Origin of the sequence: Neisseria weixii, from assembly GCF_042658245.1 — a bacterium.
GTDB classification, from domain to species: domain Bacteria; phylum Pseudomonadota; class Gammaproteobacteria; order Burkholderiales; family Neisseriaceae; genus Neisseria; species Neisseria weixii.
Genome location: NZ_JBHSPY010000001.1, coordinates 56626 through 112621, shown reverse-complemented (window position 1 = coordinate 112621; position 55996 = coordinate 56626). Strand labels below are relative to the sequence as shown.

Sequence of the window (55996 nt, the reverse complement as noted above, 5' to 3'; positions counted from 1 at the left end):
TGCTTATGCTGTAAAATTCCGTAAGCCGTAAAGTCATAAAAATGGTAAAATTTCAGGCAGCTTGTTTTCAGGCTGCCTGAAACCTTTGTAACCTTTTATCTTGGGCACATTTCTTCGCGATACACTTTTCGTACGTTTGAAAATATTTCAAATATTATCTGCGCATATTGCGATGCTATCGCTTTGAACTGCGTTCAAATTTAGAGGCTTACAAAGCGTGCGCAAGCGCGGGCACTAATCAAAATCGCAATCTGCATCTTTAACGCGCCACTTCCGGGATCATCGGCGGCAAACACACCCAGCAGCAGCAGAAACGCGTAATCGTGCATTTCCATGACCCTGCAAAGCTTTTTGCGTATGCGGCAAATCCGGCAACTGCAAAATCATCGGCTGGCCGCGTCCCGGCATAATCCCGCCGGCAATGCGGAACAAAGCCGCATACGCAATTTGCCCACCGCACCGGTGGCCGCAATACGGATAGGGGGTTTCAAAGTCATCATCAATCTCTGTAAGAAAAACAAAAGATTAAAGAAGCGGGGTTATAATAAATGCTGTCCTCCGCAACAATATGGCAAAAATAAAAGTTTTCTTACAAAAATAAAGAAGGCCGTTTGAAAGGCGGCAGCATATTGCTGCTTTTCAGGCGGCCTGGACGGCATGATTATTCGCAATTCAAATTTTTGACCTTTTGCGGAAAATCATGCAGCGCGATTTCACACATTCTCACCCGCTGTTTTTCATCGGCGGCAGGCAGCGATTGGCGCAAAAATGTCGTGTTCCCGCTTTGGAACAACGCCTTTTTCTCGCCTACCTTGTGATAACACGCCTCCGCGCGTTTGAAATATTCTTGACAGACCGGCGGCATTTCTTCCAAAGCCAAAGGTTTGTGTTTGTGCATACTGCGCGCCGAAGCGGCGGAAGCCGAAGCAGCCATTGCTGCCAGCAGCAACCATTTGAAAACATGATTCATCATGAGATTCCTTTAAAAAAATGAACTTTGTCATTATAAAACTGGGTATTCAAAAAACAGAAGAGTGTGCATAAAGTTTTATAAAAGATAAACAAAAGGCCGTCTGAAAGATTTCAGGCGGCCAATAAATTAATAAGCAGCCCTAAAATAAATCAGGCTGCTTTTTTAAATGGTCGGAATGAGAGGATTCGAACCTCCGACCCCCTGCACCCCATGCAGGTGCGCTACCAGGCTGCGCTACATTCCGGTTGAGAAGTAGGAATTATAAAGATTGTTGGGTGATTTGGCAAACAGGGTGGGAGGTAGATTTCAGTATATGCGCTTGATGATGGAAAGCCAACTTACTTGCCGTACAGGCAAAGCTTTACTGATGGCAAGACCTTGTGAAACAAAGGGGTATGGCGCAGGCACGGAAGCGGTGGGCGGGTTATGCGGGGATTCGGGTTGTTTTTTATCTCAACGAGTTTATAAAAATGAATAGAAAAAGGCCGTCTGAAATCAATGATTCAGACGGCTTTGAGGGTATGGATTGACCGATCCCAACCAACACGCGTGCCTTAGGGCTCACATCCTACATCTGACGATGCTTCAGACGGCCTATAGGATAGACGTGTAGCGGCTTTTATTTCTGACAATCCGATTTGCCCGTTTTATGGTTGATTGCACCTTGCGCAACCAAGTATTCCACTACCGCCTTATGGCCTTTTTCACAAGCAAACGACCGCGCGCTTTGGTCTTTTTTGCTGACCAAATTCAAATCCGCACCTTGCGAATGCAGATATTTCACCGTTTCCAAGCCCCCGTTGCTGGCTGACACAATCATCAGCGTTTCGCCGTCGTCTTCCACCGTTTGGTCGTTCAAATCCGTTTCCGCGCGCAGCATATGATGCACTTTCTTCACGATATTGGTGTTTTTGCCCAATGCCGCCAACTTCAAAACGTTATACACATCGCCGCGGTCGGTCGCACGCAGGTCGGCACCTTTTTCAATCAAATAGTCGGCAATGTCTTCATAACCGATAAATGCCGCCCAGCCGAAAGCCGTTTGCCCTAAAGCCGCTTCGTCTTTTGCTTCCAAATCCTGACCGGCTTCCACCATCTGCTTAACCTTGGCAAAATCGCCGCGTTTTACCGCATCAAACCAAGCCGCATCTTTGCTTTCCGAAGGCTTTTCGTAAAAAATGCGCCAGTGCAGCTTATCCGAATTGGCAATGTCTTCCATATCCGCACGGCCCAAACGCCAGCCGTCTGTGGCAACCGCAGCATCCGCTGATTGAGTATGAGGCGCAGAATGTCCGTTGCACGCGCTTAATGCGGCGGCGCGAAATGTTTCATTAAGTATTCCTTAATCGGGATATGAATCGGAAACAACATTTTACCCTAATTTCAATGTAAAAGCGGCAGCAGCGCAGACGGGGTTAAAAATGCAGAAAAAGCGGCGAAGAATACGGCCGTGTTACCCTGATAACCGTATTCAACATGATGGGCGGCCAAAACACCAAGCCGTTGATTGGGTCAGAGCCGGAAGAATAAGGGCGGCCGATTTTATGCACCAAGCCGGTTTGGTTAAAACCGCAGATAACGTAAGCCTAACCGCTACAGTTAAAGAAAAAGCCCAAAACTGCAAAATTATTTGCTATGCTCGGGCAACGAGCTTAAGGGGCTGGAATAAAACAAGCCGTCTGAAACCTTTCAGATGGCTTGTTTGTGATGAGGAGGTATGACCGGTATGCGAATGTTTAGGGGGAACAGCGAGACAAAAATAACCTGATTCAGCCGCTTTAAGAATTGGAAATAAAGCAATGCTGTCTCAAAGATTTCAGACGGCATTCGAGTTTGAAGCCCAACGAATGCGCCTATGCTTCGGGGCACACGCCCTACACGCGGAATCAGCGATCGTTGAGTCGGCGGTAGAGTGTGCGGCGCAGCCACGCACGCGGTTGTTTATTTAAGTTTCCATCATTCCCCAAAATTCATTATCCGAGCCCCAGCCGTCCCGCCCCAATCCGGCGGCAGCAAACCATCACGCACGAAGCGGTGGAATGAAGAAAACGGCCAATCTTTTACCTTAACCGCCAAACCATGTTTCACCGGATTGAAATGCACATCATCCACCGCACGCCGCAAATCCGCATCATCACGCACGGTATGTTCGTAAAACGGCGCTGCCAAATCCCTTTTTCATGCCGCCGCTGTTTGCTGGCGGATAAACCATCCGATGCAGCGAAATGATGTGAGAAACGGGTTTTCATCAAGCGCCAGCGCAGCGAATAATCGCAATCGCCATCGTGTAAAGGCCAAACCGCATGAAAATGGTTGGGTATAACGCAAATTGCTAGGGTTTCAAACGGATAGCGTTTTTGCACCGAGGCTTAGGCTTCGCGAAGCAGATTGATATGTTCGACTAGTAAACGCGATTTCGGGTCGGCAAGTTTAACGGTAAAGAAAAACGTGCCGTCTTCGATGTAGTTGCGGCGATAGTGCGACATTTATTTCCTTTGTTATTATTTCGATTTGCACTATCATAACAAAGGCGGTGAGAAAGCAAAAGGCCGCCTGAAATGTATCGGTTTCAACATACAAGGGTGTGTGGCGCAGTCACGCACGTGATGGTGTGGGTTATGCAGGCTACGCTTGCTTTTAAAAGGGATTAAAAATAACCATTAGCCGAATTTCGTTTGTAATGCTTGTAGTGCTGAATTTAAACATTCTTCCGCAGAAAGCGCAGCAGTATCCCCGAGTTTGGGTACGGTATGCAAATCCAGTACATATTGCGCTTCATCTGCGAGTATATCCTGGGTGAAAGATGGTTTTACTTGGTATGTTTCCAATCTGAACAAACGTGCGTAAAACTCCCCGTTACCGTTTTTCAAAATTTCAAGTTTGAAATTCAACTCATCATCCAGCAGGGCAATCGGATTTACAACAATTGTTTTCACTACTTCTGAATATTGCAGCATTCTTAGTCTCCCGATTTAAGCAGCAAGGGTGTGTGGTGTAGCCACGCACGCGGTGGTGCGGGTTATTCAGGCTACGCTTGTTCCGGCTTGCTACCATTTGCTATTTTGTATTTTCAAAAGCTCCTTAAGAAATACACTAAAATCTAGCGTATTATTAAGCTTAAGTACTTCAGCTACTTGCAATGAACGCCTGTTGATACGAGGTAATAGTAATACACAATAGTTTTCTTTGTATGGTTCAGGCAAATATCGCATAAAGTAATCAGCCTTGAAAGTTTCCATTATCTCTCTAAATTCATTTGTAAAGCTATAATGATTGGATACGATAAACATTTCAAATTTTTGAATAAGTGAATATACAGAGTTTTCATTAATTTTATAACTATGTAGTTTACCTTTTAAGAAAATTTTTTTGTTAAGCTTTTTGGCTAGATAGCGAGCAGCAGAAAAATGATGGGATCCGCCAGCATTGATGAGGAATAAACGTTTATCCCATACATAGGTTGCAAAGTAATCAGAAGAATTTTTATGAAAAATCCTTATTTCACGCCAATTTAGGTTCTGCTCAAGTTTCTCATGACTGATTGGAAAAATCATTTCTTTAGAGTTGTTTTCAACTAACTCATCTAAGCTGAAAAAGTCTCTTAATTCAGACTTGGAAGCTGCTAAACCTGTAACATCTTGAAGCTCACATTCCCAGTTTTCTATGATTTCACATATTCCGAAAAACTTGAATTCATCTAATCGTAATTCACGAAATTGATACCTATGATCTTCATATACCCAACCTTTTGCTGCTCCATATGGGTGATGAAAATAATAAGAATCTATATCTTGCCAATCATGCCAACGAATTACACTTGATAATGCAATACTTTTCTGGGGTTCTTTAAGTGAGTTAACAATAAACAACTCATTTTGATTAATAAATTTGCGAATGGAGATATTTAATCGTAGTAATTGAATTTTATTTAGAATTGAATAAAACATTTTTCAAATACTTCCCAGTATAACTCCCCTTAACTTTCATCACATCTTCCGGCGAACCCTTGGCAATAATCCTCCCCCCACCATCGCCGCCTTCCGGCCCTAAGTCTACAATATAATCCGCCGTTTTAATCACATCCAGATTATGCTCGATAATGACAATCGAGTTGCCTTTGCCTTTCAGACGGCCTATTACCTCTAATAACAAGGCAATATCGGCGAAGTGCAAACCCGTGGTCGGTTCGTCGAGAATATACAAAGTGCGGCCGGTGTCGCGTTTGGAGAGTTCGAGCGCGAGTTTGACGCGTTGGGCTTCGCCACCTGATAAGGTGGTGGCGGATTGGCCGAGGCGGATATAGCCGAGGCCGACGTCCATCAGGGTTTGCAGTTTGCGCGATACGGTGGGCACGGCGTCGAAGAATTGGCGGGCTTCTTCTACGGTCATATCCAGCACTTGGCTGATGTTTTTGCCTTTGTATTGCACCTCCAGTGTTTCGCGGTTGTAGCGTTTGCCGTGGCACACTTCGCAGGGTACATACACGTCGGGCAGGAAGTGCATTTCGACTTTGATCACGCCGTCTCCCTGGCAGGCTTCGCAGCGGCCGCCTTTGACGTTGAACGAGAAGCGGCCGACGTTGTAGCCGCGTTCGCGCGAGAGCGGCACGCCGGCGAAGAGGTCGCGGATGGGGGTAAACAGGCCGGTGTAGGTGGCGGGGTTGGAGCGTGGGGTGCGGCCAATGGGGGATTGGTCGACGTTGATGACTTTGTCGAGATGGTCGAGGCCGCTGATATCGTCGTAGGGCGCGGGTTCTTCGTGGGCGCGGTTAAGCTCGCGGGCGGTGATTTTGGCGAGTGTGTCGTTAATCAGGGTGGATTTGCCGCTGCCGGATACGCCGGTGATGCAGGTAATCAAGCCCAGCGGCAGTTCGAGGGTAACGTTTTTGAGGTTGTTGCCGCGCGCGCCTTTTAACACCAGCATTCTTTCGGAGTTGACAGGCGTTCTTTCAGAGGGCACTTCGATTTTCTTTTTGCCGCTTAAGTATTGGCCGGTAACGGATTCTTTGCAGGCGGCGACTTTGGCGGGGGTGTCGGCCACCAGCACGTTGCCGCCGTGTTCGCCGGCGCCGGAGCCCATATCAATCACGAAATCGGCTTCGCGGATGGCGTCTTCGTCGTGTTCGACCACAATCACGCTGTTGCCCAAGTCGCGCAGGCGTTTGAGGGTGGCCAGCAGGCGGTCGTTGTCGCGCTGGTGCAGGCCGATGGAGGGTTCGTCGAGTACATACATCACGCCGGTTAGGCCGCTGCCGATTTGGCTGGCTAAACGGATACGCTGGGCTTCGCCACCGGAGAGGGTTTCGGCGGAACGGGCGAGGTTGAGGTAGTCGAGGCCGACGTTAATCAGAAAGCCTAAGCGCTCGGTGATTTCTTTAAGGATTTTTTCGGCAATCTGCTTTTTGTTGCCTTCCAAATCAAGTTGTTCAAAGAATTCATGGGTTTTGGTGAGCGGCCAGGCGGAAAGCTCGTGCAGCGGCTGTTTGCCCACATACACATAGCGCGCTTCTTTGCGCAGGCGCGCGCCGCCGCAGCTCGGGCAGGCGCGGTGGCTTTGGTATTCGCGCAGTTTGTCGCGGATGGTTTCGCTGTCGGTTTCGCGGTAACGGCGTTCCATATTGGGAATGATGCCTTCAAAGGCATGGTTGCGTTTGAATGTGCCACCGCGCTCGGAAAGGTATTGGAATTCAATCACTTCTTTGCCGGAGCCGTGCAACACGATTTTTTGGATATTGGCCGGCAATTCTTCAAACGGCGTTTTCACATCAAAATCATAATGGGCGGCAAGTGATTGAATCATTTGAAAATAAAACTGATTGCGCTTGTCCCAGCCGTCAATGGCGCCGTCGGCCAACGATAATTCAGGATGCGCTACTACGCGCTGCGGGTCGAAGAAATTATTGCTGCCCAAACCGTCGCAGCTTGGGCAGGCGCCGACCGGATTGTTGAAGGAAAACAAGCGCGGCTCTAATTCTTGCAGGCTGTATGAGCACATCGGGCAGGCAAAACGCGCGGAAAACCAATGTTCTTCGCCGCTGTCCATTTCCAAAGCCAACGCGCGCTCTTCGCCGTGGCGCAGCGCGGTTTCGAAGCTTTCGGCCAAGCGCTGTTTGATGTCGGCTTTCACTTTGACACGGTCGATGACTACGTCGATGTCGTGTTTGATGTTTTTTTCCAGCTTCGGCACTTCATCCAGCGTGTACACTTCGCCATCGACGCGCACACGCGCAAAGCCATGCGCCTGCAAATCGGCAAAAAAATCGACGAATTCGCCTTTGCGGCCGCGTACCGCCGGTGCCAGAATCATCATGCGCGTATCTTCCGGCAAACCCAACACATGATCGACCATTTGTGACACGGTTTGGCTCGATAAAGGCAGGTTATGCTCGGGGCAATAAGGCGTGCCGATACGCGCATACAGCAGGCGCAGGTAATCGTGGATTTCGGTGACGGTGCCGACGGTAGAGCGCGGGTTGTGGCTGGTGGATTTCTGTTCGATGGAAATGGCGGGTGACAAACCCTCAATCAAATCGACATCGGGCTTATCCATCATCTGCAAAAACTGGCGCGCATAGGCGGAAAGGCTTTCCACATAGCGGCGCTGGCCTTCGGCATAAAGGGTGTCGAAAGCCAGGCTCGATTTGCCGCTGCCCGACAAACCGGTTACTACCACCAATTTATGGCGCGGAATATCCAAATCGATGTTTTTCAAATTATGCGTGCGTGCGCCGCGGATGCGGATGGTGTCGTTGTCGGAAGCGTTTTTGTGATGATGGTTGCACATAGTGTTTAGGCCGTCTGAAAATAAAATCGAGAATAGGATATTGTAGCACTTTTCGTCAGTTCAACTGATGATGTGCAGTGTCGATTTTTTCAGACGGCCCGACTATTTACGCCGATAATCCGTTATAATCCCCCAAACCCTACGAATAAAGGAATCCGCATGAACAAACCTTCTTATCCGCATCCGATTATTGCCCGCGAAGGCTGGCCGTTTATCGCCATCGGTTTTATCGCCAGCGTGTTGGTGACGGCTGTCAACGGCTGGTTGTCGCTGCCGTTTTGGCTGTTTACTATTTTTGCGTTGCAGTTTTTCCGTGATCCGGCACGCTACATTCCGCAAGATGCGGATGCGGTGTTGAGTCCGGTTGACGGCCGTGTGGTGGTGGTTGAGCGCGCGCAAGACCCATACCGCAAAACCGAAGCCCTGAAAATCAGCATTTTTATGAACGTATTCAACGTGCATTCGCAAAAATCACCGGTGGACGGCACGGTTGAGGCAGTCGAATACAACCGCGGCAAATTCCTGAATGCGGATTTGGACAAAGCCAGCACCGAAAACGAGCGCAATGCCGTGTTGGTGACCACCGCTACCGGCCGGGAAATTACCTTTGTGCAGGTGGCCGGTTTGGTGGCGCGCCGCATTTTGTGTTATACCCAAGTCGGCCGCAAATTGAGCCGCGGCGAGCGCTACGGCTTTATCCGCTTCGGATCGCGCGTCGATGTTTACCTGCCTTTGGATGCTAAAGCCGAAGTGGCGATTGGCGACAAAGTGACCGGCGTGAGCACCATCTTGGCACGGTTGCCGTTGAAATCACCGGAGGCTAAACCGTTTGACGATGCGCCGGTGAATGCGGGAAATGCAGCGCTGCAAACAGTGGCGACAACTGCCCCGCAATCTGCCGAGCCGGTGACTGCTTCGGAAAACACCGCCGAAGTCAGCCAAGCAGCGATTGAAGAAGCGGCGGACAAAGTGCGCGAAGCGGCGGCTAAGGCTGTTGAATCTTAACCGCAGCAAATCATCAAAAGGTTTTCAGACGGCTGTCTGAAAACCTTTTTTTATGCATGAAACAAGCGCATGCTTGGCGTGTTTGACGTAGAATAGGATTTTTGATTTAGGCTGAGATTTTTTAAGGTTCAGCCGATAACGAATAACCTTAAAGTAGTCGTCACTCCCGCGCAGGCGGGAATCCAGTTTAGGCTTTAAGAAACCTATTTTATTCAATAGCTTGTTGTTAAAAACGGATTCCCGCCTGCGTAGGAATGACGTCGTTTTCGTATGTCGGCTGTTCAACATTTTTATAAAATCCCAGGCCGTCTGAAAAAGGAAATATCTTGAGTAAAGCCCGTTTGTTTCCCGTTGATAAATCTTTGGAAAAACCTGAGCGCGTGATGTTGGTCGGGGTGATGTTGAGTGCGGATTATTCCGGTGTCAATGAGTTGCGCGAGCAATCTTTTCAGACGGCCTTGGAAGAAGCCGCTGATTTGGTGCAGGCGGCCGGTGGTGATTTGGTACAGATAGAAACCGCCAAGCGCGATAAGGCGCATGCGGCGTTGTTTGCCGGCACGGGCAAAACCGATGAGCTGGCCGCCGCAGTCAAGCAGCATGATGTGGATTTGGTGGTGTTTAACCACGAGCTGACACCGACACAAGAGCGCAATTTGGAAAAAGAACTGCAATGCCGTGTGCTCGACCGCGTGGGTCTGATTTTGGCCATTTTTGCCAAACGCGCGCAATCGCAAGAAGGTAAATTGCAGGTGGAATTGGCGCAGTTGTCGCATTTGAGCGGCCGATTGGTGCGCGGTTACGGCCACATGCAGAGCCAAAAAGGCGGTATCGGTTTGAAAGGTCCGGGGGAAACGCAATTGGAAACAGACCGCCGCTTGATCAACCAAAAAATCACCGCGTTGAAAAAACAATTGCAAAGCGTGCGCAAGCAGCGTGCCACACGCCGCAAATCGCGTGAATCAGGCCGTCTGAAAACCTTTGCCATTGTCGGCTACACCAATGCCGGAAAATCCAGTTTGTTCAACCGCTTAACCAAGGCCGATGTATTGGCGAAAGACCAATTGTTCGCCACGCTCGACACCACTGCGCGCCGCCTGTTTCTGTCGAATGAAGCCAGTGTGATTCTTACTGATACGGTCGGCTTTGTGCGTGATTTGCCGCATAAATTGGTGTCGGCTTTTTCGGCGACCTTGGAAGAAACCGCGCTGGCTGATGTATTGCTGCATGTGGTGGACGCATCCAATCCGGATTTTCAACGTCAAATTGATGATGTGAACGAAGTGTTGCAGGAAATTAAGGCGCATGAAGTCCCACAATTGGTGGTGTATAACAAAATAGATTTGTTGCCCAAAGGCGAGCGCGAAGCCGGTGTGTTGCGCGATCACCGCGGCAAAGCGGTAGCGGTGAATATCTCGGTAGAGAAAAGTTTGGGTTTGGATGCCTTGCGCGAAGCGATGGTTGAATATGCATTGACAGACAGGCCGTCTGAAGCCAAAGGTAAATCAGGGAGCGTTTACCAATGAAATTCAGACGGCCGGAAGAAGGCAGTCAAATTGTATGCAGGTGCAGTAATTTGATAGGGGAAATTCGGATTAGCGGGCAGTAATCTGCTTCACATTTACGTGCTTCTTGGATTTTTTTTGAAGGTTCTCATACAAGATCCAAACGGCCAAGCTGAGGTAAACAGTGCTGGATAAGATGCCGATAACGGCAAAGATGGGCATAAGGCGATCAATCATGATAATTCCAAGTGAGTTAATTAGGTATTTTTCGTCAATGTGTATTTTGTTGCGCAGATGATTCTGCTTTGTTGTTTTCCGTCTTATGCGGAATATGGGAGTAGCATGCGATTTTAATTTTCGCAGGTCAATTGAAAATGTATTAAAATTTTAAAAAAAGTTCCATTTTTACATTCGGATAATCGGAATAATTTCCAGATAAAAGGTAAATTAATTGACCGTTTATTTTTGGATAAAAAGTTAATATTATGAAAAATATAAATAAAATATTATTTAAAAATATTTTCATTTTATTTTGAATAAATAGGCTGTCTGAAAGTAACGTGTGCAATAATGAAACACAAGTTTTAGATACAAAATACTAAGTATAAACTCTATAAGGCATGATTGTTGTGTGCTAATGCAATAATCGCAATTTACTATCATGAAGAAAAACTGTTTCCACTGCGGACTCGAAATCCCCGGGCATATTCATTTACCCGTAATTTACGACAATGAAGAGCGTGAAACATGCTGTATGGGTTGTCAGGCGGTGGCGCAAAGCATCATTGATGCCGGTTTGGGCAACTACTACAAACAGCGAACCGCCGATGCGGAAAAGGCTGCTTTACCCGAGCAGGATATTTTGTCGCAACTCAAGCTCTATGATTTGCCCGAGGTGCAGGCTGAATTTGTTGAAGTGGGTGAGGGTGATGAGCGCGAAGCGGTGTTGATGCTGGGCGGCATTACTTGTGCGGCCTGTGTGTGGCTGATTGAGCAGCAATTGTTGCGTCTGCCCGGGGTGAAACGCGTGGATTTGAATTACAGCACCCACCGCGCACGTGTATCGTGGAATAACGGCCAGGTGGCGCTTTCTGATATTTTATTGCGTGTGCAGTCAACCGGGTATACCGTGTCGCCTTATGATGCGCGAAAGGTGGAAGAGTCGGCCAATAAAAAGCGCAAGCAATTTATCGTGCGCTTGGCGGTGGCCGGTATGTGTGCCATGCAAACCATGATGTTTGCCCTGCCGACCTATCTCTACGGTAACGACATCGAACCGCTTTATCTGCAGGTTCTGCATTGGGGCAGCTTTTTGATGGTATTGCCGGTGGTGTTTTATTGCGCCGTACCGTTTTATAAAGGTGCGTGGCGCGATTTTAAAAACCGTCGTGCCGGTATGGATACGCCGATTGCGATTGCGGTGTTGATGACGTTTGCCGCCGGTATTTACAGCATGATGCAAAACACCAGTGAGGGCATGTATTTCGAGTCGATTGCCATGCTGATGTTTTTCCTGATCGGCGGCCGTTTTATGGAACAAATCGCGCGGCGCAAAGCCGGTGATGCAGCCGAGCGCTTGGTGAAGCTCGTGCCCGCGTTTTGCCATCGCCTGAAAGATTATCCCAATAGTGATGAAACCGAAGAAGCTGTAGTCGCCAAATTGCAGCGCGGCGAGATGATTGTGGTGAAACCGGGCGAAGTGATTCCGGTTGACGGTACAGTCTTATCGGGCGAGAGCGAAGTCAACGAAGCCATGCTCACCGGCGAGAGCCTGCCTGTGTCCAAGTGTGTTGGCGATCAAGTGATTGCCGGTACGCTTAACGCCGCCAGCCCGCTCATTATCCGCACTGACACAATAGGCAGTGAAACGCGCTTGTCGCATATTGTGAAATTGCTCGACCGCGCCTTGGCACAAAAGCCGCGTGTGGCCGAATTGGCCGAAAAATACGCATCTAATTTTGTTGCTGCCGAGTTGATTTTGGCGGTGCCGGTGTTTATCGGCTGGGCCTTATACGCCGACGTGCAAACCGCCTTGTGGATTACTGTGGCGCTGTTGGTGATTACCTGCCCGTGTGCCTTATCGCTCTCCACCCCGACCGCGCTGGCCGCTTCCACCGGTTCGCTCGCCAAAGACGGCGTGTTGGTTGGCGGCAAAAACGCCCTGGAAGCCTTGGGGCAGATTGATGATTTGGTGTTCGACAAAACCGGCACACTCACGCGCGGTGAATTATCCGTCAGCCGCATTATCGCTTTAGGCCGTCTGAACAATGAAGACGGATTAGCCATCGCACAAGCCTTGGAGCAGCAATCCGAACATCCGATTGCGCGTGCCATTTTGAATCACGCCTCCGATCAAACCTTTTCAGGCAGCCTGATTGCCGGCCAACGGGTAAACCGTGTCGGCCACGGGGTGAGTGCGCAAATTATCTTTGGCGGACAAACGCAAATCTGGGCATTGGGGCGGGCAGGGTTTGTCGCCGAAATTGCCGGCGCGTTGCCCGAAGCCGCTCAAATCGCCCACAACGGCAGCATGGTGTTTCTCGGCAACCAAAGCGGCTTTCAGACGGCCTTTTTACTGCAGGACGAAATCAAGGCCGGCACAGCGGAAATGTTGGCCGATTTGAAAGCCAAAGGCATCCGCCTGCACTTATTGAGCGGCGACAGGGAAGCCGCCGTCGCACATGTTGCCCAAACCTTGTCTTTGGATGACTATCAGGCCGAAGCCACGCCCGAAGATAAGTTGGGCTATGTCGAATCGCTGCAAAAACAAGGCCGCAAAGTGTTGATGGTGGGGGACGGCATCAATGATGCGCCTGTGTTGGCGCAGGCCGATGTGTCTGTGGCCGTGGCCGGTGGTGCCGATGTGGCGCGTGATGGGGCCGATGTGGTATTGCTCAACGACGATATGCGCATCATCCCGCAGATGCTCGACCAAGCCCGCCGCACACACCAAATCATTCAGCAAAACCTGACTTGGGCAACCGCTTACAACCTGATTGCTGTGCCGCTGGCCGTGTTGGGCTATGTCAAACCATGGATTGCCGCGCTGGGCATGAGCTTGAGTTCGCTGCTGGTGCTGGGTAATGCGATGAGATTGTTGAAACGTAAGTGATTGTTGTAGCTTGGTGGGGAACGGAAGGCCGTCTGAAATTTTTCAGACGGCCTGAGATCTTTGCAAAGCCCTAAATTTGAGTGCGGTTCAAAGTTGCCGCAGCACAGAAAGCGAAGAACCTATCATAAAGATAGGCAAACTTTCGAGCAGCACACAACGAAGAAATGTGCCAAAAATAGGGATTTTGCAAAAGCCTCGGCCTTTGCCTGTTTGTGGTTGTGCAGACTGCCTGAATCTGACGCATGAGTTGCGAAAATATTTCAATAAATCTTGAATAATGGAAATGACAGGATTACAATGCCGCGCATGGATACTTTACACGCAAGCAAACTGTTTGAAAGCCTCTCGTCTCCCGTCCGCCTGGCGGTTTTCCAGCAATTGGCCGCCGCAGGCAGCAAAGGTATGGTGGCGGGAGATCTGGCCAAGCACCTGAATCTCGCTCCGAACAATTTGTCTTTCCATTTGAAAACCTTGCATCATGCAGGTTTGGTTTGCGCAAAACAGGAAGGGCGGTTTGTCCGATACTTTGCGCAATTGGATTTGATGATGGCCTTAACCGGATTTCTCACTCAAAACTGCTGTGCAGAAACGGGAGAATGCTGCCGCTGACGCCGTATGCGTTTTCAGACGGCCCGAGCCCGCGATTTTGCCTGAAAAATTTTTAGCCGGATATTTCTATATTCCTTGAACTGTTGAGATTTTAATATGCACGTAACCATCTACCACAACCCAAACTGTGGTACTTCGCGCAATGTGCTGGCCTTAATCTGCCATTTGGGCATCGAGCCGCAGATTATCGAATATCTGCAAACCCCGCCCGACGAAGCCACGCTGCGCGGTCTGCTGCATGCCATGAATTTTACGCCGCGCGATTTGCTGCGCACCAACGTGCCGCCTTATGCGGCTTTGGGGTTGGGCAATCCCGCTTGGGACGACGACGGGCTGATTACCGCCATGTTGCGCGAACCATTGCTTACCAACCGCCCGATTGTGGTGACGGAAAAAGGCACGAAACTATGCAGGCCGTCTGAAACGTTTCTGGACATTGCGCCCGTGTCGCTGCGCGAGCCGTTTATTAAGGAAGACGGCGGTGTGATTGAGCCGCCAACGGCATACTGATGCCGTCTGAAATGTTTCAGACGGCCCGGTTTTCGATTTTTATCATTAAAACAAGGTATCAAAATGGGTATTTTCGAACGTTTCCTAACGGTTTGGGTGGCTTTGGCGATTGTTGCAGGCGTGGCTTTGGGGGCGGCATTTCCGAACGCGTTCCAATGGGTGGCGCGGATGGAAGTGGCGCATGTGAATGTGCCGGTGGCGGTACTGATTTGGCTGATGATTTACCCGATGATGGTGCAGATTGACTGGTCTGCCGTGAAAGACGTGGGCAGGAAGCCGCAGGGGCTGGCAATGACGGTGGTCATCAACTGGCTGGTCAAACCGTTTACGATGGCGGCGGTCGGCTGGCTGTTTTTCCGCGTGTTTTTCGCCGATTGGGTAGATGTGCAATCCGCACAGGAATACATCGCCGGCATGATATTGCTGGGCGTGGCGCCGTGTACCGCGATGGTGTTTGTGTGGTCGCAGCTGGTGAAGGGTGACCCGAATTACACGCTGGTGCAGGTGTCGGTGAACGACATCATCATGATTTTCGCCTTTGCGCCGATTGCGGGCGTGCTGCTGGATGTGAGCGATATTGAGATTCCGTGGAATACGCTGCTGCTCAGCATGGTGCTGTATGTGCTGTTGCCGCTGCTGGCGGGTTGGCTCACGCGCAGGCATCTGCTCCGGGCGGGCAAACCGACGACAGCCTTTGCAGGCCGTCTGAAACCGTTTTCCGTTGCCGGGCTGATTTTGACTGTGGTGCTGCTGTTTGCCTTTCAAGCGCACACCATTCTGGTCAAGCCTGCCGTGATTGTGCTCATTGCCATACCGCTTTTGGTGCAGACCTACGGCATTTTCTTTTTGGGACGGATTATGGCCAAACGCCTGAACCTGCCGCATGAAATCGCCGCGCCTGCCTGCTTAATCGGCACGAGCAACTTTTTCGAGCTGGCTGTGGCCGTGGCGATTTCGCTGTTCGGGCTGAACTCGGGCGCGGCGCTGGCCACGGTGGTCGGCGTACTGGTGGAAGTGCCGGTGATGCTGTCGCTGGTATGGTGGATTAACCGTCAGGCCGCTTGAGCAAGATAACGGATGCCGTCTGAAAACGTTTCAGACGGCCTTAATCGTCAGAAAATACCTCTGAAACCTGTCAGGCAATTTGCAGGACGGGTGTCAACCCCGTCACGTTTCGGAGAGCATCCAACGTCAGGTTTGCATCCGCCCTGCGGATTGGTTTGAAAATATGCCTAAAACAAAAAAAGCCGTCTGAAATTTTTCAGACGGCTTTTGCTTTTCTATTTTAGAAATAGCCTGCTTTCTTACGTTCTTCCATCGCGGCTTCTGAAACGCGGTCGTCCATGCGGGTGGCGCTGCGCTCGGAAATGGTGGCGGAAGCGGTTTCGGCGATGATGTCTTCCGGTGTGGCGGCGGTGCTGGCGACAGGGGCGGTGCAGGAAATGTCGCCGACAGTGCGGAAGCGTACGTCACGAATCACGGATACATCGCCGTCTCGTTTCGGTGTGAGCGGGGTGACCGGAATCAGCAGGCCGTCGCGCTCGACCACTTCGCGTTTGTGGGTGTAGTAAATCGGCGGCAGGGCGAGTTTTTCGCGTGCGATGTATTGCCAGATGTCGAGTTCCGTCCAGTTGGAAATGGGGAACACGCGCATGTTTTCGCCTTGGAACAGGCGGGTATTGTAAAGCGACCACAATTCAGGGCGCTGGTTTTTCGGATCCCATTGGCCGAATTCGTCGCGGAACGAGAAAATGCGCTCTTTTGCGCGCGCTTTCTCTTCATCGCGGCGCGCACCGCCCATCAGCGCATCAAAACCTTGTTCTTCAATGGTTTCCACCAAGGTAACCGCTTGTGCGGCGTTGCGTGAATCGGTTTCGCGGCGCAATATGACCGTGCCTTTACGGATGGATTCTTCCACGCTGCCCACCACCAACTGCACGCCTGTGCGCGCGACGGTTTCATCGCGAAACTGAATCACTTCGGGATAATTGTGGCCGGTATCGACGTGCAGCAGTTTGAACGGCAATTTCAGCGGGCGGCCTTCGATTTGAAACGCCTTAACCGCCAGCGACAGCAACACAACGGAATCCTTGCCGCCGGAAAACAGCAACGCCGGATTCTTCGCCTCGGTGATGACTTCGCGGATGATGTGGACGGATTCGGCTTCAAGCCAGCCGAGGTGGTGGTTTTGGATAGACATGCGGTTTCTCTTTTGTGGAATGCTCGATAGCGCATACTTTAAACAGGCCGTCTGAAAAAGGGAAAGAATGGTTTGTTTGATAGAAAGATGATTTTGTTATATTGCTGAAGGGGGGCATTGCATTGCACCTTTGGCATGGGCTTAAACACAAAAAAGCCGTCTGAAAACATGATTTTCAGACGGCCTTTGTTCAGCCCGAATCTTACAAATAAACAATCTCGCCCGTGCGGCCTTTGCTTTCTTCGCTTGCCCACCAAACGAATTGCGGCAACACGTCTTCATAGGTTTTGCGTTCGCTTTGTGCTTCGCCGGGGTGGGATTTGATGCGTTGCGGCGAGTTAATCGCACCCGGTACCAAGATATTGGCGCGCAGGTTGGGGAAGCGTTCCCATTCGTCGGCGATGACTTTGCCCAAGTAGTTGAGCGCGGCTTTGGAGGCGCCGAAGCCGCCCCAGTAGGCTTGCGGGGTTTCGCTGTGGCTTTCGCTGACGAAGATGACGGAGGCATCAGGCGATTCTTTCAGCAGCGGCGCAAACGCACGGGTCAGACCCATCGGTGCAATGGTGTTGATGCGGAATTGTTTGATCCAGTCGGACACGGTTTGGAAATCCAATGGCGACAGGGCGTTGAAATAGCTGGCGCAATGCACGATGCCGTCGAGTTTGCCTTGGGTGGCTTCGGTGATGGTGGCGGCCAGTTGGTCGAATTCTTTTTCTTCGGCAGTCAAGAGGTCGAAACAGATGGCGAAGGGCTCGGGGTAGCCGGCTTCGACAATCGCGTCATACACTTTTTCCATGCGCTTTTGGTGGCGCGCAATCAGAATCACGGTCGCGCCGGCGGCGGCGTAGGCTTTGGCCACGTGTTCGCCCAAACCTTGCGATGCGCCGGTGACGATGATGGTTTTGTTTTGCAGAGTGGACATGGGGTTTCCTTAATCGCTGTCTTAAGGCCGTCTGAAAAGTGATTTGTTCAGACGGCCTTTTAAAGAATGTTAACAGTGTATTGCAGTTTGCTAACGATTACAATATGCAAAGCTTGCCAAGTTTGGATTCGGCGCGTTGATAAGCAGGATGGGTTTCAATCCGTTGCACATAGGCCGCAATATTCGGCAAATCCAGCGCGCTGCGTGCGAGGGCGGCCTGCAGCGGAAAGCTCATCATCACGTCCGCCGCCGTGAGCGTGTCGCCCAAGAGCCAAGTTTGGTTTTTCAGACGGCCTTCGATAAAGCCCAAATGCAGTTTGAGTTGCGGATGAAGGAAGCTTTCCTTTACGCCGCCGGTGATTTTGCGCGCAATCGGCCGGGCAAAAAAAGGCATCGGTTTTTCATCAATCTTACGGAACACGAGCGACATCACCAAAAGCGGCATCAGCGAGCCTTCGGCATAGTGCAGCCAAAACAGGTAGTCGGGGTAGGATGCGCTGTCTGTTGCCGGCTTGAGCGTCGAATCTTTACCGTAACGGCCAATGAGATATTCCACGATTGCACCGCTTTCGGGCAGCGTCAAATCACCGTCTTGCAACAGCGGCGATTTGCCCAAAGGATGGATTTGGCGCAGGCTTTCCGGCGCAAGCTTGGTGGTTTCGTCGCGCGCAACGACATTGGCCTGATAATCGAGATTAAGCAATTCGAGCAGCCAAGCGATGCGGTAGGCACGCGATTGGGTGAGGGCGTGAAGGGTAATCATGGGTGTCCTTTCAGACGGCATGGAGTCAAAATTAAAAATGTTTCAATGCAAAGTGTTTGGTCGAAGGCAATCAAATATTTGCTCTGCGGAAAAAGAGCCTATCGGAAAAACCGTCATCAAAACGGCCGCTGTCCGCCCACTCGTGTAAACACAAATCTGCCGCGGCTGCACCTGATTGAACCGCCGCTTCCAGCGTCGCCGGGTAGCGCGGGTGCAGGTAGTCGCCGCAAGGGTAGATTTTGCGGTGGTGCAGCCAAGCCAAATCAGGAAGGCGGCGGCTGGCTGTGGCGGCGACTGTGGCGCGTTTTTCTGTAATCACACGGTAGGCGGCCGGCTCGCCGATATCGGGGCAGACGCGTTTGATATCGGCATGGATTTTGGCCGCCCATTCATCTGCCTTCGCTGCGCCAACATGGTCGGATACGCTTACCACAGCGGCGACTTCCTGAGGCGGCAAACCGAGCGCACCGCGAGAAACCAGCCATTGAGCCGTACCTTGGGCAAACCCCGTCATCGCCGCAGGCAGCTTGAGCGGTTCGTTATAGCGCAGATACACGGTGGTAATCGGGCAATATTCGATATTTTGGTAGGCCGTCTGAATATAATCCGGCGTTTCAGACGGCATCAAAACCGCGGCATGATAAGGCGCCACGGCCAATACCGCCGCATCAAACGCCTCGCCGTCGACCGATACTTGGCCACCGGGTAAGGTGGTCAAACGCGGCACGCGCGTTTCCATTTGAATGTGCGCGCCGTGTCCGCGCAGGAAGGCCAAAGCAGGCTCGGCAATGATGTTGCCCAAATCCGTTTTCGGCAGCAGATAATCGCTGCCGGCCTTATCCGCCCACACGCCGTCTGAAAGCACGTTACACAAAATATTCAAGCTCGCCTTGTCCAGCGGTGTATTGAGCGCGCCCCATACCAATGGCTGCCAAAACTGGGCAATCAATTTGCGCGGCGTATTGCGTTGATTCAGCCATGCCCCGACGCCGGTGTCGGGCAGACTTGATCGGTGGCGGTCCTGTAGCGCGCGCATATCGCGTAATAATTTGACTTTATGAGCAAACGAAAGATTTTTGCCGCGCAGTAAACCAAACAAAATATGCCAAGGCGCAGGCAAAGCGGCCGTCTGAAAGCGCAAACCATCATGTAAATACCATTGCATTGGCAGCCGCACAAATGCATCCTGCTCGCGCACACCGATTTGCTTCATTAAAGCCAACACACCGTGGTACGCGCCGATCATGATGTGCTGGCCGTTGTCCAAAAACGAAAACCCGCCCTTGTCACCGCCAAACGAACGCGCCCGCCCGCCCGCCAGTTTGCCCGCTTCAAACAGCGTAACATCCGCACGTTGTACGAGTTTAACCGCTGCCGACAAACCGGCCCATCCGGCGCCGATGACAGCAATTTTGGGTTTGGATTGTTGATTAGGGAACATGGCTTTTCTTTTTTGATTGGGGGTTGGAGAAAGGTTTCAGACGCCTAAAGATTCGGTACCATGGGATTATAGCAATGATTGGCGGGGTGGCGTGTTGCGGGGGCTTTAGTTTGTATGATATTTAGAGAGAAGTTGTGAGTTATTGGCTGTTATAAAGCTTTCTTATTTATTAAGCTTTCTTAATGGCCTCTGGATGTCTATATATAAATGTTACAGGTTGCTTGTGCAAATATCATTTTTATTTTAAGTAGGGATTCACTCATTTTAAATTGGTGTGATAGCGGAGTATCTAGTGAGATATAAATCATAAAAATGTAATATATTTTGAATATGCAACTTCTATAAAAATATTATATAAGGTTGTTTTTTTAGCGTGTGCAATGTTTAAAAAGCAGAATCTCATGACTCTGCTTTTTTTTAATTTATCGTACCAGCTATTTTAGGTAGTGCTGTGAACGTGGACCATATAAAATACCATTGGTTTTCTGGGGAGAGAGGAGCTGAACGCCAGCTGCTTGCGCCATATCATAACCTTTATCGCCCAAAGTCCCTACGACTTGGTCAATAACCGCGCCTAACAATGCGCCCAACAAACCGTTATTGCCTTTTTGTCCGGCATCGGATGAAATTACTTGCCCACTCCATAACTCTTTACCGTTACGCGCATCAACCAATTTAGCATCAGCAGAGACGGTCGTTACGCTTTGCAAAACCTGATAGCGTGTACCGTAATCTTTAACAGTGATATATAAAACGGCATCATTACCAAAAATCGCATGTAGTTTATCCAGCTTCACTTCATGAATATCCGCCGGATTAGTTAGGCCGTTTTGTTTAAAGGTTTCGGCAGCCACTGCAACAGGGAAAACGTAATAACCGGCTTCAGATAGCGGCATGGTTGTGGCCGTCAACATTCCCCAAGTGGCTTTAACTTCAGGAGTCTCGTTTAACGGCGGCAATACCAAAATCGATTTCGGACGACTTTCTTTAAATGCGGTATAGTCAAACGGTGCAGGCTGATGGGTTTGGCAGGCACTCAAAGCCAAGCTGGCCGCCAAAGGCAGTAAAAGTTTAGACCACTTCATTTTTTGCCCCCTTGAGTTTTATTTTTTAACAGAAAATCCATAAACACCGAAGATTCGGGGAAAAGCTGTTTCTCTGTTTCAAACCGTTGACGTGCTGCCTCGTTTTGTCCGGCCTCAATCAGCAATAAGCCCATGTGGGCGTGAGCACCCGGAGCAGCTGCCATTTGTTTGCGGTCTGCTTCAGTAAAATATTTATCCATTTTACTGATTTGCTCACCGGGAGAAGCATCATTTTTTAGGTGTTCATAAACAGTAGGACTGTAATCTTTCCAATAATACATCTGTTTCGGTGCAGAGCCGCAGGCTGCTAGCCATAGCGCAGCAACCAAAGGCAGCATACAAGTTATCCCTTTTTTCATACCTTCCCCTTCTTAGCGGTTAGGCTGCCATGCGCCGCTGTCTATAGCCTGAGTTAGATTATTGACCGCTTCGCGGATAGCTAAATCCAATACTTTACCGTTTAAGGTCGCATCATAGCCTGATGTACCGCCGAAACCGATAATCTCACGATTAGATAGAGAATATTCTCCTGCTCCTTGGGTGGAGTAAACCACTTCAGAAGTAGCTACATCAACAATATTCAATGCCACTTTCGCATAAGCAATTTGAGATTTACCGCGACCCAAAATACCGAATAGCTGATGATCGCCCACATCTTTACGGCCAAATTCGGTAACATCGCCGGTAATTACATAAGTGGCACCTTTCAAATTTTGAGCTTTACCAGAGATGCCTGATTCCTGTTTCAATGCACTCAAATTGGTACGGTTCAATACATTGAAACGGTTGGTTTGCTGTAAATGTGTTGCCAAAATAGTTTTGGCTTGGCTACCCAAGCGGTCTTCCCCATCAGAGAAGACACCTTTTTGGAAGCTTGATCGGTTGTCAAAGCTGCCAATAGAAATCGGGGTGCGGATACCGTTGTATTGGGTATTGTAGGTAGCGACTTTGGCTACTTCCACACTACGCGATGATTCGGTTGCGCAAGCGGCCAGTAATCCGATAACCGCTGTGCACAAAAGAGTAGTTTTTAGTGGGAATGACATATAGCTTCTCCTGTTTTGATAAAAAATCACATTCAAGCTTGGTATTCTATGAGAAAGTACTGCTAATTTTCAAGGTGTAATTGGCATATTTTATAGGTGTAAGCTTATGGGGAATCTGAATATTAAGGACTGGGGATGATTCATTTATTTTAGTATCTTCGTATGTGTTTTGCAGATTTGAGTCATCTCTCATCAATCCCAAATTTCTACAATTCTCGTTGAGTGACTAATCCAATCTACTCAAATCTCGAAACCAAACTCAAACCTTAAACCCAAATACCCAAGTTTTCAGCGCAATCCGTTTCTTTCTCGGTGAAGGAATGGCGATTTTGTATTTCAACACATTCTGCGCACCATCGCGTTCGATTTCGTTTAATAAGGCATAATAAATCGCGGCCATCACCAAGCCGACTTTTTGGTTTTTTTTGTCGGCGGCGGGCAACAGCGCGAGTGCTTGGCGGTAGGTGTCGCGCGCGCGTTGGATTTGGAAGCCCATCAGTTCGGTAAATTCGGGCGTGGGCTGATATTGCATGATGGTGGCGGCGGGGATGTTGAAGCGTTGTAGGTCTTCCATCGGCAGGTAGATGCGGCCGTTGCGCGCGTCTTCGCCGACATCGCGGATGATGTTGGTCAGTTGCAGTGCCAAGCCCATTTTGTCGGCGTAATCAAGGGTTCGTGGGTTGGTGAAGCCTAAAATGCGCGCAATCAGGCAGCCGACCACACCGGCGGCGCGGCGGCAATAGAGCTTGAGTTCGTCAAACGTGGCGTAGCGTGCTTGATCTAAATCCATCTGCATGCCGTCGATGAGTTCGACCAATTCGCTTTGCGGCAGATTAAAGGTGCGGGCCACGGGCTGTAGAGCTTGGTTGACGGGGTGCTCGGGCAGGCCGTCTGAAAAGGCGCGTGCCAAGTCGATGCGCCACCAATTGAGCGCGGTTTGGGCGGTATTTTTGTCGCTGCAATCATCGACCACGTCGTCGAGTTCACGGCAAAAGGCATATAACACCGTCATTGCATCGCGCTGGTGTTCGGGTAGGAATTTGAAGCCCGATAAAAAGCTGGAGCCGCTTTCGGCGGCTTTTTGGCGGCAGTATTCGATGGGTGGCACGGCGTGTCCTGTGAGTTGGTATGGTTATGGTGATGGATTGTATAGCGATTTGGGGTTGAACTGAAGGCCGTCTGAAAAAATTGTGTTTTTCAGACGGCCTTTGATATGGGATAGGGCTGTAAATCTCATTGAGATTGGCTATTATTCCCGACTAAACCACTCAACTATCGGCGTCAAATCTGTTAAAATACGGCCGATGACACAATAAAACCAAAAGGCACACCAATCATGGCACTTTTGCAAATTTCCGAACCCGGCATGTCTGCCGCACCACATCAACACCGTTTGGCCGTCGGCATTGATCTTGGCACCACCAACAGTCTGGTCGCTACCGTGCGCAGCGGCAGCGCTGTTTGCCTATCTGACGAGCGCGGCCGAAAAACCTTTCCTTCCGTCGTGCGCTATTGCGAAGACGGCCGCGTGGAAGCCGGCGCGGATGCCCTGAAAGCGCAAAAAATCGATCCGATTAATACCATCAGTTCGGTCAAGCGTTTAATCGGCCGCACTTTGGCGGACTTATCGAAAGAAACGCATTACCTGCCTTACCGCTTCGGTAACAACGAACGCGTGATTGAATTGAACACGCGGCAGGGCGCGAAAACGCCGATTGAAGTGTCGGCGGAAATTTTGAAAGCGTTGAAGGCGCGCGCCGAAGAGAGCTTGGGCGGTGATTTGGTGGGCGCGGTGATTACCGTGCCGGCGTATTTTGACGATGCGCAACGCCAAGCTACTAAAGATGCAGCGCGTTTGGCCGGATTGAACGTGTTGCGTCTGCTTAACGAGCCGACTGCAGCGGCGATTGCCTATGGTTTGGATAACGGCTCGGAAGGCACGTTCGTGGTGTACGATTTGGGCGGCGGTACCTTTGACGTGTCGGTGTTGCAGTTGACCCAAGGTTTGTTCCAAGTGAAGGCCACGGGCGGTAATTCGGCGTTGGGCGGTGATGATTTCGACCATCGTGTGTTCTGCCATATTTTGGAACGTGCCGACTTGTCGAAACTCAGTGAGCAAGACAGCCAATTATTACTGGCCTTGACCCGCGAAGCCAAAGAAACCTTGACCACCGAAACCAGCACGACCGTGCAGGCCACGCTTTCAGACGGCCATAAGGTTGATGTGACCATTACGTGCCAAGAATTTCATCAATTGACACAGCATTTGGTGCAAAAAACCATCGAGCCGGTAAAGCAGGCATTGAAAGATGCGGGTGTGACCAAGGCCGATATCAAGGGCGTAATTATGGTGGGCGGTTCGACCCGCATGCTGCATGTTCAGCAGGCGGTGGCGGCCTTTTTCGGCCAAACGCCTTTGAATAATCTGAATCCTGATGAAGTGGTGGCACTGGGTGCGGCGGTGCAGGCCAATGTGTTGGCCGGCAATAAAACCGACGGCGAATGGCTGCTGCTTGATGTCACGCCTTTGTCGCTGGGCTTGGAAACTTACGGCGGCCTGGCGGAAAAAATTATTCCGCGCAACAGCACTTTGCCGGTGGCGCGCGCGCAAGAGTTCACCACGTTTAAAGACGGCCAAACCGCGATGACGATTCATGTGGTGCAGGGCGAACGCGAGCTGGTATCCGATTGCCGCAGCTTGGCCAAATTCACTTTGCGCGGCATTCCGCCGATGGTGGCCGGTGCGGCGCGGATTCGGGTGACTTTCCAAGTGGATGCGGATGGTCTGCTGTCGGTATCGGCGCAAGAGCAAACCACCGGCGTGAGCGCACAAATCGAAGTGAAACCGTCTTACGGTTTGGACGATGGCACCATCACGCAAATGCTGAAAGAAGGCATGAGCAATGCTGCCGACGATAAAGCCGCGCGTGCGCGCGCCGAAGCCACGGTCGAAGCCGAAAGCCTGATGGACGCCATCAAAGCCGCGCTTGAGCTCGACAGCGATTTGCTCGAAGCGGAAGAATTGGCCAAAATCGAAGCCGACATCACTGCCTTGCAAGGCAGTGTAGAAAATGGCCATGCCGATGAGATTCGCACCGCCGTCACCGCGTTGAGCCACAGCACCGACGGTTTTGCCGCCAAACGCATGAACCGCAACATCCAGCGCGCGCTGATGGGGCAGAGCGTGGATAGTATTTAAGCAGCTTCAGACGGCCTTTTGAAATCAAGGCCGTCTGAAAAAAGAAAGTCAATATGGAATCACTAAACCAAGATTTATACCAGCAAATCAGCGCGTTGTGCGATCAAGGCGATGATTTGGCGGATGAAGGCCAGTTTAACGAAGCGGTTAAACAATACAAAGAAGCATGGAAGCTGCTGCCCGAGCCGAAATCGCAATGGGAAGCGGCAACGTGGATTTTGGCTGCGATGGGCGACGCTCATTTTTTGAACGGCAAATACCGCCAGGCCGTCAAGGATTTGACCGAAGCGTTGGCCTACATCAATGCGCTGGATAATCCGTTTATCTATCTGCGCTTGGGGCAAAGCCAATTTGAATTGGGCGAAGAAAAAGCCGCACTCGAAGCCTTACAGACGGCCTATGAATTGGGCGATGAAGAATTGTGGGAAGGAGAAGACGAAAAATACCTGCAATTTTTAGCGGCCAAAGTAGACGGCATTGTGATTCCTTAATAAATATTCAGGCCGTCTGAAAAATAATGAAAGAAAACCATGCGCTTGTGGCACGAATCTTTGATTAGCCAATTGCCGCACCGGCAGCTTTTAGGGCAACACCGCGAATGTGCCGCCTTGCGCGGGGCAGGCTGGGCGCGGCCGCATGCGACGGTGGATTATGTGTTTACCCATCCTCCGTATAAGCTTTTTCAGTATCATGTGCTGATTATGCAGGAAATGCACCGGCGCGGTTATCGGCCTGATGAAGCGTGGTTCGACCCGCTGTATCGCGGTAAAACCGAGCCGCCTTATGCCGAGCAATTGTCATTACCTGCCGACAATCCGATTTATCCCGAGCATGATGCGGATTATCTGCGAGAATGCTTGGACAATTTAAAGCAAAAAGGCATCGTGCTGCACATGCCCGACGCAAACCATTGACATCAACGAGAACATAAAAATGCCGAAAATTACCGTATTACCACACGCAACATTGTGCCCTGAAGGCGCGGTTATCGATAACGCACCGGAAGGCAAAACCGTATTGGATGTTTTGTTGGATTACGACATCGAAGTGGATCACGCCTGTGAAAAATCCTGTGCCTGTACCACTTGCCACGTGATTATCCGCAAAGGTTTTGACAGTTTGGAAGAGCCGACTGAAATTGAAGAAGATTTGCTTGACCAGGCATGGGGGTTGGAAGCCGATTCACGTTTGAGCTGCCAAGCGGTGTTGGCCGATGAGGATTTGGTGGTGGAAATCCCGAAATACACCATCAACCATGCGCGCGAAGATCATTAACTGATCAAAAGGCCGTCTGAAACCATTATTTGATTTCAGACGGCCTTGATAATAAAGTGAAACAGTCAAACTTATTTTTGTTTATAGCCGCCAAAGCTGAAACGGGAAACCTTAATGGACGAAGCTTTGGGTAAGCTTGCTTGCGCTGCGGCGTAGTTTTCCGTTTTGGGCCGGGTGTTAATCCGGCTTAAGCTTTTACCGCGTGAGGACACAATACGTGGCGCTTCCGGTTGGGAATAAGCAGAAGATTGTTTGGGCAATTCTGCAAAAGCGTTGTCTGCCGCTTGGATGGAGAGTGTAGATTCATCAGTGGTCAAACCAAAGCCGTCAATCATTTGCTGCACGATCTCTTCGCAATAAGACTGCTCGATGGCGCCTTCTACTTTCACTTTTGCCAGCGACACCGATATTTGGCCGCAGCCGAGCACTTGTTCGGCAATGCGTTGGTACAGATTCCAGCGTTTCAAACGAATCACGGCGGAATTGGCGCTCGCCGCAACCGGCTGCAGGCGCACTTGTCCCCGCATGTTGCCGCAATGAATGTGCAAAGTCACTTGCGTCAGGCCGTGTTGCTCGTCCAGGGTATGGTAGATATGGCGAATGAGCAGAATCAAACGGTCAACGGGGTGCGCTTTGGTAAGATAATCAGGCTCTTGGGGTACCGGGCCGTAAACCAATTTAGACAGTTTGGCATTCAGAGCATTGTTCATCAGCGATTCCTTATTACTGCTGGAAATAGAGTTTAAGAGCCTTTTACGCCGATTTAGTTGCATAGCCAAGTGTAAATTAGGGTATATTATCCATTGCCAACCTGATTTGATCTGGGTGATGGTTTGCCTTATATTAAATGAAATGGTTTCAGACGGCCCAAGCTGCTACACATCGAAAGGACGCACTCATGAAATGGACTGATACCCAACGCATTGCCGAAGAATTGTATGACGCACACGGCGACATCGATCCGAAAACCATCCGCTTCACCCATTTGCGCGAATTGATTATGGCGCTGCCCGAATTTGACGACGATCCGGCACGTTGCGGCGAGCGCATCCTCGAAGCGGTGCAACAGGCTTGGATTGAAGAAGCCGAATAATGGATTTGCCGCTGGGATTGTATGCCCGTGCTGCGCATGGTTTGGGTGGTGTGGCATTGATTGCCAAAGAAGACACGCCGTCTGAAAAGCTTTCAGACGGCGTGTTGGATGAAACAGTGTACCATTTCGCCGATGGCGCGTTATTGCGTTGCAGCATGGAGCAGGATGAAGGCAATTTTGATGTCGAGCCCAATGCCGTCACTTGTTTGCCATGCGAAATCAGCTATCAGGTGTTGGCGCATCCCGAGCATGGCCGCATTAAGCCGGAGCACAAACGCTTTACTGATTCTTGCCGCCATTTGTTTTGGTTGAAAATGCAAAAGCAGGATTAAGATTGGATTTTATAAAGCGCTCAAGGCCGTCTGAAAAAGAAAATCTTTTTTCAGACGGCTTTTTTTAATATTTATTTGAATTAAAGAATAATTATGAGAAAGTAATTATAACAAATAAACTTATTTATCGATACACGCCTGAAATAGCCAATCCACATCCGCCATTCTCAGCCGATTCCCAACACCTTTAATCCAAGCCCGCTTTTTCTCTATCTGATTCAGATCGGGACTATAGGGCGGAAGCCATAACACGGTATGCCCCTTTTCCTTCAGCAAGGCTTCTGCCTTACCCTTATGAAACGCCGCATTACCCATCACCGCCACACTGTTTTGCGGCAGCTCCGGAATCAAAACCCGCTCCACCCAAGCATCAAATATCCGGCGGTCAATACTGCAATCAAACAGCCCGACGGCAAACAGTTTGCCGTGAAATAACGCTCCAACGGCATTGGTCTGATGATGCCCCTGCCAATCATGAAGCGCATGACAACGCCGGCTTTTTGGCGCATAAGCGTAAGGCCGGTAACAGGATTTTCCGAATTTGCTCCCGTCTGAACAAACAACCGGACGGTTACGGCGGATGTAGCGGTGCAGTAACTTCAGGAAGTTTTTTCTGAGCCTTCTGCCGGCTTTCGGATGGCGGTTGGTCTTTTTTTTGCAGCTGATGCCGTATCGCTTTAATGCTTTGTGTATGGCGGTATGGGAACAGCCAAAGCGTTGCGCTCTTTCACAGCAATAGGCATCAGGATAACGCCCGACATCTTCGAGCAGTGCCTGGGCGCTGATTTTGCGGGTTTTCCGTTGCTTTGGAGGGGCTTGGGGAGCCGGAGGGCGTCTCCAAAGCGTGATGGTGGAGAATGGCGGTGCCGGATTCTTTTGCGGTTCTGCGAATCGTCCATCCTTGACGGAGTTTTTTGAGTACGGGTTGTTTGAAGTCTTCTGAATAGGCCATGGGGGAATTGTATCGGAGAATATGTTTATTTGCTATAGAGTGATTAACCACAGCAGCAAATTTTCTGTCATGTGACGCAACAGTGCAAAATAAGCCCACGCATATACAAATAAAATCAACGCTGCAAACAGCGTGCCAAACGCAGTAGCACCGGCAAACCAAGCCATCAGCGCCTGCAACACCGCCAACGCGGCCGCCCAATGCCATGCACTGCTGCTTTCGATAAAATAATCTTGCAGCTTGCCAAAAAGTAACAACATCAAAACCTCCAACACCGCTATCCCTTTTATCCACAATGCCCGTTATTAAGTATAAAATAAAACATGCCGTCTGAAACCTTTCAGACGGCATGTTTTATTAGGAGCAAATTATTTGTTTAATCCCCCATCACTTTGCCTTCACGGCGCGGGTCGGCACCGCCCTGCAAACCGTTTTTACCGATGACAATGCCTTGCACGCCCGAATTCAAATCGCGCACCTGCACTTTATAGCCCAGTTGCTCCAGTTGCGGTGCACGGGCAGCGGCGGCGGTGTCTTGTTCGATTTCGTAAGTGCTGCCGCGGTTGAGCATATTCGGCAGAGAAATGGCCGTCTGAATGTCCATGCCCCAATCGATGTGGGCGACTAAGGTTTTGGCCACGTAGCCGATAATGCGGCTGCCGCCCGGCGAACCGACCGCCAGGTAAGGCTCGCCGTTTTTCATCACGATGGCCGGCGCCATTGATGAGCGCGGACGTTTGCCGCCGGCCACGCTGTTGGCCACCACTTTGCCTTCGGCATTTGCCGGGTTAAAGGCGAAGTCGGTCAATTCGTTGTTCAACAAATAGCCGTTGGCCATCAGGGTAGAGCCGAAGGCATTTTCAATCGAAGTGGTCATGGAAACCACGTTGCCTTCTTTATCCACAACCACGATGTGGCTGGTGGAAGGCAATTCTACCGCCTTACCTGCTGCGAATTGGTTGCTCAATTTACCGGCGTTGATTTGCGGCAGGGCTTTGTCGGTGGCGCGGATTTCCTGTGCGCGGCTGTCCAGATACGATTGGCTGATTAAGGCCTTGGTCGGCACGGTCACAAAATCAGGGTCGGCCACATAGTAATCACGGTCGGCAAAGGCCACGCGTGAGGCATCGCCGATCCAGCGCCAGCTGTGGATATTTTCTGCGCCCAGTTTTTTCATGTCTTGCGTTTGCAAAATACCCAAAATCTGGTTCAAGGCAATGCCGCCCGAGCTTGGCGCGCCCATGCCGCACACTTCGTATTCACGATAGGGCGAACAAACCGGCGTGCGCTCGATGACGCGGTAGTTTTTAAAGTCGGCCAGCGTGATTTTACCCGGATTGTCTGCCGCGCCGGTAATGGTGTTCACCATATTCTGTGCCGGTTTGCCAGTGTAAAACGGCGCACTGCCCTGCGTGGCCAACAGTTTTACCGATTGGGCGAATTCAGGGTTTTTCAACACGGTACCCGCGGCCAATGGTGTACCGTTGGGCAGGAAATAGGCGGCAGTCTGTGGATAACGTTGCAGCGATTCTTTGTTTTGCTCAATCGATTGCGACATGCGCGGCGAAACCGCAAAACCTTGCTCGGCCAACTGAATCGGCTTGTCAAACAGGCTTTGCCACGGCAATTTGCCGTAACGTTTGTGGGTATCTTCCAAAAGTTTCGGAATGCCCGGCACGCCGACCGATCGCCCGCCGACCACGGCTTTCATAAAGGCCAGCGGCTTGCCGTTTTCATCTAGGAATAATTGCGGCGTAGCTGATTTTGGCGCGGTTTCGCGCGCATCGAAAGTGGTGAGTTTTTTGGCTTTATTGTCCCAATACACCAAAAATGCGCCGCCACCCAAGCCGGAAGATTGCGGCTCGGTCAGGCTCAAGGTGGTTTGCATGGCAATCATCGCGTCAATCGCGCTACCGCCGCGTTTTAAAATTTCATAACCGGCTTCGGTAGCGAGCGGATTGGCCGAAGCGGCCATAAACTCTTTGGCCTGCACCAATTTCTGATCGGTCAAACCCGTACCCTGTTCCGGTGCATGGGTGTCGGCGGAAACCACGGCCGGTTTCGGTGCGGAAGATTGTGCACAAGCAGCCAGCACCAATACAGCTAAAATGCTTAATGTCCAAGTCGATTTCATTTAATACCCTCTTTCCTCATGTTTCAGACGGCCTGAATAGCCATTAAGTTTAGTATGGCAAACCTTAAACAGGCTCACTATAGCCCAAAGTGTTCACTCTTTCCAAGAATAAGTTGGTATAAGCTTGTCGGTAAGCAGGTATTTATACACAGGCCGTCTGAAAATTTTAAAATTACCCACATTCATAAACAATCCGCAACCCGCTTTATCCTTACAGTTTATTTCAAGATAAGCTTCTGAAAAATAATCAGGATAAAAGTTATACACAAAAAAATTGCCTGCTCATAATCATAATCTTTTTATATTTTAAATTTTAAGTATTATTCTGTTCACGGCTTCTCAAGCAAAATAAAAACCTTAAGCTAACTTTTCAAAAAATTAAAAAGTTAAGGATTGTTAAAACACTGTAAATAGGGTAGAGTTATGCCCCATAAATCAACAATAACGGAGCTTCCTTCAATGAAAGGCGACATCGGTGTCATTGGTCTGGCTGTCATGGGTCAAAACCTGATTTTGAACATGAACGACCACGGTTTTAAAGTAGTAGCGTTTAACCGGACAACCAGTAAAGTAGATGATTTTTTAAACGGTGCCGCCAAAGGTACCAATATTATCGGCGCTTATTCCCTGCAAGACTTGGTTGATAAATTAGAAAAACCACGCAAAATCATGATGATGGTACGCGCAGGTGCCGTGGTTGATGATTTTATCGAACAATTGGTGCCTTTATTGGACCAAGGCGACATCATCATTGACGGCGGCAACGCCAATTATCCCGACTCTACCCGCCGCACACACGAACTGGCCGCCAAAGGCATCCGCTTTATCGGCGCCGGTGTATCGGGCGGTGAAGAAGGCGCGCGCAACGGCCCTTCGATTATGCCGGGCGGTGACGAAAGCGCATGGCCTGAAGTGAAACCGATTTTCCAAGCGATTGCCGCGAAAACGCCTGAAGGCGAGCCTTGCTGCGATTGGGTCGGCCGCGACGGTGCCGGTCACTTTGTTAAAATGGTGCACAACGGCATTGAATACGGCGATATGCAGCTGATTTGCGAAGCCTACCAATTCATGAAAGACGGCTTGGGCTTGTCTTACGATGAAATGCACGAGATTTTCAGCGCGTGGAACCAGACTGAATTAGATTCCTATCTGGTTGAAATTACAGCCGATATTTTGGGTTACAAAGATGAAAACGGCGAACCGCTGGTTGAAAAAATTCTGGATACCGCCGGCCAAAAAGGCACCGGTAAATGGACCGGCATCAATGCCTTGGATTTGGGTATTCCGTTGACACTGATTTCTGAAGCCGTGTTCGTCCGCTGCGTGTCGGCATTTAAAGAACAACGCGTACAAACCGGCAAACTGTTCGGCAAAACCATCACCCCGATCAGCGGTGATAAAGCAGAGTGGGTCGAGGCTTTGCGCCAAGCGCTGTTGGCTTCAAAAATCATTTCTTACGCCCAAGGCTTTATGCTGATTCGTGAAGCCAGCGAAACCAACAACTGGGGATTGAACTACGGCAACACCGCCTTGCTGTGGCGCGAGGGCTGCATTATCCGCAGTGCTTTCCTAGGCAATATCCGTGATGCTTATGAATCCAATCCGGATTTGGCGTTCTTGGGTACCGATCCGTATTTCAAAGGCGTGTTAATAAACTGCTTGCCGGCATGGCGCAAAGTGGTGGCTAAAGCGGTTGAAAGCGGCATTGCCATGCCGTGTATGGCCTCGGCGATTACCTTCTTGGACGGCTACACCACCGAACGTTTACCGGCCAATCTGCTGCAGGCGCAACGCGATTACTTTGGCGCGCACACTTACGAGCGCACCGACCATCCGCGTGGTGAATTTTTCCACACCAACTGGACCGGTACCGGCGGCGACACTGCATCAACCACCTACGATATTTAATCGATTGTGGATAACTAATTTATCAATAAACCGGTTAACCAAGGTCGTTTTGAAACAGGAAAATATTTCAGACGGCCTTAATTTTATTGGTAATAAGTTTTTCCACATTGAATATCGAAATCAATAGATAAAATCATCAATCTATCTTTTTGAATTATCAATAAAAAATAAAATGCCGTCTGAAAAGTTCAGACGGCATTTTTAGATTGTTCACAAAATTATCCACAATTTGTCAAGAAATTTTTTGAATGGATACGGTTTATTTTATAGAAACCGTGCCGAATAAAGAAGCTGCGATTGTGGATGGCTTACTAAACATGCCACAGCTCAAACCAAATTCTGCGGCTGGCCTTTGACAAATTTATCCACATTATCCAGCAGAATATCAAACAAACGGTTGATGGCTTCGTGGCTCGCCCAAGCCATGTGCGGTGTAATAATCAAATTCGGCAAACGGGCTTTGAGCAAAGGATTGCCATGACGTGGCGGCTCTTCGGTCAGCACATCAAACCCTGCCCCGCCGATTTGGCCGTATTTCAGGGCGGTGACTAGGGCGGTTTCATCAACCAAACCGCCGCGTCCGCAGTTAATCAAAATCGCGCCGGGTTTCATTTGTTTCAATTCGGTTTCGCCGATCATATTGGCGGTTTGCCCGGTCAGCGGGCAGTGCAGCGAAATCACATCGGCCGTCTGAATGGCTTCTTCAAACGGCACATAATTTTCGCGCACCTTGTCGGCATGTTTGTGCTCACCGAAAATCACCTTCATATTGAAGGCTTCGGCATAACGTGCCAAAGTTTGGCCAATGTTGCCGCGTCCGAAAATCGCCAGCGTTTTGCCGTTTAAATCGCGCATAGGCGCACCGTAATGGCAGAAGAAGGGCGATTTTTCCCACAAACCGGCGGCAACATCGCGCTGATAGGCGGGCAGGTTGCGGATTAAGGCAATCATTAGCATAAAGGCGTGTTCCGCTACCGATTCGTTGCCGTAAGCGCGCACATTCGCCACGGCCACACCGGCTTGTTTTGCTGCCCCGACATCGACATTGTTCACGCCGGTAGCCGCCACCGCAATCAACTTGAGCTGCGGATTTTGAGCAATGGCTTCGGCAGAGACCACCACTTTGTTGGTCATCACGATGTCGGCGCCGTCAATACGCGCCAAAGCTTGGTGCGGTTCGGTGGAACCGTAGCAAATTAGTTCATGTGGAAAATCAAAGGTAATATCGCGTTCCGGCAGTGTGCCGTGGTCGAGCATGACGATTTTTAGCGGTTTCATATAATTTTCCTTTATGAGAAAATTTATAACGATTGTTTTAAACTAAGTTTCAATAAAAATATCCAACTGTACGCATAATTTAAGAATCGTTATTATTTGCTTTAATAATACAGGCCAGGTTTCAGACGGCCTTGGAGGATAATATTATGATTAAAACCATTACCTTTGCAATGCTTCATTTCGGTGTGGCGTTCAGCGTGGCCTATGTTTTGACCGGCAGCATCGGCATTTCCAGCGCGGTGGCTTTGATTGAGCCGATGGTGAACACAGTGGTATTTTATTTCCACGAAAAAGCGTGGAACCGTTACGAGCGTAAAAAATCAAAAAAACAGGCAATGCTGCTGCCGCTGCATCAGTATGTTGAGGCAGAAAATATGTTAAGCTAAGCTTCCCCTCTCCAACGCAAAGAAGGAAAAAGCATGAGCTTGATTATTGAAGACATCGAAGTAGGCAGCGGCAAAGAAGCCGTTAAAGGCAAAGAAATTACCGTACATTATACCGGTTGGTTGGAAAACGGCAGCAAATTTGATTCCAGTATCGACCGCAGTCAGCCTTTGACCATTATCTTGGGTGTGGGCCAAGTGATTCAGGGCTGGGACGAAGGTTTCGGCGGCATGAAAGAAGGCGGTAAACGTAAATTAACCATTCCTGCGGAAATGGGTTATGGTGCGCGTGGTGTCGGTGGCGTGATTCCGCCAAATGCGACTTTGATTTTTGAAGTGGAGCTGTTAAAAGTTCATGACTAAATAATTGTTTATCTGAAAAAGGCCGTCTGAAAATAATATGCTTGCGTATTTTTCAGACGGCCTTTTGTTAGTTTACAAATGAATAAAATTAAGACATAAACATATTAGAGTATTGAATTTAAGAATTAAATTTATAATTTTTTGTGAACTTTTACAGCTCGAAACCTTCTTAAAGAAACCGTATCGCTTTTGATGCCGTGTTTGAAAACCATAAAGTTAGAAGGAAATCCCATGAAAAAATTTGCTGCATTATTGACTGCTGCCGCTTTGTCGGCCACCGTATTAGCCGCCCAGGCAGAAAAAGAAGCTCAAACTACTACGGTTGAAATTCAAGCCCAACAAGCTTCTGCACCTGCGACCTTTGAAGAAGTGGTAAAAAATGCCGCTGCTTCTGATGTGGCGGCCAGCGCAGTCAGTGCGGCCAGTGCTGCACAATAATCGTCATTTTTTGACAGATTAACCATAAACAGGCCGTCTGAATCGTTTCAGACGGCCTGTGTTTATTTGTTTACCTCATCAAGCAGTTTAATTAGCAGTCAAATGTTCAGTCAACAGATTCAGCGCAAAACCGACCGCTTGGCGGCGCACGCTTTCCCGATCGCCTTCAAATAAAGCCGTGCATTCGATATTTTTTACCGGGGTGGCCAAGCCGAACCAAACCGTACCGACCGGTTTGTCCTTACTGCCGCCGGTGGGTCCCGCAATGCCGGAAATACTCAATGCATAATCCGCTTGCGCCAGCGCCTTTGCTCCGCGCGCCATTTCATGCACCGTTTCGCGGCTCACTGCGCCGTGTTGCAACAGGGTTTGAGGCATGACGCCCAAGGTGTTTTCTTTGGCTTGGTTGCTGTAGGTGACAAAGCTTTGGTGAAACCACTGCGAGCTGCCGGAAATACTGGTAAACGCGGCTGATAATAAGCCGCCGGTACAGGACTCCGCACTGGTAACGGTTTGGCGGTGGTCGGACAAATGTTGTGCGATGGTTTGAAGTGCCGTCATGAGGGTTCCTTTCGGGATGAATGGATCGAAAACGAACGAGACTGAGGCCTTAGCAAAATTGCCGTCTTTGGCACATTTCTTCGTTATTCGCTACTCAAAAGCTTGCCTATCTTTGCGATGTGTCTGCGCTTTCTGCGATGCTCCAACTTCTAACCGCATTCGAATCTGGGGGCAAAGGGCTCAGGCCGTCTGAAAAGATTGTACGCCGTTTTAAAAAAACAAGGGCAAATGTGTTGGTTTTTTTTTCAGGCCAAATAAAAACGGCCTGTGTGATCCGCAGGCCGTCTGAAACCATCTATTTTTTTGCTTTAAATCCGAGCAAATGCTGCGTGGTGGCAAGCCATGCGCCGAATACGCCCAGCGCAATCACAAAACCCAATACCAGTGAAATTTCGCTGCCGTTGAAGAAGCGCCAGCCGATATTGAGGCCGTAAGGTTTGAAAATCGAATCAACCATCGGGCGCACGGTATTGAGCAGCCATGCACACAAGCTCAAGCTGACGGCGGCGGAGAATAGGCTCTGCCACACGGCTTGATATAGAAACGGGCGGCGGATAAAAGAAGCCGGCGCACCCAAAAGCTTGGTGATTTCGATTTCTTCTTTGCGGCTTAAGATTTGCAGGCGGATGGTGTTGTGTGCCACCAAAATAAACGCCATGCCTAAGGTAATAGCCAAAAACCACAAAATCTTGTGGATAAAATCATTGATTTGATACAGGGTATGCACCCATTCCGTATCCATGGTCGCCGATTCCACCATCGGCAGCTTGACCAAATCCTGATAAATCACCTGCATTTGCGCCGGAGAAGAGTTGGCATCGGGCGTGACGATAAACACATCCGGCAGCGGATTTTCATCCAGCATCGATACCAGATTTTGATCCAGATTCGATTGCAATTCTTCCAAGCCGTCTTGCTTACTGATGAAGCGCACGGTATCCAAACGCGTATCGCGTTGCAACAGATTCTGCACCGTATCCGTGTCGGCTTTGGCCGCATCGGTTTCCATATATACGGTAATCTGCGGCGATTCGTTCAATTTACCCAACACACTCTGGCCGCTTTGGACACCCAGATAGAGAAACAGCGGCAGGGTCATGGCAATTGCCAACATCAACAGTGTCAGCAAGGTGCCGACAGGTTGGCGGATTAATTGTTTCAGTGCGGCGCGTGCCGATTCGACGTGTAGCGAAACATAATGAATCAAATTCATGCCAAGCGTCCTTTCTGCAGGCGGATGACGCGGTGGCCGTAATCCGCCATCAGCGTTTCATCGTGTGCTGCCACAATCACGGTGGTACCGGCTTCGTGGAAGGTTTTGAATAATTCCATGATGTCGAGCGCGTAGGCGCGGTCGAGGCTGGCGGAAGGTTCGTCGGCAATCAAAAGGCTTGGCTGGTGTACTACCGCGCGGGCAATGCACAAACGCTGCTGCTCGCCGCCGGAAAGCGACACCGGCATATCCAATTCGCGGCCTTTCAAACCGACTTTTTCAATCGCAATGCGCGCGCGCTCTTCCGCTTTGGCCGGTTGGTAACCGATGATGCGCAAGGGCAGAATCACGTTTTGCAGCACGTTGCGGTCGTAGAGGATTTTGTGGTCTTGGAACACAATGCCGATGTGTTGGCGCATAAAGCCGATTTGGTTGTCGCTCAGTTCGCTCAAATCCTGCTTGTTGAACCACACTTTGCCTTGGGTCGGTTTGGTGATGCCCGAAATCAGCTTCAAAATGGTCGATTTGCCCGAACCGGAATGGCCGGCGATGAAAATCATCTCGCCTTTGTTGATTTGAAAGCTGACGTTTTTTAAGGCTTCAAAACCACCGGGATAGGTTTTGGAAACTTGTTCGAAACGAATCATAACTCTTCCTGGAAAATGGTTTCAGACGGCCTGAAAATAAAGGGATTCAAAAAAATTATCCACAAATTTTCCCCTGTTTTGCCGATATGAATATAGGTGCAACAACAGCGTTTCATTTCTGTGGCCAAACCCTGTTTCAGGCCGTCTGAAAAAATCGGATTTGCCCGATTATAAAGGCTTTGCGCCGTTTTGAACAATATTTGTTCGGAACGCTTATCGTCAGACGGCAAAACCGCTGCACAATCGGCAGCGGCAGGGTTGATCAGGTTCAGTATTTTTATCCCGAATTTATCCACAGCTTATTATCAGGGCGGCGAGCCGGTGAAACAGCAGAATCTACTGGCTTTCAGCCGCTTTGAATTCTTCATATTCGGTTTGATAAAGCGGACCCAAACGGTCGATTTGGGCTTTATCCAACACTTTACGCGCATCTGCGAAAATTTCGTCTTCTTCTTCCTTCAAATGGTGCTCGACGGTTTCAATCAATTCTTCCGCCGTTTCCAGCCAGCGGTTCTCACCGGTGCGGCCGTCGCTCAAGGTGGCGATTAATTCGTCCATTTCGTGATGCTCGGCAATGGCGTGACGGGCAATTTCCATGCCGTCATCGTATTGCATCAGCGGCAGGTACAAATGACGCTCTTCGGCTACTGCGTGCGCCATCAATTCCAGACGCAAGGCTTCGTATTTTTTCTTTTTCGTTTCCCACTGCTTGGCTGCACTCAATTCGCCGCACAGCTTGCGTTGCACTTCGTGGTTTTCGATTAAGGCTTTAAAAATATCCATCTGCGGCTCCTGTTCTGCTTTGTTTGTTGTTGTATGAATCACTTATAACACAAAACGGCAACAGCTGATATGCCAAACCGCCGAAGCGGCGGCAAATCTTATTTGCACTTGGCTTGGGCGGCTTTTAAGGCAGCAGTCAGGCTTTTGGCGTTGACTTCGCCGGTGATGGTTTGTTTATAACCGCATTTGGGTGCTTCCACCAGGGTAAACGGTAATACGCCGACTTGGTTGCCGAATGATTTCATAAACTGGCGGCTGCTGGTGCCGCTGTAGCGCCAAATCGGATAATCCACCGGCGTGGTTTTCAAAAATTTGCCGATGTTGTCGGTTGAATCCAGGGCAATGCCGACCATGTCGACGCTGCCTTTTTTCTGTGCTTTATACCATGCCGACATTTCCGGCATTTCCTTACGGCACGGGCCGCACCACGTTGCCCACAGGTTCACTACGCGTACCGGCGCTTTCAGGTTTTGCAGCGATTGGGGCGCGGTGTTGTTCCACATGTGCAAATCGGCAGCAAATGCGTGGGCAGATAAAAAAGTCATGGAAGCGAAAATAAGGGCGGATAATGTTTTCATGGTAGCCTGAATAACAGGGTTGATAACGTATTCATTGTAAACCTTTCAGACGGCCAATGTTTTGGTTCAAGTCAAGGTGTTGGATTTTTGCACAAAAATGAGATTTATTCCCAATAGCTAGCCAACATGATTGAGTAAAGCCACAATGAGGTTGATAATAAGACGATTGACCATAGGAATCATCATCATGCCGTCAGAATGGACTTTGTATCACAACAACCGCTGCAGCAAATCGCGGGCTGCTTTGGCTTTATTGGAATCGCGCGGGATTAAGGCAGAAACGGTGCATTATTTGACCACGCCGCCGGATTTGGCGACCTTAACCGAGATTTTCCGCAAACTTGGTTTAGACGATGTGCGCGGCATGATGCGTGTGAAAGACGATTTATACAAAGAATTGGGTTTAAACGCGCCCGATATAGGCAATGACGCGCTGCTTGCCGCCATTGCCGAGCATCCTGCTTTATTGGAACGTCCGATTTTGGTCGGCCGCGAACGCGCCGCAATTGGCCGTCCGCTGGAAAACATCGAAGCTTTATTGGCATAATCTGATTTTAGAGAGACCGTCTGAATCATGCCCCATTTGTTCCACAGTCGAACCGGCTTGCGCTTCTATTTGTTGCGCGGCCTGGCACTCAGCGTGTTGCTGGTGTCGGCGATGTTTGCCGCGACGGTTTGGCAGGTGTACCGCATGGGTAATCAGAAGCTGCCCAAAGATTTTCATGCTGATGCAGCCGTGGTATTGGGCGCGGCGGCGTGGGACAAACGCCCGTCGCCCGTGTTCCGCGAACGCATCAACCATGCGATTACGCTGTATCAAAGCCGGCGTGTGGATAAAATCATTTTCACCGGCGGCACCCCGAAAAAAGGCTACATGACCGAAGCCGAAGTCGGGCGGCGATATGCCATCAAGCAAGGTATTCCCGCGCGGCATATCGTGTTTGAAAACACTTCGCGCAACACTTATGAAAACCTGCAAAACATCCAGCCCTTATTGCGCCCCAACGGCATCGAAACGCTGATCATCGTGAGTGATCCTTACCATTTGGCGCGGGCGCAGGCCATCGCCAAAAATTTCGGCATGAATGCCGCCGTTTCCGCCACGCCTACCACGCTTTACGCCGTCGGTAAAGAGCGCGATAAATTCCTGCTGAATGAAAGCTATGCGCTGTTTCTCTATCAATTTGAAAGCTGGAGCGACAAAATCTGGGATATCCTGACCCGCCGCAGCTGAATCATCAATCTATCTCGTTATCTAGGCCGTTTGAATACACGTTCAGACGGCCTTTGAATTGTTGAAACCGACTGAAAACAGTACAATAACTCCTTTCAATCAGCACAGCATTAGGAAAACCATCATGACCGTCAAAACCCGTTTTGCCCCGAGCCCGACCGGCTACCTCCACATCGGCGGCGTGCGCACTGCCTTGTTTTCATGGGCGTATGCACGCAAGCACAAAGGAGAATTCCTGCTGCGTATTGAAGACACCGACTTGGCGCGCTCTACCGCCGAATCGGTCAACATCATTTTAGACGGCATGAATTGGATCGGCCTTCATTACGACAATGCCGATAATGTCGTTTACCAAACCCGCCGTTTTGATCGCTATAAAGAAGTCATCGCCCAGCTTTTGGAAAGCGGCCACGCATATCATTGCTATTGCTCAAAAGAAGAATTGGAAGCCATGCGTGAGCAGGCCGAAAAAGAAGGTACCGCCACTTACGACCGCCGCTGGCGACCCGAAGCAGGCAAAAGCCTGCCACCGATTCCCGAAGGCGTAGAGCCGGTGGTGCGTTTCAAAACGCCGCTCGACGGTGCAACCGCTTGGCATGATTTGGTCAAAGGCGACATCAGCATTCCGAATGAAGCGCTCGACGACTTGATTATCGCCCGTGCCGACGGCACGCCGACCTACAATTTCTGCGTGGTGGTGGACGATTACGACATGGGTGTGACCCATGTGATTCGCGGTGACGACCATGTCAACAATACACCGAAACAAATCAACATCTTGAAAGCCATCGGTGCCGCTTTGCCGGAATATGCCCACCTGCCGATGATTCTGAATGAACAAGGCAGAAAAATCTCCAAACGCAGCGGCGACACCGTGGCCATTACCGATTTCGGCGTGATGGGCATTTTGCCTGAAGCCATGCTCAATTACTTGGCACGCTTGGGCTGGGCGCATGGTGATGATGAGTTTTTCACTATGGAGCAATTCGTCGAATGGTTTGATTTGAAAGACGTTTCCCCATCGCCAAGCCGCATGGATTTGAAGAAACTCTATTGGATCAACGGTGAGCACATCAAAATCACACCGAATGACCAATTGGCCCAATTGCTGCAAAAACGTTTGGCCGTGCGCGGTTTGACCGATACCAGCCAACCGCCGCTGGAAGACGTGTTGGCCTTGGTGAAAGACCGTGCGCAAGATTTGAACACGCTGGCCGATGAGTGTCTGTATTTTTATCAAAAACAAACGCCTGCCGAGACCGATGTGCAAAAACATTGGGACGACGAAGCCGCCGCGCGTATGCTGCGCTTTGCTGATAAACTGGAAGGCGTGGCCGAATGGAATGCCGAATCGATTCACGATTTGTTCAAACCGTTCTGCGATGAAGAAAACATCAAAATGGGCAAACTCGGTATGCCGCTGCGCCTGGCCGTGTGCGGTACCGCCAAAACCCCGAGCGTGGACGAAGTATTGGCCTTAATCGGCAAAGAAGAAGTGTTGCGCCGTATCCGCAGCTAAATGGTGGATCATTTTTGTTGATTTAATAACAGGCCGTCTGAAATCTTGCGCAAAGTGTTCAGACGGCCTTGATTATGCTACATTATCCGGCAAACCCCATCTTTAAAGGACGCACCCATGAAAAGATTTCTGACTGCCGCCTTGTTGGCTGCCTCCGCAGCCACTTATGCCGGTTCTGCCGAAGATGCCTTGCTCTCGGCGCAATCTGCTTACCGCAGCGCACTCAAAGCGCAAAACGACAACGACAGCAAACTGATTACCCTGCAAACCAATTTGTCCGACGCGCAAAAGCGCGCCCGGCAAGCGCAGGAAGACATCACCCGTTTGCAAAGCGAAATTCAAGCTGCAACAGCGTTGAAAACCCAGCAGGAAACGGTGTTGCAGCAAGCCGGACAGCAGCTGGATTCGGCGTGGAACGCAGTTTACGGTCCCGGTGGTATCAAAGCCAACCAGTAAATATGAAAAAGAGGGAACTGTTTACCAGCTCCCCCTTTTCGATTCAATCCCTGATTAACGCTCGTCCGCTTTCGATCAACACCGAAACGGTTGTCGCCCCGGGTACCCTCCATTACGGTAAACACCAGCAGTACAATTGAGCCAATTAATGGAATCAGGGTAAGCAGCTGCCACCAGCCGGAACGGTTGGTGTCGTGCAAGTGTCGTGCAATGACACCAATCGAAGGCAAAAATACGGCTAAAAGGTAAATCAAGGTCAAGATACCAAAGCCGCCGTCTTCCACAGAAGAACCCATCACGCCGTCGATAATGCTTAATAGAATTATGATGATTGCGTGGAATAAGGAAAGTATCCAATATTCTTTACGGTGCACGCGACCGCTGAAGCCGACGTAGTTTTTCAATACTTTTATCCTCTCGATCATATTTCCATGAATTGCCGTATTACTCCTCTGCTACCCGAGCATATCGTTCCGCTTGCCCAAGCCTTGCATGCCGAATGGCATGATTTTGCGCCGTGGGCGGACGTAGCGAAAATCCATGTTTATTACTAAACCTGCCTGAATGATGTGCCGCTGCCTATTGCTTTCGCCGCAGTAGACGAACAAGGCTGTCTGAAAGGTTCGGCAGCGCTTAAATGGCACGACATTCAAGTCTTCAGCGAATACGAATATTGGCTGGGCGATGTATTTGTGTTGCCTGAATATCGCGGCGAAGGCGTGGGCAAACAATTGGTACAACATTGCTTGGATACTGCCCGCGACATGAAGCTGCCGAGCCTCTATTTATATACACCCGATATGTAGGCCGTGTATGCCAAATTCGGCTGGCAGGAAATTGCGCAACATTGGTATAACGGCGAAACCGTAGCGATTATGAAGCTGGATTTATAAGAGTCCTTTAGATAATCAAAAGCCGGGACCTTTGTAAAATCTCATGGATCATCAATAAAAACTCAAACGCCCGTCATTTCCGCCTGTGTAGGCATGATGCCGGTTTTGAGTGTGCTGGCTTTTAAAGGAGCTTTGCAAAGGTGTCAGACGGCCTTGAATTATGCGCAAATCAGATGATTTTTCCTATTCCTATCTTCAAGTTTGTATTTTTTCCATATCGATTGTCCGGTCTGCCGATTCAATGGTTTCCTTACGGTGTGCCACCATGATTTTCGTAATGTTGAGCATTTTCAGGTTATGATTGATGGCACGTTCGTTTTCAATATCCAAATTACTGGTGGCTTCGTCTAAGAACAGGATTTTCGGTTTGCGGTAGAGTGCGCGGGCGATGATGATGCGCTGCTTTTGTCCGCCCGAAAGCGCATTGCCCATGTCGCCGATTAAGGTTTCATAACCCATTGGCATTTTTAGAATATCCTCATGAATCATCGCCATGGCGGCACATTGTACGATAAAGGCCATGTCGGGATTTTCATCGAAAAAGCAGATGTTTTCGGCAATCGAACCGGCAAAAAGCACATCATCCTGCGTGACTGTGCCGCTGATGCCGCGGATAAAGCGCGGTGAAAGTTTGTGGATGTCATGGCCGTTGACGGTGACGCTGCCGGCTTCCGGTTTGAGGTTGCGGATGAGGATATTCATCAGTGTGGATTTTCCGCAACCTGAGCTGCCGGTAAAAGCCACCGACTCACCTTGCTTGATGTGCAGGCTGACGTTTTGCAGGATATAGGGTTCGCTTTCCGAATATCTGAACGATATATTGTCGACAATCATATCGATGCCGTCTGAAATTTCAGGGATGTAGCCGTCTTCAACGGTTTCCGTTTCCGTTTCGGTCAAAACGATATCGGCCAAACGTTCAGCATGCAGGCCGAGCATTTTAATTTTAATGTATTGGTCGACCAACTCGGCGACACGGTTTTCAAATTGTTGCCGGTATGCCCAAAACGCCATCAGCGCACCGACGCTGAATACGCCGTCCAACACGCGTGTCGCGCCCAAATAAACGATGATGATGCTTTCCAGACCGAAAAGCAGCTTGTTGGCGAAATCGAAAACATTGCCCAATTTCTGCGTGGTCAGGTTGGTGTTGACAGTATCGACAAACAGCGACATCCAAGCATTGTGCCGCTGCTCGTTTTTTTCAAAGAGTTTCACAGTGTGGATACCGCGGACGGTTTCCATAAAATAAGTATTTTGCTTGGCTCGTGAATGATGTTTTCTTCAGTGGCGTGGCGCAGCGGATAATAGGCGGCTATGCGGATGATGATATACAGCAACAAAGCAATTAACACGACGATGGTCAGAATCACGCTGTAGTAAAACATCAAAATCAGCGTGAATATGGCCATGATACCGCCCAACACGGATTTGAATGCCGTGGATGTCAAGGTTTCCTGAATATTGTCAATCGCTTGGAAACGCGATACCACATCGCCTAAATGACGTTTGGAGAAATAGTCGGCGGGAAGTTCCAGCAGCCTTTTAAAGATATTCGCTTTCCATTGCACATTCAGCGTGGTGGTCAGGTGCATGTTGACCCAAGATTGCAGCAGGCCGGTAAGCTGCTGCAAAATCATCAACAAACCGAAACCCAAAACCAAAGTCAGCAAAAGGTTGCGGTCTGCCGAAACAATCACATGGTCGATGACCCATTGCAATAAAAACGGGCTGACCAAACCGAAAATTTCCAAGGCAAAAGCCAAGATCAATACTTGGGCCAGAGAAGAACCGATGCCTGAAATGCCTTTAAGCAACGATAAGATACTGACTTTTTGCCGTGCTTCCTTTTTCTCAAAACGTGAATTCGGCCACAATTCCAGCGCGATGCCGGTAAATTTCTGCGACACCTCCTCCATCGGGATTTTGCGGTTGCCGACAGCCGGATCCATAATCACGATGCCGTCTGAAGCAGTTTCTTTCAAAACCACAAAATGGTTTAAATCCCAATGCAGGATGCAGGGTTTGCACAGGTTAGGCAGGTCGGCCAAATCCAGGCGCAAGGCACGCGAAGTCAGGTTCAGATGATTGGCAAAGCGCACGATATCCGCCATCGTCAGGCCTTTTTGCGACAAAGAGTATTGCTGCCGCATGGTGCGCAGGTCGGAATGGTAGCCATGATAACCGGCCACTGCCGTGAGACAGGCCAAGCCGCATTCGGCTACTTCGGTTTGTAGCACGACAGGCAATTTTTTGCCGAATCCGAAAGAGATTCTTTCCAAATAATTCATGAATGCAGCTTTCCTGTGATGGTGTAAAGCGGATCAAGTACCCATTCATACAATTTTTTGCGCTCGTGCATGATATCCGCTTCCAATACCATGCCCGTCTGAAGCGGCTTCTCTTCACCGTAAACCTTGATGGTTTGCTTGTCGAGCTTTACCTTGACGAGATAAACCGGTTCATTAGGTGCTTGCTGTTGAATATTCTCCTCGGTAACGGCTCTGCCCAATGAAGTCAATTCCTGCCTGCCGACAGCCGTTTTCGCTATCGATACGATTTTTCCGCCGGCATGGCCGAATTTTTCATAAGGATAGGCTTGGTAGCGCAGCACGACTTTATCGCTCGGCTTGATAAAACCGGCTGCCTTGCTCGGCACATAAAGGCTTGCTACCAAATCCGTATTTTCCGGCACGATACTTAATAGCAAAGTAGACGGAGTGACCTGCTGGCCGTTTTCGACATCGGCCATGCTCACATGGCCGGATTTGCTCGCACGCACCGATTGCTCCTGCTGCATGTCCAGATTCAACGTTTCCTGCGTCAATTCCGACACATTGCGGTTAAGCTGGCTCAATTCCGATTTCTGCTTTTCCGGCAAGTCGGCCAAAGCCTGCCGCTGCTGCGCCAATTCTCGCCCGATGGAAGCCTCTTCGCGCTGCAGGCTGCCCAGTTGGGTCACTTGATCCAAATGCTCATTTTCGTAACCGATCATCTGCTGCTCGGAAATAAAGCCCTGCTTCAGCAATGGCCGGTATTTTTCAATCACCTGTTTGGCCAGGGCTACCCGTTGCTGCTGCCCGCGCAATTGGTTGCGCACATCGGCCGGCCAACTGGTCTTCCAACTTAGCTATATTACTTTTCAGCGTATTTTCCTCGCCCTGCTGTATCATTTTCTTTTGGCCGATTTCGTCCAGCAGCATCTTTTTCCGCATATCCGCTTCCTGTACCAATCTTGCCCGCACATCACCGCTGCCGTTGTAGCGTGGCATCGAAAGCGTCAGCAATTCATCCCCTTCATTGACGTATTGGCCGTCTGAAACTTTTTTCGATGCCACAAAACCGGTATCCGGTGCATACACGCGCACCAAACCCGCAGCGGGTAACAACTGCCCGTCTACCGTGGTTTTGCGCGTGTAACTGCCGAAAAAGGCAAACACAATCAGTGTCGCTGCTCCGGCTGCCGCACAACCGGTTAAAAAGACAAAAGAAAACGGACGGGACAACACAACATGCCCCGTCCAACGGTTTTTCTTCGCCTCAAACACTTCGGGACGGAAAAAAGGTTTTTGGTCGGTCATATAAATTCAATAAACTGAGTGATTTGAATTACTGGTTTTTGTATGATAAAGAACAAAAGGGAGTTATCAAAAATCGATACCCCCTTGCTTGAAAATTTTGTATGGACATAAGGTTGCATACAATATCCAGCAAACATTTTTAATTTGCCTGCCTACAATGACTATTTTGAGCTTCCCATGCTGCGCGCTGAGGAAGATCAGACCACTTGTCACCATTAGGTCGGGCAAACTTATCCGAACAATTTGGATCAATATGCTTTCTGTTGTAAATGGGAGAGGAGGATTTTTCAACCTTTGGCTGTGCCCAAATAGACTTTTCAGCACTACTAATCCTAGCAGGATGCGATGTCATTGCTAAACTGTCTGATTCAAAAGAACTACATGCGTTTAATATGCACATACCAATAAAGACTGAAACACTCTTAAAGTCTACCATTTTTTAGTAAATGTAATCATTGCCGAGGAATGTCTTGAAAATGTTCCAAAGCCATTAACATGCATAAAATCCCGGCCATAGGAGAATCCAAAACCGCCTGCTTCCGGCTTATATGAAATTCCAATGTTACCACCAATATATTGACCGGGATTACCCCCTCCTTTACCATGAATAGGGAATTTACCACCTGAAACCTGATTCATTTCATATAAATTTAGTTCTTTCATTGTTTACACCTATAAATATAAATACTATGTCAATTTGTGAGTCTCTAGTTAGGGATATATATCTCTAAACCAAAGCTCAATAGTTGAGACATAATTATTCTCATTTTTTTGATGATGTTACGTTTTTTTTGTTAAGCTTTGAAAAATAATATACATTGTGTTTTACAGTAAACCAAGATGAGGGATAAGCCTTCATTACATTATTGGGTGTACACAGGACAACAAGGCCGTCTGAAAAGGGCTGCCACTATTCATTTCAAACTGTTCAAACCGACGGCAATACCGCACAAAAAACCGATCAGACCACTGATAATCATGATGGCAGACAGCAGGATTTTGTCTTTTTCATTCATTTAAATGTCCCGAATAGAATAAGGCTACGCAGATTTATTTCTTTCTCCAAATATCCGCTTGTTGAAGCGTTTGTTTAAAAAGAAATTAACCGGCACAAAAATCAGCGTCTGCAAAAGCGAAACCTTCAAGGCTTCTTTAAGGTCAGGGCTAATAAACAAATACTGTAGGAAAAGTATCACGGCAAAAAAGGTGCTTCCGCTAAGCAATAGAAATCTTCGAACGGAAATAGTCTTTTGGGCGGTCATGGTAAAAAGCAATTTTATAAAATGAAATCAGATAATTATGCCGTATATTTCAGGCATCTTACTTAAAAATGGTAATCACCGTTTCAATCATTATTGATGAAAACGTTCACTTTTTTCATGAAGTTTGATTACAAATAGGGTAAATAGTGCAGAAATACCGATGGTGGCAAGCAATGAAAAAAACGGAACAGCAAAGCGCCCTATTGCTTTAACCGCTTCAATTTCCATCAATAAACGGTAAAATGCCGGCATAATGAATACCATACCGATGAAAATAAAAAAACCACATAAATATTTTGCGTGAATGAATCGGTAGGAGCCAAAATTTCCCATAAAAAACTCATTAGTGATTCCTTTCTAAGACCAATAATCAGCTTCCATTTTCAAATGGAAGCTGATCGTACTCACTTATCATTCCGCTTTCCAAATTGCTCAAATAAAAAATGCAATGATTCGCTATCGGCGCTCAAAATTCTCTATTCCAAAAGCAAATATGATGGTAGCGATAGAGCAAGTAATCAAAATCTGTAATAAACTATATTCAAAAAAATATAAGATAAATGCCGAAACTAAAAAAAATAAAGTGTAATGAGCAAATTTTTTCATGATTTCCACCTTAAAAAAATTATTATAAAAAAGATGAAGTTTTCAATTATAATGAAAACTTCATCAAAAATAATTAAATTACCACCAACATGTTGCACCGTAAGCAGTGGCACCACCGATGCCGCCACCTATGAAACCGATCCCTCCAGTTGCAAGTGCGCTAGGGCCGAAAACCGCACCACCAATTGCACCTGCTATGCCAGTTGCAATAGCACCACCTGCCGTTGCCTTACCAAAATCTTTCTAATTACATCCTCCGCCGGCGATCATCTCCAATTCATCCATGGTCAATTCACGGCCAAAATCGTTTTGCAAAGTCAAAGTCTGCATAATCAGTCTCCTTAAAATTAAAAACAAAGTAAAAACAGCAACAACCTGCGTTGCTACATTATGGGGAAAATTCCCCGATTCGGAATGCAGCATGCGGCAAACAGCAAGATTCGGCATCCTGCTTTCCAAATTCTTAAAAGCGTTTAAAACAGGGAACAGCTTATCTATAAAACATGGTGGAAATAAATTTTTCAGCCAAACAAATACCTACAATTAGCAGTAGAAGTAAAGCAATCCAATAGCCGCAAACAGGCCAATTAGTTATTTTGTAATCAGAAAAACACACAAGCGATCCTAAGGTGCTTCCCAGTATTCCGAATGTTGACAGTTTCCCGGTGTGAGATTCCGTTAAACGAATATTTAAAATTTTCGCACAATTATTGTTAATAAAAAAATGAATCCTATTAAAACAGAAATGCTGCAAGCAATGAAGAAAGCGGGATTCTTTTGAATACTGCCGGTATGACAAGAGGGTTTTACCATACCTTTTTTTACTAAAAAAATTGTTGTAGCTATCAAAATAATACCAATTGTAATAATTTCCACTACTAAAATTCCATTGGTTTTACGGCAAATACAGTTTCTTCTCGAAACTGTATTTGCCGTCTATTTAATAAATAAAGATTTCTCTGAAATTTATTTAGAAATATCCACCTTCAATTAAACCATCACCAATAGCCACACCTCCAAAATAAGAAAAGGCTGCAGCGGCTCCTAAACCAATCGGACCAACAGGTGTTGCTGCGATTGCAACTCCCAATGCAACTGCCCCCAGTCCTGCACCGACCTGATCCCATCTGGCGCCACCGGACACCACGTCCAATTCATGCATATTCAACTCTTTCATGATAATAATCCTTAAAGCATGATAATAATCCTTAAAGAAAAGAAGATTAAAAACAAAGTAAAAACAGCAACAACCTACGTTGCTACATTGTGGGGAAATTCCCCGATTTAGAATGCAGGATACCGGACTATAAGATTCAACATCCTGCTTTCTAAATTTTTCAAAAAGAGTTTCCATTCAAGAAAAAATTCGTCCGTTGTAACACAAATAAATTTTCCCCTACCTAACACATGACCATAACGGCTAATACAATCAACTTGATGTAAATAGGGTAATGGCGGTTATGTTATAGATGAAAAAATGATATAAAAAACCTATATTACTTTCCGACATTCTGAATGTTGACAGCCTTATGATTTAAATGTCATCAATACGGCAAACCGTTTTGCTGCACAAACGGTTTACCAGTCGTTCCAGCCGGCGGCAAAACCTCCGATGGCACCAATACCTCCACCGATTACCGCGCCACCTGCCGCACCTCCAGTTACGGTCAACGGTGCTAACGGTCCGCCTAAAAGGCCAAGTCCTGCTCCGGCAAGGCCGCCAACCGCAGCTCCCGCACCGGCACCAGCTACGGCACTTCCTATTGCGTCTACCCATCTGCCGCCGCCGGAAACAAGATCCAGTTCATTCAAAGTGATTTCGCACATGATCTACTCCTTTAAAAATAAAAGTTATTTAATTGAAATACTTATTTATCGCCCAATTACTCAAAAGACCCAAGGCCATAAATATCACAAAGGATTTGGCGTAAACAGCCGTTTCATTCCATGAAAAACCCTTTGTGAAGGTTTCATAAAGCCACACTACAGGAATCAGTACATAGAATGCAATAAAGATAAACAAGCAGATTTTTAGCGATACATGCAGCATGTGCTTTCCTATCTTTTCCAAATCCTTAGGGTTTCATTAAATTACCGATGGGAAATTTGTTTAATACTCAGTTGTTGCGTACCGCATCACGTGCGTTTTTCCAAATAGTGCTGATGCGGTCACCTTCGGCCAGACCGTTGTCGACGGCTTTCCACCAATCTTGTGCATCTTGCTTGAATGCCTTCCAGTCGGCTTTAAAGTCACCCCAATTGCAGCCGCCGGCCACTTGCTGCAACTCATGTTCTTTTAAAGGTTTCATTTCATACTCCTTAAAAAAATCAAATAATCAATCTTTCAATAATACTGCTTTGCAGCATAGTACGATGTTAGTGTGTGATTTCTTAATTTTGTTTACCGGTTTTCAGAATATTTTTGAAAACGTTTATTAAATTTTATTTATTTTCAATGCATATTCAAAATTTTATTTTCATAAATAAATCAATGCTGTTTGGTTTTTAACCTTACCACAAGTCAATTTAGGACAACGGTCAATTACATCTGTATGTAAATAATTTTGATAATTATTTTTATAAAGTAAAGAAGGATTTGTTTTCGTTAACCCGTATAGCATTGAGTCCGCATGATTTGGGTAGATTGAAAACTAAATCTAATAATTCGCCACTAAGGAAGGTGTTTAATTTGATTTGAGATGTGTGCCGTGTCGAAATTAAAACGATTGCCGCTGGTATTTGTATCGGTTTCTTTATTGTCGCCTGCCGTTGGGGCATTTACTTTGAAAGATGCTTGGGAAGCGGCGTTGAAGTATTCTGCCGACTTTTCTGCAGCAAGAAACGGGCGTGATGCAGATGCGGAGAAAAAGCATCAGGCACGTTCGCAGCTTTTGCCGCAGATTACGGCCAACGGGATTTATCAGACGCAGCCTAAATCGCTTTCTTCCAACACCCGCTCGGCCGGTTGGAATGTGCAGGCTCAGCAGGTTTTGTTTGATAAGAGCCGTTTTTCGCAATACAAGCAGGGTAAGCTCGCCGAAGAAATGGCTGACTTGCGTTTGGCCGGAAATGAAGGCAAATTGAGGATGGATGTGGCCAAGGCTTATTTCGATGTTTTGCTCAACCGCGACAAACTTGAGGCGATAAGGGAAGAAAAGGCCGCCTATTCGCAGCAGTATCAGCGTGCGCAGGAGATGTTCAAGCAAGGGGCGGCCACTATTTTGGATACCAAAGAAGCCGAGGCCGGTTTTGATGCGGCTTTGGCCAAAGAAGTGGATACCTACAACCAGCTCATTGTTGCCAACAATATGCTGGCCAACCTGACCGGCCTTGATCCTACCCGCATCAGCCCGATAAAACGCAACCGCATGCCCGTCGATTTACTGGCCGGTACGAAGGAGCAGGACTGGCAGGCTTTGGCCGAGGCGAATAATCCGGATTGGGCATTGCAGCGCAAAACATTGGAAAATGCCGCCGAAGCGGTAAAAGAGGCCAAAAGCGGACGCTGGCCGACGGTCACCTTGTCGGGCGGTTATCAGGATAACCACAATACCTATAATTACGGTGGCGGCATGGGCGACATGAAATACCGCAGCAAAGGATCGACACTCACGCTTCAACTGAGCGTACCTTTGTTTACGGGCGGGCACATTTCCAGCCGTATCCGCGAAGCGGCCTCGCGTGAATTGCAAAACAGGGATTTGCTCACCGCCGCCGAACGCAATACCAAACTGGCGGTCAGACAGGCTTACGAAAATACGCGGGGCGGACGCATGCAGACCGAAGCACAGCAAAGGCTGCTGGAAAGCAATCAAGCCAAGCTGGAAGCAACGCGCATAGGCCGCCAGGTAGGCGTGCGTAATAATCTGGAAGAAACACAGGCGCAACAGGCGGTGGCTGAGGCCGCGCAGAAACTAGCGGAAGCACGTTACGCTTATGCACAAGCCTATTTGCAATTGCTGCAGCATACGGGCGTGTTAGACAGTCAGGAACGTGTCAATCACATCAATTCGGTGCTGTTTTAAACGTTTCGATCAAACGGTTTACAAAAAATTTTGTGTTATGAGCTGGAAAAACCAAAAGGCGACTAATCCGTTTGTGTTGTTTTAAAATAAAAGAAAAGGCCGTCTGAAACCTTGTTCAAACAACGTTTCAGACGGCCTCGGATTATCTGTAGTCGAAAGATATATTACGCGCCGCGTTTTTCCAAAACCGACACGGCCGGCAATTCTTTGCCTTCCAAGAATTCCAAGAACGCGCCGCCGCCGGTGGAAATGTAGCTGATTTGGCCGGTGATGCCGAATTTGGCAATCGCTGCCAAAGTGTCGCCGCCGCCGGCAATCGAGAAGGCCTGACTCTCGGTAATGGCTTTGGCCACGGCTTCGGTGCCGCCGGCGAATTGATCGAATTCAAATACGCCGACCGGGCCGTTCCACACAATGGTGCCGGCGTTTTTCAACACTTCGGCCAAGGCTTGAGCCGATTGCGGGCCGACGTCCAAAATCATGTCGTCTGCGGCCACATCGTCAATCGATTTGGTTTCGGCAGCAGCTGTTTCAGCAAACTCTTTGGCGGTCACCACGTCGGTCGGCAGCGGCACAGAACCGCCTTTGGCCGCCATTTTGGCCAAGATTTTTTTCGATTCTTCCACCAAATCGGCTTCGGCCAGCGATTTGCCGATGGCTTTGCCTTCCGCCAGCAGGAAGGTGTTGGCGATGCCGCCGCCGACAATCAGCTGATCCACTTTGTCGGCCAATGATTCCAAAATGGTGAGCTTGGTGGATACTTTGCTGCCGGCCACAATCGCCACCAACGGGCGCGCCGGTTCTTTCAAGGCTTTGCCCAAAGCGTCGAGTTCGCCTGCCATCAATACGCCCGCGCAGGCCACCGGTGCGGCTTGTGCCACGGCTTCGGTTGAGGCTTGGGCGCGGTGGGCGGTGCCGAATGCGTCGTTGACGAACACGTCACACAAAGCGGCGTAGGCTTTGCCCAATTCCAAATCGTTTTTCTTTTCGCCTTTGTTGATGCGCACGTTTTGCAGCATGGCAATTTCACCGGCTTGCAGATCAGGCGCATTTTCACGCCAGTCGTTCAGCACCTTGACTTTTTTGCCCAAGAGTTTGCCCAAATGTGCACCCACAGGAGCGACATCGTCTTCCGGCTTAAATTCGCCTTCGGTCGGGCGGCCGAGGTGGGTCATCACGATCACTGCCGCACCATTGTCCAAGCAGTAGCGGATGGATTCGAGCGAGGCACGGATGCGGGTGTCGTCGCTGATTTGGCCGTCTTTAAACGGCACGTTCATGTCGGCACGGATCAGAACGGTTTTGCGGTTGACGTTTTGGTCGGTCAGTTTCAAAAATGCCATGATGTTTCCTTTGTATGAATGGAAAAAAGCGGATGAAATCAGGGCTATTATCCGCCATCACGGAAATCGGGTAAAGGGTTTGGGCCGTCTGAACGAGCTACTGTGAAACCGTGCAAACGCGCTTTATCATTTTGATGGAAATGTTTATCATTCCATCAATTGCAACGATGAGGAAAACCATGTTACGCAAAACCGTCTGGCTGGCCGTGCTGGCCATTGCCGTGCCTGTGTGGGCGCAAACGTTGTCGCAAACCCTGCCTAATGGGTTGAAAGTGATTGTCAAAGAAGACAAGCGCGCGCCGGTGGCGGTGTCGCAGCTTTGGTATAAGGCCGGCAGCGTCGATGAAAAACCGGGAAAAAGCGGCCTGAGTCATGCGCTGGAGCATATGATGTTTAAAGGCACGCCGTCGGTGCCTGCGGGCGAATTCAACCGCCGCATTTCGGCTTTGGGCGGTGAACTCAACGCCTACACCAACCGCAGCGAAACCGTGTATTACGAGAACATTTCCGCCGCCAACCTGCCGGAAGTGTTGAAACTCGAAGCCGACCGCATGCAGAACCTGAATTTCAGCGACAAAGATTTCATCAACGAAATGAGCGTGATTCGTGAAGAGCGCCGCCAGCGCAACGAAGACACCGCCGCCGGCAAAATGTGGGAACACATTTTCCTCAACAGCTTCACCAAGCCGTCGATGCGCGCCAGCGTGATTGGCTATATGGATGATTTGCATACGCTCAAGGCTGATGATTTACGCGATTGGTACCGCCGGTTTTACGCACCTAATAATGCCACCTTGGTGATTGTCGGCGATGTCGATGCCAAGCAAACCATTCAGACGGCCTCAAAATTATTCGGCAGCATTCCCGCCAAAACCCTGCCGCCGCGCAACGATTTGAGCGAACCTGTCGAGCGCGGGCCGGTGTTTGCCGAAACCACGTCCGCCGTCACCCGTCAGCCTTTGGTGGCTTTGTCTTACCGCGTACCTGCCTTGCAGGACATCAGCGACACGCTGCCTTACGCGCTGGATGTGTTGAGCGATATTTTGTCGGGCAATTCGTCCAGCCGCTTGGATAAAAATCTCGTACGCGGCAAGCAAACCGCTTTGAGCGTGGATGTCGACTACGATATCTTGAGCCGCGAAATGCCGCTGTTCAATGTGGTGGCCATGCCGAGCAACGGCGTGAGCGAACACGATTTGTTGGCCGCCATGCGTGCCGAAATCCAAGACATCGCCGACAACGGCGTGAGCAAAAACGAACTCCGGCGCGTCAAAACCCGCATGATGAGCAGCGAAATCTACGCGCGCGATTCAATGACCGCGCAAGCATCGTTAATGGGGCGCTTGGAAACACGCGGTTTCCGGTATAGCGATGAAGCCGAAATCCGCCGCCGTCTGCAAAAAGTGACCTCAGCCGACGTGCAGGCCGCCGCCAAATTGTTGACCGACAAGCGCTCCAGCGTAGTCGTGGTGAAACCGCAGACAGCGGCAAAATAATCAAAAGGCCGTCTGAGACATTCAGACGGCCTCAACCGAAAGGATAACCATGTATTCTAAAACCTTACTGCTCGCGCTGGCCGTCTTGCCGCTGACTGCCCAAGCCGCCGTCGACATCCAGCGCTGGGACACACCGGAAGGCACGCAGATTCTGCTGGTCGAGCGCCGGGAAAATCCGATTGTCGATATGGAAATCAGCTTCAAAGGCGCGGGCGGCGTGTTCAATCCGCCGGGCAAAAGCCAAGTGGCCGAATTCACCGCCGCACTGCTGACCGACGGCACGAAGACACTTGATGAAGAAGCCTTCAATGAAAAAGCCAACGACATCGCTGCCAACATCGATAGCGGCAGCAGCCACGAAACTGCCGCCATCAGCTTCCGCAGCTTGAGCCAAGCCAAAAACCTGAACCAAACCCTGGCCTTGGTCAACGAATCCTTAACCGCACCGCGCTTCGACCCGGCCGTATTTGCCCGCCGTCAAAAGCAAGCCATT

61 protein-coding genes, 1 tRNA gene and 2 pseudogenes (2 of these 64 running past the window's edge) are annotated in these 55996 nt (G+C 49.2%); 27 read left to right on the top strand and 37 right to left on the bottom strand.

Features of this window, described 5'->3' with window-relative positions; genetic code table 11:
* On the top strand, positions 1-31 hold the 3' end of the coding sequence (locus tag ACFPVS_RS00575; protein ID WP_199721117.1) for an amino acid permease. Its footprint begins 1346 nt before the window's first position; the window shows 31 of its 1377 coding nt (coding positions 1347-1377); its start codon lies beyond the left edge, outside the window; its stop codon occupies positions 29-31.
* Between the two features lie 169 nt (positions 32-200).
* Here the strand turns inward: ACFPVS_RS00575 and ACFPVS_RS00570 are convergent, their stop codons facing one another.
* Positions 201-329, bottom strand: coding sequence for a hypothetical protein (locus ACFPVS_RS00570; RefSeq protein ID WP_378595124.1), 129 nt, complete (start codon positions 327-329; stop codon positions 201-203).
* 4 nt (positions 330-333) lie between these two features.
* Here ACFPVS_RS00570 and ACFPVS_RS00565 point away from each other — a divergent pair, with 4 nt between their 5' ends.
* The gene (locus ACFPVS_RS00565; protein ID WP_378595122.1) at positions 334-615 is read left to right on the top strand and encodes a hypothetical protein; all 282 of its coding nucleotides are present in this window, start codon (positions 334-336) and stop codon (positions 613-615) included.
* A 46-nt stretch (positions 616-661) separates the two neighbouring features.
* Here ACFPVS_RS00565 and ACFPVS_RS00560 read toward each other — a convergent pair whose 3' ends face one another.
* From ACFPVS_RS00560 to ACFPVS_RS00550, 3 genes are all read right to left on the bottom strand, one after another.
* The gene (locus ACFPVS_RS00560; RefSeq protein WP_096294902.1) at positions 662-970 is read right to left on the bottom strand and encodes a hypothetical protein; all 309 of its coding nucleotides are present in this window, start codon (positions 968-970) and stop codon (positions 662-664) included.
* A 170-nt stretch (positions 971-1140) separates the two neighbouring features.
* Positions 1141-1217, bottom strand: a tRNA-Pro gene (locus tag ACFPVS_RS00555).
* 375 nt (positions 1218-1592) lie between these two features.
* On the bottom strand, positions 1593-2207 hold the full coding sequence (locus tag ACFPVS_RS00550) for an ankyrin repeat domain-containing protein (RefSeq protein ID WP_232507525.1): 615 nt from the start codon (positions 2205-2207) through the stop codon (positions 1593-1595).
* 565 nt (positions 2208-2772) lie between these two features.
* On the opposite strand from ACFPVS_RS00550, the gene ACFPVS_RS00545 reads away from it, so the two are divergent.
* A complete protein-coding gene (locus ACFPVS_RS00545; RefSeq protein ID WP_157742704.1) occupies positions 2773-2922 on the top strand; it encodes a hypothetical protein in 150 nt (49 codons plus the stop codon).
* A 7-nt stretch (positions 2923-2929) separates the two neighbouring features.
* On the opposite strand, the gene ACFPVS_RS00540 is transcribed toward ACFPVS_RS00545, so the two are convergent.
* The 4 genes from ACFPVS_RS00540 to uvrA all read right to left on the bottom strand — a co-directional run bounded on the left by ACFPVS_RS00540 (position 2930) and on the right by uvrA (position 7756).
* Positions 2930-3142, bottom strand: a complete 213-nt coding sequence (locus ACFPVS_RS00540; protein WP_232507526.1) for a transposase — start codon at positions 3140-3142, stop codon at positions 2930-2932.
* A gap of 491 nt (positions 3143-3633) precedes the next feature.
* Complete coding sequence (locus ACFPVS_RS00535) at positions 3634-3930, bottom strand: hypothetical protein (protein WP_096294904.1); 297 nt, start codon at positions 3928-3930, stop codon at positions 3634-3636.
* A gap of 90 nt (positions 3931-4020) precedes the next feature.
* The gene (locus ACFPVS_RS00530) at positions 4021-4920 is read right to left on the bottom strand and encodes a DUF6685 family protein (protein ID WP_096294905.1); all 900 of its coding nucleotides are present in this window, start codon (positions 4918-4920) and stop codon (positions 4021-4023) included.
* Entirely contained in the window at positions 4898-7756 is a 2859-nt protein-coding gene (gene uvrA, locus ACFPVS_RS00525; protein ID WP_378595118.1) for an excinuclease ABC subunit UvrA, read from the bottom strand. The genes ACFPVS_RS00530 and uvrA overlap by 23 nt, the downstream gene beginning before the upstream one ends.
* A 159-nt stretch (positions 7757-7915) precedes the next feature.
* On the opposite strand from uvrA, the gene ACFPVS_RS00520 reads away from it, so the two are divergent.
* From ACFPVS_RS00520 to arsB, 6 genes are all read left to right on the top strand, one after another.
* Entirely contained in the window at positions 7916-8761 is an 846-nt protein-coding gene (locus tag ACFPVS_RS00520; RefSeq protein WP_096294906.1) for a phosphatidylserine decarboxylase, read from the top strand.
* A 326-nt stretch (positions 8762-9087) separates the two neighbouring features.
* Positions 9088-10284, top strand: coding sequence for a GTPase HflX (hflX, locus tag ACFPVS_RS00515; RefSeq protein WP_096294907.1), 1197 nt, complete (start codon positions 9088-9090; stop codon positions 10282-10284).
* A gap of 640 nt (positions 10285-10924) precedes the next feature.
* A complete protein-coding gene (locus ACFPVS_RS00510) occupies positions 10925-13375 on the top strand; it encodes a heavy metal translocating P-type ATPase (RefSeq protein WP_378595116.1) in 2451 nt (816 codons plus the stop codon).
* 306 nt (positions 13376-13681) lie between these two features.
* Positions 13682-13984: an ArsR/SmtB family transcription factor gene (locus tag ACFPVS_RS00505; RefSeq protein WP_096296091.1), complete on the top strand. Its 303-nt coding sequence runs from the start codon at positions 13682-13684 to the stop codon at positions 13982-13984.
* 96 nt (positions 13985-14080) lie between these two features.
* Complete coding sequence (gene arsC, locus ACFPVS_RS00500; RefSeq protein WP_096294908.1) at positions 14081-14494, top strand: arsenate reductase (glutaredoxin); 414 nt, start codon at positions 14081-14083, stop codon at positions 14492-14494.
* 63 nt (positions 14495-14557) lie between these two features.
* On the top strand, positions 14558-15559 hold the full coding sequence (gene arsB / locus ACFPVS_RS00495; RefSeq protein WP_096294909.1) for an ACR3 family arsenite efflux transporter: 1002 nt from the start codon (positions 14558-14560) through the stop codon (positions 15557-15559).
* Positions 15560-15779: 220 nt separating this feature from the next.
* Here arsB and cysD read toward each other — a convergent pair whose 3' ends face one another.
* From cysD to hpnD, 8 genes are all read right to left on the bottom strand, one after another.
* On the bottom strand, positions 15780-16694 hold the full coding sequence (cysD, locus tag ACFPVS_RS00490; protein ID WP_096294910.1) for a sulfate adenylyltransferase subunit CysD: 915 nt from the start codon (positions 16692-16694) through the stop codon (positions 15780-15782).
* Positions 16695-16896: 202 nt separating this feature from the next.
* Positions 16897-17616 carry an SDR family oxidoreductase gene (locus tag ACFPVS_RS00485; RefSeq protein WP_096294911.1) on the bottom strand — a complete coding sequence of 240 codons (720 nt, stop codon included), beginning with the start codon at positions 17614-17616 and terminating at the stop codon, positions 16897-16899.
* A gap of 97 nt (positions 17617-17713) precedes the next feature.
* Complete coding sequence (locus ACFPVS_RS00480; RefSeq protein WP_096294912.1) at positions 17714-18379, bottom strand: glutathione S-transferase; 666 nt, start codon at positions 18377-18379, stop codon at positions 17714-17716.
* Positions 18380-18449: 70 nt separating this feature from the next.
* Positions 18450-19820: a hydroxysqualene dehydroxylase HpnE gene (gene hpnE, locus ACFPVS_RS00475; protein WP_096294913.1), complete on the bottom strand. Its 1371-nt coding sequence runs from the start codon at positions 19818-19820 to the stop codon at positions 18450-18452.
* 434 nt (positions 19821-20254) lie between these two features.
* The gene (locus ACFPVS_RS00470; protein ID WP_096294914.1) at positions 20255-20905 is read right to left on the bottom strand and encodes a DUF799 domain-containing protein; all 651 of its coding nucleotides are present in this window, start codon (positions 20903-20905) and stop codon (positions 20255-20257) included.
* Positions 20902-21264: a DUF4810 domain-containing protein gene (locus ACFPVS_RS00465; protein ID WP_096294915.1), complete on the bottom strand. Its 363-nt coding sequence runs from the start codon at positions 21262-21264 to the stop codon at positions 20902-20904. The genes ACFPVS_RS00470 and ACFPVS_RS00465 overlap by 4 nt, the downstream gene beginning before the upstream one ends.
* A 12-nt stretch (positions 21265-21276) precedes the next feature.
* Positions 21277-21951 (bottom strand): CsgG/HfaB family protein, encoded by a 675-nt coding sequence (locus ACFPVS_RS00460; protein ID WP_096294916.1) that lies wholly within the window; start codon positions 21949-21951, stop codon positions 21277-21279.
* A gap of 259 nt (positions 21952-22210) precedes the next feature.
* Positions 22211-23059, bottom strand: a complete 849-nt coding sequence (hpnD, locus tag ACFPVS_RS00455) for a presqualene diphosphate synthase HpnD (protein WP_096294917.1) — start codon at positions 23057-23059, stop codon at positions 22211-22213.
* Between the two features lie 228 nt (positions 23060-23287).
* Here hpnD and hscA point away from each other — a divergent pair, with 228 nt between their 5' ends.
* Genes hscA through fdx form a run of 4 tightly spaced genes read left to right on the top strand, consistent with a single transcriptional unit; the run spans position 23288 to position 26425 of the window.
* On the top strand, positions 23288-25150 hold the full coding sequence (gene hscA, locus ACFPVS_RS00450; RefSeq protein ID WP_096294918.1) for a Fe-S protein assembly chaperone HscA: 1863 nt from the start codon (positions 23288-23290) through the stop codon (positions 25148-25150).
* Positions 25151-25203: 53 nt separating this feature from the next.
* Positions 25204-25641, top strand: a complete 438-nt coding sequence (locus ACFPVS_RS00445; RefSeq protein WP_096294919.1) for a tetratricopeptide repeat protein — start codon at positions 25204-25206, stop codon at positions 25639-25641.
* A 39-nt stretch (positions 25642-25680) separates the two neighbouring features.
* Entirely contained in the window at positions 25681-26064 is a 384-nt protein-coding gene (locus tag ACFPVS_RS00440) for a TIGR02328 family protein (protein ID WP_123804001.1), read from the top strand.
* A 19-nt stretch (positions 26065-26083) separates the two neighbouring features.
* Positions 26084-26425 carry an ISC system 2Fe-2S type ferredoxin gene (fdx, locus tag ACFPVS_RS00435; RefSeq protein WP_096294920.1) on the top strand — a complete coding sequence of 114 codons (342 nt, stop codon included), beginning with the start codon at positions 26084-26086 and terminating at the stop codon, positions 26423-26425.
* A 71-nt stretch (positions 26426-26496) separates the two neighbouring features.
* Here the strand turns inward: fdx and ACFPVS_RS00430 are convergent, their stop codons facing one another.
* On the bottom strand, positions 26497-27135 hold the full coding sequence (locus ACFPVS_RS00430) for a hypothetical protein (RefSeq protein ID WP_096294921.1): 639 nt from the start codon (positions 27133-27135) through the stop codon (positions 26497-26499).
* Positions 27136-27323: 188 nt separating this feature from the next.
* On the opposite strand from ACFPVS_RS00430, the gene iscX reads away from it, so the two are divergent.
* A complete protein-coding gene (iscX, locus tag ACFPVS_RS00425; RefSeq protein WP_096294922.1) occupies positions 27324-27518 on the top strand; it encodes a Fe-S cluster assembly protein IscX in 195 nt (64 codons plus the stop codon).
* Positions 27518-27850, top strand: coding sequence for a hypothetical protein (locus tag ACFPVS_RS00420; RefSeq protein ID WP_096294923.1), 333 nt, complete (start codon positions 27518-27520; stop codon positions 27848-27850). Before iscX ends, ACFPVS_RS00420 begins: the two co-directional genes overlap by 1 nt.
* Positions 27851-27970: 120 nt before the next feature.
* Here the strand turns inward: ACFPVS_RS00420 and ACFPVS_RS00415 are convergent, their stop codons facing one another.
* The 3 genes from ACFPVS_RS00415 to ggt all read right to left on the bottom strand — a co-directional run bounded on the left by ACFPVS_RS00415 (position 27971) and on the right by ggt (position 30936).
* The gene (locus ACFPVS_RS00415; RefSeq protein ID WP_378595245.1) at positions 27971-28699 is read right to left on the bottom strand and encodes a transposase; all 729 of its coding nucleotides are present in this window, start codon (positions 28697-28699) and stop codon (positions 27971-27973) included.
* 135 nt (positions 28700-28834) lie between these two features.
* Complete coding sequence (locus ACFPVS_RS00410) at positions 28835-29062, bottom strand: hypothetical protein (protein ID WP_123804813.1); 228 nt, start codon at positions 29060-29062, stop codon at positions 28835-28837.
* A 116-nt stretch (positions 29063-29178) separates the two neighbouring features.
* Positions 29179-30936: a gamma-glutamyltransferase gene (gene ggt / locus ACFPVS_RS00405; RefSeq protein WP_378595108.1), complete on the bottom strand. Its 1758-nt coding sequence runs from the start codon at positions 30934-30936 to the stop codon at positions 29179-29181.
* 459 nt (positions 30937-31395) lie between these two features.
* On the opposite strand from ggt, the gene gnd reads away from it, so the two are divergent.
* On the top strand, positions 31396-32844 hold the full coding sequence (gene gnd, locus ACFPVS_RS00400) for a decarboxylating NADP(+)-dependent phosphogluconate dehydrogenase (RefSeq protein ID WP_378595106.1): 1449 nt from the start codon (positions 31396-31398) through the stop codon (positions 32842-32844).
* Positions 32845-33171: 327 nt separating this feature from the next.
* On the opposite strand, the gene ACFPVS_RS00395 is transcribed toward gnd, so the two are convergent.
* On the bottom strand, positions 33172-34122 hold the full coding sequence (locus ACFPVS_RS00395) for a D-2-hydroxyacid dehydrogenase (RefSeq protein WP_123804816.1): 951 nt from the start codon (positions 34120-34122) through the stop codon (positions 33172-33174).
* 146 nt (positions 34123-34268) lie between these two features.
* Between ACFPVS_RS00395 and ACFPVS_RS00390 the strand changes: the two genes are divergently transcribed.
* The 3 genes from ACFPVS_RS00390 (at position 34269) to ACFPVS_RS00380 (ending at position 35306) form a co-directional block, all read left to right on the top strand.
* The gene (locus ACFPVS_RS00390) at positions 34269-34508 is read left to right on the top strand and encodes a DUF2061 domain-containing protein (protein WP_378595104.1); all 240 of its coding nucleotides are present in this window, start codon (positions 34269-34271) and stop codon (positions 34506-34508) included.
* Positions 34509-34541: 33 nt separating this feature from the next.
* Positions 34542-34868, top strand: coding sequence for an FKBP-type peptidyl-prolyl cis-trans isomerase (locus ACFPVS_RS00385; RefSeq protein ID WP_378595102.1), 327 nt, complete (start codon positions 34542-34544; stop codon positions 34866-34868).
* Positions 34869-35099: 231 nt separating this feature from the next.
* On the top strand, positions 35100-35306 hold the full coding sequence (locus ACFPVS_RS00380; protein WP_378595100.1) for a hypothetical protein: 207 nt from the start codon (positions 35100-35102) through the stop codon (positions 35304-35306).
* Positions 35307-35393: 87 nt separating this feature from the next.
* Here ACFPVS_RS00380 and ACFPVS_RS00375 read toward each other — a convergent pair whose 3' ends face one another.
* From ACFPVS_RS00375 to ACFPVS_RS00355, 5 genes are all read right to left on the bottom strand, one after another.
* A complete protein-coding gene (locus tag ACFPVS_RS00375) occupies positions 35394-35867 on the bottom strand; it encodes a CinA family protein (protein WP_378595098.1) in 474 nt (157 codons plus the stop codon).
* A gap of 295 nt (positions 35868-36162) precedes the next feature.
* Positions 36163-37080 (bottom strand): permease-like cell division protein FtsX, encoded by a 918-nt coding sequence (gene ftsX, locus ACFPVS_RS00370; RefSeq protein WP_123804821.1) that lies wholly within the window; start codon positions 37078-37080, stop codon positions 36163-36165.
* The gene (ftsE, locus tag ACFPVS_RS00365; RefSeq protein WP_123804822.1) at positions 37077-37727 is read right to left on the bottom strand and encodes a cell division ATP-binding protein FtsE; all 651 of its coding nucleotides are present in this window, start codon (positions 37725-37727) and stop codon (positions 37077-37079) included. Before ftsE ends, ftsX begins: the two co-directional genes overlap by 4 nt.
* A gap of 336 nt (positions 37728-38063) precedes the next feature.
* Positions 38064-38510, bottom strand: coding sequence for a hemerythrin domain-containing protein (locus ACFPVS_RS00360; protein WP_123804823.1), 447 nt, complete (start codon positions 38508-38510; stop codon positions 38064-38066).
* A gap of 98 nt (positions 38511-38608) precedes the next feature.
* Positions 38609-39088 carry a TlpA disulfide reductase family protein gene (locus ACFPVS_RS00355; protein ID WP_123804824.1) on the bottom strand — a complete coding sequence of 160 codons (480 nt, stop codon included), beginning with the start codon at positions 39086-39088 and terminating at the stop codon, positions 38609-38611.
* Between the two features lie 187 nt (positions 39089-39275).
* On the opposite strand from ACFPVS_RS00355, the gene arsC (ACFPVS_RS00350) reads away from it, so the two are divergent.
* The 4 genes from arsC (ACFPVS_RS00350) (at position 39276) to ACFPVS_RS00335 (ending at position 42297) form a co-directional block, all read left to right on the top strand.
* The gene (arsC, locus tag ACFPVS_RS00350; RefSeq protein WP_378595095.1) at positions 39276-39635 is read left to right on the top strand and encodes an arsenate reductase (glutaredoxin); all 360 of its coding nucleotides are present in this window, start codon (positions 39276-39278) and stop codon (positions 39633-39635) included.
* A gap of 27 nt (positions 39636-39662) precedes the next feature.
* The gene (locus ACFPVS_RS00345; RefSeq protein WP_123804826.1) at positions 39663-40322 is read left to right on the top strand and encodes a YdcF family protein; all 660 of its coding nucleotides are present in this window, start codon (positions 39663-39665) and stop codon (positions 40320-40322) included.
* Between the two features lie 124 nt (positions 40323-40446).
* Positions 40447-41841: a glutamate--tRNA ligase gene (gltX, locus tag ACFPVS_RS00340; protein ID WP_378595092.1), complete on the top strand. Its 1395-nt coding sequence runs from the start codon at positions 40447-40449 to the stop codon at positions 41839-41841.
* Positions 41842-41958: 117 nt separating this feature from the next.
* Positions 41959-42297 carry a hypothetical protein gene (locus tag ACFPVS_RS00335; RefSeq protein WP_123804828.1) on the top strand — a complete coding sequence of 113 codons (339 nt, stop codon included), beginning with the start codon at positions 41959-41961 and terminating at the stop codon, positions 42295-42297.
* Here ACFPVS_RS00335 and ACFPVS_RS00330 read toward each other — a convergent pair.
* On the bottom strand, positions 42264-42701 hold the full coding sequence (locus ACFPVS_RS00330) for a DUF805 domain-containing protein (protein ID WP_255419143.1): 438 nt from the start codon (positions 42699-42701) through the stop codon (positions 42264-42266). The genes ACFPVS_RS00335 and ACFPVS_RS00330 overlap by 34 nt on opposite strands.
* 27 nt (positions 42702-42728) lie before the next feature.
* Here ACFPVS_RS00330 and ACFPVS_RS00325 point away from each other — a divergent pair.
* Positions 42729-43190: pseudogene (locus tag ACFPVS_RS00325) on the top strand (GNAT family N-acetyltransferase).
* A gap of 195 nt (positions 43191-43385) precedes the next feature.
* On the opposite strand, the pseudogene ACFPVS_RS00320 reads toward ACFPVS_RS00325, so the two are convergent.
* The 9 genes and pseudogenes from ACFPVS_RS00320 to ACFPVS_RS00285 form a co-directional block, all read right to left on the bottom strand.
* A pseudogene (locus ACFPVS_RS00320) lies at positions 43386-45481 on the bottom strand (peptidase domain-containing ABC transporter).
* Complete coding sequence (locus ACFPVS_RS13730; RefSeq protein WP_465263241.1) at positions 45478-46290, bottom strand: HlyD family secretion protein; 813 nt, start codon at positions 46288-46290, stop codon at positions 45478-45480. The pseudogene ACFPVS_RS00320 and the gene ACFPVS_RS13730 overlap by 4 nt, the downstream one beginning before the upstream one ends.
* Positions 46232-46771: a secretion protein gene (locus ACFPVS_RS13725; RefSeq protein WP_465263240.1), complete on the bottom strand. Its 540-nt coding sequence runs from the start codon at positions 46769-46771 to the stop codon at positions 46232-46234. Before ACFPVS_RS13725 ends, ACFPVS_RS13730 begins: the two co-directional genes overlap by 59 nt.
* 429 nt (positions 46772-47200) lie before the next feature.
* Entirely contained in the window at positions 47201-47434 is a 234-nt protein-coding gene (locus ACFPVS_RS00310; protein WP_123804830.1) for a bacteriocin transporter, read from the bottom strand.
* 689 nt (positions 47435-48123) lie between these two features.
* Entirely contained in the window at positions 48124-48366 is a 243-nt protein-coding gene (locus tag ACFPVS_RS00305; protein WP_123804831.1) for a hypothetical protein, read from the bottom strand.
* Positions 48367-48882: 516 nt separating this feature from the next.
* Positions 48883-49086 (bottom strand): hypothetical protein, encoded by a 204-nt coding sequence (locus ACFPVS_RS00300; RefSeq protein ID WP_123804832.1) that lies wholly within the window; start codon positions 49084-49086, stop codon positions 48883-48885.
* Between the two features lie 523 nt (positions 49087-49609).
* A complete protein-coding gene (locus tag ACFPVS_RS00295) occupies positions 49610-49993 on the bottom strand; it encodes a hypothetical protein (RefSeq protein WP_233572213.1) in 384 nt (127 codons plus the stop codon).
* 224 nt (positions 49994-50217) lie between these two features.
* The gene (locus tag ACFPVS_RS00290) at positions 50218-50466 is read right to left on the bottom strand and encodes a hypothetical protein (protein WP_123804833.1); all 249 of its coding nucleotides are present in this window, start codon (positions 50464-50466) and stop codon (positions 50218-50220) included.
* A 290-nt stretch (positions 50467-50756) separates the two neighbouring features.
* Positions 50757-50948 carry a hypothetical protein gene (locus ACFPVS_RS00285; protein WP_123804834.1) on the bottom strand — a complete coding sequence of 64 codons (192 nt, stop codon included), beginning with the start codon at positions 50946-50948 and terminating at the stop codon, positions 50757-50759.
* 399 nt (positions 50949-51347) lie between these two features.
* On the opposite strand from ACFPVS_RS00285, the gene ACFPVS_RS00280 reads away from it, so the two are divergent.
* Positions 51348-52664, top strand: coding sequence for a TolC family outer membrane protein (locus ACFPVS_RS00280; RefSeq protein WP_378595088.1), 1317 nt, complete (start codon positions 51348-51350; stop codon positions 52662-52664).
* Between the two features lie 164 nt (positions 52665-52828).
* Here the strand turns inward: ACFPVS_RS00280 and ACFPVS_RS00275 are convergent, their stop codons facing one another.
* Positions 52829-54007: a phosphoglycerate kinase gene (locus tag ACFPVS_RS00275; protein ID WP_123804345.1), complete on the bottom strand. Its 1179-nt coding sequence runs from the start codon at positions 54005-54007 to the stop codon at positions 52829-52831.
* A gap of 179 nt (positions 54008-54186) precedes the next feature.
* Between ACFPVS_RS00275 and ACFPVS_RS00270 the strand changes: the two genes are divergently transcribed.
* Positions 54187-55503, top strand: coding sequence for a M16 family metallopeptidase (locus tag ACFPVS_RS00270; protein WP_123804344.1), 1317 nt, complete (start codon positions 54187-54189; stop codon positions 55501-55503).
* A gap of 49 nt (positions 55504-55552) precedes the next feature.
* Positions 55553-55996, top strand: the beginning of a protein-coding gene (locus tag ACFPVS_RS00265) for a M16 family metallopeptidase (protein WP_123804343.1). 858 nt of this gene lie beyond the right edge of the window; the window shows 444 of its 1302 coding nt (coding positions 1-444); it begins with the start codon at positions 55553-55555; the stop codon falls past the right edge of the window.

Bases quoted from the DNA above. Each gene is read 5' to 3' on its own strand.
- ACFPVS_RS00570 (WP_378595124.1), bottom strand. From the start codon at position 329: ATGCACGATTACGCGTTTCTGCTGCTGCTGGGTGTGTTTGCCGCCGAT.
- ftsX (WP_123804821.1), bottom strand. From the start codon at position 37,080: ATGAATTTGATTCATTATGTTTCGCTACACGTCGAATCGGCACGCGCC.
- gltX (WP_378595092.1), top strand. From the start codon at position 40,447: ATGACCGTCAAAACCCGTTTTGCCCCGAGCCCGACCGGCTACCTCCAC.
- iscX (WP_096294922.1), top strand. From the start codon at position 27,324: ATGAAATGGACTGATACCCAACGCATTGCCGAAGAATTGTATGACGCA.
- arsC (WP_096294908.1), top strand. From the start codon at position 14,081: ATGCACGTAACCATCTACCACAACCCAAACTGTGGTACTTCGCGCAAT.
- ACFPVS_RS00395 (WP_123804816.1), bottom strand. From the start codon at position 34,122: ATGAAACCGCTAAAAATCGTCATGCTCGACCACGGCACACTGCCGGAA.
- ACFPVS_RS00480 (WP_096294912.1), bottom strand. From the start codon at position 18,379: ATGATTACCCTTCACGCCCTCACCCAATCGCGTGCCTACCGCATCGCT.
- ggt (WP_378595108.1), bottom strand. From the start codon at position 30,936: ATGAAATCGACTTGGACATTAAGCATTTTAGCTGTATTGGTGCTGGCT.
- ACFPVS_RS00360 (WP_123804823.1), bottom strand. From the start codon at position 38,510: ATGGATATTTTTAAAGCCTTAATCGAAAACCACGAAGTGCAACGCAAG.
- ACFPVS_RS13725 (WP_465263240.1), bottom strand. From the start codon at position 46,771: ATGACCGACCAAAAACCTTTTTTCCGTCCCGAAGTGTTTGAGGCGAAG.
- ACFPVS_RS00410 (WP_123804813.1), bottom strand. From the start codon at position 29,062: ATGTTGTTACTTTTTGGCAAGCTGCAAGATTATTTTATCGAAAGCAGC.
- gnd (WP_378595106.1), top strand. From the start codon at position 31,396: ATGAAAGGCGACATCGGTGTCATTGGTCTGGCTGTCATGGGTCAAAAC.
- arsC (WP_378595095.1), top strand. From the start codon at position 39,276: ATGCCGTCAGAATGGACTTTGTATCACAACAACCGCTGCAGCAAATCG.
- ACFPVS_RS00485 (WP_096294911.1), bottom strand. From the start codon at position 17,616: ATGTCCACTCTGCAAAACAAAACCATCATCGTCACCGGCGCATCGCAA.
- hscA (WP_096294918.1), top strand. From the start codon at position 23,288: ATGGCACTTTTGCAAATTTCCGAACCCGGCATGTCTGCCGCACCACAT.
- ACFPVS_RS00510 (WP_378595116.1), top strand. From the start codon at position 10,925: ATGAAGAAAAACTGTTTCCACTGCGGACTCGAAATCCCCGGGCATATT.
- ACFPVS_RS00345 (WP_123804826.1), top strand. From the start codon at position 39,663: ATGCCCCATTTGTTCCACAGTCGAACCGGCTTGCGCTTCTATTTGTTG.
- ACFPVS_RS00375 (WP_378595098.1), bottom strand. From the start codon at position 35,867: ATGACGGCACTTCAAACCATCGCACAACATTTGTCCGACCACCGCCAA.
- ACFPVS_RS00420 (WP_096294923.1), top strand. From the start codon at position 27,518: ATGGATTTGCCGCTGGGATTGTATGCCCGTGCTGCGCATGGTTTGGGT.
- ACFPVS_RS00300 (WP_123804832.1), bottom strand. From the start codon at position 49,086: ATGCCGAATCTTGCTGTTTGCCGCATGCTGCATTCCGAATCGGGGAAT.
- ACFPVS_RS00560 (WP_096294902.1), bottom strand. From the start codon at position 970: ATGAATCATGTTTTCAAATGGTTGCTGCTGGCAGCAATGGCTGCTTCG.
- ACFPVS_RS00355 (WP_123804824.1), bottom strand. From the start codon at position 39,088: ATGAAAACATTATCCGCCCTTATTTTCGCTTCCATGACTTTTTTATCT.
- ACFPVS_RS00290 (WP_123804833.1), bottom strand. From the start codon at position 50,466: ATGTGCGAAATCACTTTGAATGAACTGGATCTTGTTTCCGGCGGCGGC.
- ACFPVS_RS00335 (WP_123804828.1), top strand. From the start codon at position 41,959: ATGAAAAGATTTCTGACTGCCGCCTTGTTGGCTGCCTCCGCAGCCACT.
- fdx (WP_096294920.1), top strand. From the start codon at position 26,084: ATGCCGAAAATTACCGTATTACCACACGCAACATTGTGCCCTGAAGGC.
- arsB (WP_096294909.1), top strand. From the start codon at position 14,558: ATGGGTATTTTCGAACGTTTCCTAACGGTTTGGGTGGCTTTGGCGATT.
- ACFPVS_RS00445 (WP_096294919.1), top strand. From the start codon at position 25,204: ATGGAATCACTAAACCAAGATTTATACCAGCAAATCAGCGCGTTGTGC.
- ACFPVS_RS00390 (WP_378595104.1), top strand. From the start codon at position 34,269: ATGATTAAAACCATTACCTTTGCAATGCTTCATTTCGGTGTGGCGTTC.
- ftsE (WP_123804822.1), bottom strand. From the start codon at position 37,727: ATGATTCGTTTCGAACAAGTTTCCAAAACCTATCCCGGTGGTTTTGAA.
- hpnE (WP_096294913.1), bottom strand. From the start codon at position 19,820: ATGTTCCCTAATCAACAATCCAAACCCAAAATTGCTGTCATCGGCGCC.
- ACFPVS_RS00285 (WP_123804834.1), bottom strand. From the start codon at position 50,948: ATGAAACCTTTAAAAGAACATGAGTTGCAGCAAGTGGCCGGCGGCTGC.
- ACFPVS_RS00470 (WP_096294914.1), bottom strand. From the start codon at position 20,905: ATGAAGTGGTCTAAACTTTTACTGCCTTTGGCGGCCAGCTTGGCTTTG.
- ACFPVS_RS00430 (WP_096294921.1), bottom strand. From the start codon at position 27,135: ATGAACAATGCTCTGAATGCCAAACTGTCTAAATTGGTTTACGGCCCG.
- ACFPVS_RS00440 (WP_123804001.1), top strand. From the start codon at position 25,681: ATGCGCTTGTGGCACGAATCTTTGATTAGCCAATTGCCGCACCGGCAG.
- ACFPVS_RS00530 (WP_096294905.1), bottom strand. From the start codon at position 4,920: ATGTTTTATTCAATTCTAAATAAAATTCAATTACTACGATTAAATATC.
- ACFPVS_RS00310 (WP_123804830.1), bottom strand. From the start codon at position 47,434: ATGAAAGAACTAAATTTATATGAAATGAATCAGGTTTCAGGTGGTAAA.
- ACFPVS_RS00380 (WP_378595100.1), top strand. From the start codon at position 35,100: ATGAAAAAATTTGCTGCATTATTGACTGCTGCCGCTTTGTCGGCCACC.
- ACFPVS_RS00275 (WP_123804345.1), bottom strand. From the start codon at position 54,007: ATGGCATTTTTGAAACTGACCGACCAAAACGTCAACCGCAAAACCGTT.
- ACFPVS_RS00520 (WP_096294906.1), top strand. From the start codon at position 7,916: ATGAACAAACCTTCTTATCCGCATCCGATTATTGCCCGCGAAGGCTGG.
- ACFPVS_RS00460 (WP_096294916.1), bottom strand. From the start codon at position 21,951: ATGTCATTCCCACTAAAAACTACTCTTTTGTGCACAGCGGTTATCGGA.
- cysD (WP_096294910.1), bottom strand. From the start codon at position 16,694: ATGTCTATCCAAAACCACCACCTCGGCTGGCTTGAAGCCGAATCCGTC.
- ACFPVS_RS00505 (WP_096296091.1), top strand. From the start codon at position 13,682: ATGGATACTTTACACGCAAGCAAACTGTTTGAAAGCCTCTCGTCTCCC.
- uvrA (WP_378595118.1), bottom strand. From the start codon at position 7,756: ATGTGCAACCATCATCACAAAAACGCTTCCGACAACGACACCATCCGC.
- ACFPVS_RS00565 (WP_378595122.1), top strand. From the start codon at position 334: ATGACCCTGCAAAGCTTTTTGCGTATGCGGCAAATCCGGCAACTGCAA.
- ACFPVS_RS00305 (WP_123804831.1), bottom strand. From the start codon at position 48,366: ATGGGAAATTTTGGCTCCTACCGATTCATTCACGCAAAATATTTATGT.
- ACFPVS_RS00385 (WP_378595102.1), top strand. From the start codon at position 34,542: ATGAGCTTGATTATTGAAGACATCGAAGTAGGCAGCGGCAAAGAAGCC.
- ACFPVS_RS00535 (WP_096294904.1), bottom strand. From the start codon at position 3,930: ATGCTGCAATATTCAGAAGTAGTGAAAACAATTGTTGTAAATCCGATT.
- ACFPVS_RS00465 (WP_096294915.1), bottom strand. From the start codon at position 21,264: ATGAAAAAAGGGATAACTTGTATGCTGCCTTTGGTTGCTGCGCTATGG.
- ACFPVS_RS00295 (WP_233572213.1), bottom strand. From the start codon at position 49,993: ATGGAAACTCTTTTTGAAAAATTTAGAAAGCAGGATGTTGAATCTTAT.
- ACFPVS_RS00545 (WP_157742704.1), top strand. From the start codon at position 2,773: ATGCTGTCTCAAAGATTTCAGACGGCATTCGAGTTTGAAGCCCAACGA.
- ACFPVS_RS00270 (WP_123804344.1), top strand. From the start codon at position 54,187: ATGTTACGCAAAACCGTCTGGCTGGCCGTGCTGGCCATTGCCGTGCCT.